This window comes from Bacillus sp. MN7755, assembly GCF_054771475.1.
Genome location: NZ_BTRL01000011.1, coordinates 1 through 48394 on the forward strand (window position 1 = coordinate 1; position 48394 = coordinate 48394).

The window sequence follows — 48394 nt, forward strand, 5'->3', positions numbered from 1 at the left end:
TTCGTGTTTTTTTGTGTTTTCAAACAGCGCGCAAAAAGAAGTAATGGTAATACAAACACGTTGCCCAAGGGTGAATCATATTATATAAGAGATTGATGTATATTTTTCTGTAAATTGTTAAGGAATAGGAGTATAAAATATGTCCATTTAAATAGGGAGGGCAAGATATGAAATCACAAAATGAAGTTTGTATTGTTTGTGAGACAGAAAGAAAAGAAGGGATATATATTTATAATAATTTGATATGTTATGAATGTGAAAAGGATATGGTGAATACGGAGACAAATGATCCGAAGTATATATATTATTTAAAACAGCTTCGGAAATTAGAAGCATCATATTTTTAAATAGGCATATGCCTATTATTTTTTTTGTTCTGTATAATAGATAAAGAATGAAATAATAAGGAAGAGATATAAATGAATCAAAATCGCATACCTTTATATGAGGCATTAATAGAGTTTAAAGAAAGAGGGCCGTTATCCTTTCATGTTCCAGGACATAAAAGTGGTTTAAACTTCCCTCAGGAGGCAGTAGAGGGGTTTAAAGATATACTATCTATCGATGTAACTGAGTTGTCAGGATTAGATGATTTACATAGTCCATTTGAATGTATAGATGAGGCACAACAATTATTAGCTGATGTATATGGAGTGGAAAAAAGTTATTTTTTAATTAATGGTTCAACAGTGGGGAACCTAGCAATGATTTTGTCTTGTTGCGGGGAACATGATATTGTTCTTGTACAAAGAAATTGTCATAAATCAATTATTAATGGTTTAAAATTAGCGGGAGCAAATCCGATTTTTTTAGATCCATGGATTGATGAAGCTTATAACGTACCAGTGGGAATTCATAATGAGGTTATTAAGGAAGCGATTGAAAAATATCCAAATGCTAAAGCACTCATTTTAACACATCCTAATTATTATGGTATGGGGGTAGATCTAGAAGTAAGTATTGGTTATGCACATGCACATAAAATTCCTGTTTTAGTAGATGAAGCACATGGTGCTCATTTTTGCTTAGGTGGAGCATTTCCAAAGTCAGCGTTAGCATATGGGGCAGATATTGTAGTTCATTCTGCACATAAAACATTACCGGCGATGACGATGGGATCCTATTTACATATAACTAGTAACTTAGTGAAAGAAGAAAAAGTTTCTACCTATTTAAGTATGCTACAATCTAGTAGTCCATCGTATCCAATTATGACTTCTCTTGATATTGCACGTTTTACAATAGCGCGTATAAAAGAAGAGGGACATGATGAAATTGTCGAGTTTTTACGGGAATTTAAAGAAGAATTGTCTTCTATTCCACAAATAGCTATTTTACAATATCCATTACAAGACGAGTTAAAGGTTACCGTACAGACACGTTGTCAGTTATCAGGATACGAATTACAGTCTGTATTTGAAAAGGTAGGTATATATACGGAAATGGCAGATCCATATAATGTCCTATTTATTTTGCCCTTGCAAGCAAATAAGGAGTATATGAAGGCCATAGAGATGATTCGAGTGGCATTGCAATATTATGAGGTCAAAGACAAGAGGGAATCTATTCGTTATACTTATAAAGGAGAAATTTCTCCTTTACCGTATACATATAAACAACTAGAAGGATATGAAACAAAAGTAGTATCTGTAGAAGAAGCAGTTGGTATGATAGCGGCGGAAATGATAATTCCGTATCCACCTGGAATTCCATTGATTATGTACGGGGAAAGAATTACTTCAGAACATAAAGAGCAAATTATGTATTTAGAGAAAGCGGGCGCTCGTTTTCAAGGTAGTACGAAATATATGAAAGTGTATGATATAGAAAGTAGGTTTTAGGATGAAGGGATTATTTGTAACAATTGAAGGTCCAGAAGGTTCGGGTAAAACAACGTTAATTCAAAGTTTATTGCCATACTTTGAACAAAAAGAACAAAAGGTAATGGCGACGAGAGAACCAGGTGGTATTGCAATTTCTGAGGATATTAGAACGATTTTACATAAACAAGAATATACGATGATGGAAGCACGTACAGAGGCACTTTTATATGCTGCTGCACGCAGACAACATTTAGTAGAAAAAGTTATGCCGGCGCTTAACGAGGGCTACCTTGTATTATGTGATCGTTTTATAGATAGCTCCTTAGCGTATCAAGGATATGCAAGAGGATTAGGTATGGATAAAGTATTTGAAATAAATCGCTTTGCAACAGAGGACTGTATGCCTAGTGTAACAATTTACTTAGACATTGAACCAGAGATTGGTTTAGCTCGAATTGAAAAAGATGCAGGACGTGAAGTGAATCGATTAGATATGGAAGATATCTCTTTCCATAAACGTGTGCGTGAAGGATATTTACAAGTTGTAGAACGTTTCTCAGATCGTATTGTATTGGTAAATGCTGATCAACCAATGGAAAAACTTATAGAAGAAGTTGTTCAGATTATAGAAGATAAATTGTTATAATAGAAGGAAAGAATGAAATAAGTGAGGTATGCATTATGACGAAGACGTGGGAGCAGCTTTCTGCTATACAACCCATCGGTGTAAAAATGTTGATGAATAGCATTGCAAAAGAGCGTATATCCCACGCTTACTTGTTAGAGGGAGGGAAAGGGACAGGAAAGTTTGCGACAGCAATTCAAATGGCAAAGAGTTTCCTCTGTTCTCAGCGGAACGAGGTAGAGCCCTGTCATGTATGTACAAATTGTAAGCGAATTGATTCAGGAAACCACCCAAACTTACATATTGTAAAACCAGACGGATTATCGATTAAGAAGCAGCAAATTCATGATTTACAAGACGAGTTTTCAAAAACAGGATTAGAAGCAAATAAAAAAGTATATATTATTGAGCACGCAGACCGCATGACAGCAAATGCAGCGAATACACTCTTGAAATTTTTAGAAGAACCAAGTAGTGATACAACAGCTATTTTACTTACTGAACAAAGTCATCAAATTTTAAATACGATTTTATCCCGCTGTCAAGTTGTTACATTTAGACCGTTACCTACGGAATCTTTAATTAGAAGATTACAGGATGAAGGTATTACGGCATCTTTAGCGACACTTGCTGCACAACTCACGAATAGTTTTGATGAAGCTTTAGCTTTATGTAGTGATGAATGGTTTGCACAAGCACGAGCTTTAGTGATAAAATTATGTGAAGCGCTCGAAAAAGACAAAGCCTCTATTTTTTTTGTACAAGAAAAATGGGGAAAGCACTTTGGAGAGAAAGAACAATTACAGCAAGGTTTAGATATGTTACTCCTTATTTATAAGGATTTATTATATGTTCAACTTGGAGAAGAAGATCGTCTTGTTTTTCATGAGCAGAAAGAGATGTTTGAATCTTTCTCCTATGCTCAGAAGCGCATTGTATCAGCTCTCTTTAATATATTAGAGGCAAAAAATAGAATCAACGCTAATGTAAATGCGCAGCTTGTGTTCGAACAGTTAGTGTTGCGGTTGCAGGAGGGATGACCGTTTTGTATGATGTAGTAGGTGTTCGCTTTAAGAAGGCCGGAAAGGTGTATTACTTTGACCCGAATCAGTTCGATATCTCTGAAAATGAGTTTGTAATTGTAGAAACAGTAAGAGGTATTGAATACGGAAAAGTAGTTATTACCAAAAAGCAAGTTGATGAAAACGACGTTGTATTACCGCTAAAAAAGGTTATTCGTATTGCCAATGAAAATGATCGTACCATTGTTGAAGAGAACAAACATGCTGCGAAAGAAGCATATCAAGTTTGTCAGCAAAAGGTAGTAGAACATAATCTTGATATGAAACTTGTAGATGTAGAGTATACGTTCGATCGCAATAAGATTATTTTCTACTTTACTGCGGATGGTCGGATTGATTTCCGCGAACTAGTGAAGGACTTAGCGGCAATTTTTAGGACAAGAATTGAACTAAGACAAATTGGTGTTCGTGATGAAGCAAAGATGCTTGGTGGTATTGGTCCATGTGGTCGTATGCTTTGTTGTTCTACTTTTTTAGGAGATTTTGAACCTGTATCCATTAAGATGGCAAAGGATCAAAATTTATCATTAAATCCTGCAAAAATCTCTGGTTTATGTGGTCGCTTAATGTGTTGCTTAAAATATGAGAATGATGAGTATGAGGCAGCAAAGGAACAACTTCCTGATTTAGATCAACGTATACAAACCCCGCATGGTACTGGCCGTGTTATCGGATTAAATATTTTAGAAAGATTAATTCAAGTGGAACTAGTAGACAAGGAACGGATAGTAGAATATACGTTAGATGAGTTAATGAATAAAGGGGTCGTTTCGAGTCAAACCACAGATTAATGAGGTGGGTGCTTGTGGAGAAAAAAGATATTTTTGCATCGGTTTCTAGTATGGAAGAGCAAATTGGACATTTATACAAACAGTTGGGAGAATTAAAACAACATCTTGCAGAGTTGTTGGAAGAAAACCAACATATAAAAATGGAAAATGAAAATTTGCGACACCGCTTTGAAGAAGTGCAGATTAAGGAAAAACAAAAAACTCAAAAACGTAAAGAAGTGAAGCCGAAGACAGATATTGGTGAAGGCTACGATAATTTAGCAAGACTATATCAAGAAGGTTTTCATATTTGTAATCTGCATTATGGAAGTGTACGTAAAGAGGGCGATTGTTTATTCTGCCTGTCATTTTTAAATAAAAAGTGAAATTACCTTTCCAATGATAATTGGAAAGGTAATTTTTTATACATGAGAGTAGAATGAAATATGTTTTTAATTAGTAGAAGATGAAATAGGGTAGGTTAAGGGTAAGAAAAGGAGTAATATATGAAATTATATGAAGATGAACGTTTAGATTACTTATTAGCACAAGAAATGAAAATTATACAAAGTCCATCGGTATTTAATTTTTCATTAGATGCTGTTTTACTTGCAGACTTTGCTTGGGTGCCAATTCAAAAAGGTAATTTACTTGATCTGTGTACAGGTAACGCAGTTGTACCCCTTCTGTTGAGTACGAGAACGAAAGGGAATATTACAGGGGTGGAAATTCAAGAACGTTTATATGATATGGGAATAAGAAGCGTTCAATACAATAAGTTAGAAGAAAGAATTCACTTAATACATGGGGATTTAAAAGATATGCCGGAGAAACTTGGACGTCATCAATATGATGTTGTCACATGTAATCCGCCGTATTTTCAAACACCTGCAACTTCTGAGAAAAATATGAATGAACATTTAGCAATAGCTCGTCATGAAATTATGTGTACATTAGAGGATGTTGTATCTGCAAGCAGTCAGCTAGTAAAACAGGGCGGGAAAGTGGCATTTGTACATCGTCCAGGTCGTTTACTAGACATTGTTACATTAATGCGTAAATACAAAATTGAACCAAAACGTGTACGATTTGTTTATCCTAAGGCAGGAAAAGAAGCGAATACATTGCTAATTGAAGGAATTAAGGACGGAAATGCAGAGTTAAAAATATTGCCACCTCTTTTTGTATATGAAGAAAATAATGAATATACAAAGGAGATTCGTTCAATTTTATATGGAGAAGAATAAGCATTGTTTTTATGTAGTGGAGTGCTCTGATGGAAGTTATTATGCTGGATATACAAATCATATAGAGAAGCGGATTCAGACCCATAATAGCGGGAAAGGGGCTAGGTATACGCGTGCTAGACTTCCTGTTGTTTTAAAATACGTAGAAGACCATGAGGATAAGCGTACAGCTATGCAAGCAGAGTATTATTTTAAACAATTAAATAGAAAACAAAAAGAAGAATATATGCAAAAAGGAGAACCATATGTGGCAACAAAAAAGCTTTCAGCAAAATGAAAAGGGAGTATTATATTTAGTACCAACTCCAATTGGAAATTTAGAGGATATGACATTTCGTGCAATTCGAATTTTAAAAGAAGTAGATGTTATTGCAGCGGAGGATACAAGGCAAACGAAGAAGCTTTGTAATTATTTTGAAATTGAAACACCTGTGATGAGTTACCATGAACATAACAAAGAAGTAAGTGGACGAAAAATTTTAGATAAGTTAGCAGATGGTAAGACTGTAGCCATTGTGAGTGATGCTGGTATGCCGTGTATTTCAGACCCTGGTTACGATATTGTTGTAGAGGCTGTAGCGGAACAGTATCATGTTATCCCGCTTCCTGGGGCAAATGCAGCACTTACAGCATTAATTGCATCAGGTCTTGAAACAAAACAGTTTTATTTCTATGGATTTTTACAAAGAAATAAAAAAGAAAGAAAAATGGAGTTAGAGAAGCTTCGTTATGTACAACCTACAATAATGTTTTATGAAGCACCTCACCGTTTAGATGATACTTTAATCTCGATGCAAGAAGTGTTGGGAAATAGAGAAATTGTATTATGTCGAGAGTTAACGAAAAAATTTGAGGAATTTATTCGAGGGACAATCGAAGAAGCAATTGAGTGGACGAAACAAAATGAAGTTCGTGGCGAGTTTTGTATTTTAGTAGCTGGTTCAACGGAAGAACCTGCCCCAGAAGAACAATGGTGGGAATCTATTTCAGTATATAATCATATTGAACATTATATAAATGAAAAAGGTATGAATTCAAAAGAGGCGATAAAAACAGTCGCTAAAGATCGAGATTTGTCGAAACGCGATGTATATCAAATCTATCATGTCGATAAAAAATAAGCTTCTCATAATTGAGAAGCTTATTTTGCTGTTTCGATATAATCTTGAAGTTCGTTTAAGATTTGCTCAGCGCCTTCTTTGCTTAAGATAATTTTACCTTCAGCTAAAGATAGGTTACCATCAGATACTTCACCAGTTACTTGGCAAGTCATGTTTGGTTTATATTTTTTTAAGATGATTTTCTCGTCATCAACATAGATTTCAAGTGCATCCTTTTCTGCAATACCTAACGTACGGCGTAATTCGATTGGAATTACTACACGACCTAATTCATCAACTTTACGAACGATACCAGTAGATTTCATAATTCTTTTCCTCCTAAAGAAATAGTTTATAAGTTTCGAGTCTATTTTTAGATTCGTCATTTTTCGACAAAATACCCTATGGACATATGATACCAATCATTTACATTTCCGTCAATTCTTTAATTCTATATTTTTTAAAAAGATTTATAGAGTTCTTACTTCTTATATATAATAGAATGGGAGTAATTTCTACTATTATTTCACTTTATTTTCTGAAAAAATTATAAACTTCGAGTGACGATTGTATATTTTCTTGAAATATGAGTAATAGATGATAAAGATACTAGTCATTAACTCGTTTTTATCCTGCTATTTGCCGAGCAGTAAGATTCCAAATTCAAAATTTGACTGGAGCAAAGAAGTTAAGTGGGAGTCGAGCTGCTTATAAAAGCCCGATTGGTGCGGGCTAATAATCCGCGTGAGTGAACACCCCCACAGATTAAAGTTTCACTTTATATATAAGTTTTTGATATACTATTTATAAATACATATGAGGTTATCCGGGAGGTCCAAAACAATGACAGAGGAAAAAAAATCCTTTTATATTACTACCCCAATTTATTATCCAAGTGGAAAATTACACATTGGACATGCTTATACGACAGTAGCAGGAGATGCAATGGCACGATATAAGCGTATGCAAGGATACAATGTTCATTATTTAACAGGAACTGATGAGCATGGACAGAAGATCCAAAAAAAAGCAGAAGAATTAAATATTACACCACAAGCATATGTGGATAATATTGTTGCAGGAATTAAAGAACTTTGGGAGAAGATGGATATCTCTTATGATGATTTTATTCGTACAACTGAAGATCGTCATAAAGATGTTGTTGAAAAAATCTTCAAGCAACTAGTAGATCAAGGTGATATTTATCTTGATGAATATGAAGGTTGGTATTCTGTACAAGATGAGACATTCTATACGGAGCATCAATTAGTAGATCCAATTATGGAAGGTGACAAAGTAGTTGGAGGAAAAAGTCCAGATAGTGGTCATGATGTAGAACTTGTTCGTGAAGAATCATATTTCTTTAGAATGGGTAAATATGTCGACAGACTATTAAAATTCTATGAAGATAATCCACATTTCATTCAGCCAGAGTCTCGTAAGAATGAAATGATTAATAACTTCATTAAACCAGGCTTAGAAGATTTAGCAGTTTCTCGTACTTCATTTGACTGGGGAGTACGTGTTCCAGGTAATCCGAAACACGTTATTTACGTATGGGTTGACGCATTATCTAACTACATTACAGCATTAGGTTATGGAACAGAAAATGAAGAGATGTATAAGAAATTCTGGCCAGCAGACGTGCATTTAGTTGGAAAAGAAATCGTTCGTTTCCATACAATTTATTGGCCAATCATTTTAATGGCATTAGATTTACCTCTTCCGAAAAAAGTCTTTGCTCACGGTTGGATTTTAATGAAGGATGGAAAGATGAGTAAGTCAAAAGGAAACGTAGTAGATCCAGTTACATTAATCGATCGTTACGGATTAGATGCATTACGTTATTACTTACTTCGTGAAGTTCCATTCGGATCTGATGGTGTATTCACACCAGAAGGATTTGTTGAGCGTATTAATTTCGATCTAGCAAATGACTTAGGTAACTTATTAAATCGTACAGTAGCTATGATTGATAAGTACTTTAACGGGGAAATCCCTGCATTTAAAGCAAATGTAACGGAATTTGATGAAACATTAGTAACGTTTGCAAAAGATACATTGAAAAAAGTAGAAGAGGCAATGGAGAATATGGAATTCTCTGTAGCGCTAAGTTCAATTTGGCAATTGGTTAGCCGTACGAATAAATATATCGATGAAACACAACCATGGGTATTAGCAAAAGATGAGAGTGATCGTGAAAAGTTAGCTTCTGTAATGGCTCATTTAGCAGAAGTACTTCGTCAAACAGGTATTATGCTTATGCCATTCTTAACAGTAGCACCAAGCAAGATGTTCGCTCAGCTTGGTCTTACTGATGAAGCACATAAATCTTGGGAAAGCCTATCTACAATTGGCTGTATTCCAGCTGGAACAAAAGTAGAAAAAGGAAACCCAATTTTCCCTCGCTTAGAAATGGAAGTGGAAGTAGAGTACATTAAGGAACAAATGAAAAGCTCTGCTCCTAAAATAGAAGAGAAAAAAGAAGAAGAACCGAAGGCAGAAGAAATTACAATTGATGATTTCTTTAAAGTAGAATTACGCGTAGCAGAAGTACTATCTGCTGAACCTGTGAAAAAAGCAGATAAGTTGTTGAAAATCCAGCTAGACTTAGGCACGGAAAAGCGTCAAGTCGTTTCTGGGATTGCAAAATTCTATTCGCTAGAAGAACTAAAAGGTAAAAAGGTTATTTGTGTAACAAACTTAAAACCTGTAAAATTACGCGGTGAATTATCACAAGGTATGATTTTAGCGGGTGAAGAGAATGGCGTATTGTCATTAGCATCAATCGACCAAAATTTACCAAATGGTACAAAAATCAAGTAATTAAGACAAGAAAAGAGATGTTTCACGTGTAACATGTGTGAAGCGTCTTTTTTCTTTTTACATTCTCTATTTTTGCATTAAGATTGTAGTATTGTTATCGTTAAGTTATTAAAGAGTTTATTTGTGTAGAATAAATTTGATTTCAATATAAAAGGAGTTATGTATTATGTTGTTTGATACACATTCACATTTGAATGCAGAGCAATTTGAAGAAGATTTGCAAGAAGTTATTGCGCGAATGAAAGAAGCGGGAGTTGCTTATACAGTTGTTGTTGGTTTTGATGAAGTAACGATAAAAAAGGCGATTGAATTAGCCGAAGCCTATGATTTTATTTACGCTGCGGTTGGATGGCATCCAGTTGATGCAATCGACATGACAGAAGAGCATTTAGCGTGGTTAGAAGAACTTGCTTCCCATCCTAAAGTCGTTGCCCTTGGAGAAATGGGCTTAGATTATCACTGGGATAAGTCTCCAAAAGAAATACAGAAGGAAGTATTCCGTAAACAAATTACATTAGCAAAAAAGGTAAAATTGCCGATTATTATACATAACCGCGATGCAACTCAAGATATTGTTGATATTCTGGAAGAAGAGAATGCGGCTGAAGTGGGAGGTATTATGCATTGCTTTAGCGGCAGCGTAGAAGTAGCGCAGCGATGTGTAGATATGAACTTTTTAATTTCATTAGGCGGACCGGTTACATTTAAGAATGCTAAGAAACCGAAAGAAGTTGCTGCAGAGATTCCATTAGAAAAATTGTTAATCGAGACGGATTGTCCATATTTAACACCACATCCATTTCGAGGGAAACGAAATGAACCGAGCTATGTAAAACTTGTAGCAGAAGAAATTGCGAACTTAAAAGGAATTTCTTATGAGGAAGTAGCAGAAATAACAACAAAAAATGCAAAAGCTTTATTTGGTGTTGAATAAAAAGGAGTGGGAGAACCCATTCTTTTTTATTTTTGTGAAAAAATAGGGTCGAATGAGAAAGTGTTACAATAAGGAGAGAGAACAAAGTTTTGGACATTCTATTTTTTAAAATGTAAGAATGGGGAAAATAATAATGGAAAAGTCGTCATTTTTTTGTTTTACTAAGTAGAGACGAAACGAGTGTGGAGGCAAGCATGAAAATTAAAGAGATTATCGTTGTAGAAGGTAAAGATGATACAGTTGCGATTAAGCGCGCTGTTGATGCGGATACAATTGAAACGAACGGTTCAGCAATCGGTGATCATGTTATTGAGCAAGTTAAATTAGCGCTGCAAAAAAGAGGCGTTATTATTTTCACAGATCCGGATTATCCTGGAGAGCGTATTCGAAAAATTATTTCTGATAAGGTTCCGGGATGTAAACATGCTTTTTTACCGAAGGAAGAAGCACTTGCTAAAAGGAAAAAAGCCGTCGGAATTGAACATGCTTCTAATGAATCAATTCGCCGTGCTTTAGAGAATATACATGAAGAAATGGAAGCTTACACAAGTGAAATTAGTTGGAGCGATCTAGTCGATGCAGGCTTAGTGGGCGGAGAAATGGCAAAGAGTCGCAGAGAAAGAATGGGTAAGCTATTAAAGATTGGTTATACAAATGCAAAACAGTTACATAAACGTTTACAAATGTTTCAAGTTTCAAAAGAATCGTTTGCAGAGGCTTATAAGCAAGTCATACAGGAGGAAAGAAAATGAAGGATATCGCAACGCCAAATCGTACGAAAGACATTGTTGAAAAGTATGGATTTTCATTCAAAAAGAGTTTAGGACAAAATTTTTTAATTGATACGAATGTATTAAATCGTATCGTTGATCACGCTGAAATTGGTTCAGAAAGTGGTGCAATTGAAATTGGACCAGGTATCGGTGCGTTAACAGAACAATTAGCGAAGCGTGCTAAAAAAGTAGTGGCTTTTGAAATTGATCAGAGATTGTTACCGATTTTAGATGAGACGTTAGCTCCATATAGCAACGTTACAGTTATAAATAAAGATGTACTAAAGGCAGATGTACATGAGGTGTTTAGTGAGCAATTTGAGGAAGGGCAAGATGTAATGGTAGTAGCTAACTTACCATACTATATTACAACGCCAATTTTATTTAAATTGCTGGAAGAGAAATTACCGGTTCGTGGATTTGTTGTTATGATGCAAAAAGAAGTTGGGGATCGTTTAGCTGCTAAACCTGGAACGAAAGAGTATGGTTCTTTATCAATTGCTATTCAGTATTATACAGAGGTAGAAACAGTTATGACTGTACCACGTACAGTGTTTGTACCACAACCAAATGTTGATTCTGCAATTATCCGTCTTCTAAAACGTCCGAAACCAGTTGTAGAAGTAACAGATGAGAATTTCTTCTTTGAAGTAGTACGAGCAAGTTTTGCACAGCGTCGTAAAACTTTAATGAATAATTTATCAAATAATTTAAATGGTTTCCCGAAAGATAAAGAGCTGTTAGATCGAATTTTAACAGAAGTAGAAATTGATCCAAAACGAAGAGGCGAAACGCTATCTATTGAAGAGTTTGCAACATTAAGTAATGCATTAGTTCTTCATAAATTGTCATAAGAATATAAAAGGGACAGTTCAACTTGAACTGTCCCTTTTGTCACCTTTCCTCTCCTAAATTCATACTTTAAAAACAGGTAAGATGGCCTAACGAGTTTGGAGGTAGGAGAATGGCTTTACATGTTGGAGAATTAGTGGAACGATATTCTCATAATAGGGATATCCTTTTTCGTATTATAGAAATAAAAGGCGAGATAGCTATATTGTTTGGAGAGGAAATTAGATTGGTGGCGGATGCGCCACTTGAAGACTTAATTAGTATAGATCAACGAGAACATAAAAAAAGAGCGAAGCGTGAGAAAGAAACAATGGAGCGTACGTATCGTTTGTTTCAACAAGATTATGTATTAATGAAACAAAGGCATGAACATACTTCAACCGGTGGATATACAAGTGAGGTGAATTATTTTCAAATGCCAGGACGTGTATTGCACATAGATGGAGACCCGTTATATTTGCGCAAGTGCCTAGATTTATATAATAAAATTGGTGTTCCTGTACAAGGTATTCATTGTAAAGAAACAGAGATGCATGAAAAGGTAGTAGATTTAATAGATCATTTTCGCCCGGACATTTTAGTTATTACAGGGCACGATGCGTATACAAAATCCAAAGGGGTAAAGGGAGATTTAGCAGCATATAGGCATTCAAGACATTTTGTACAGGCTGTTCGAGAAGTGCGAAAAAAATATCCATCATTGGATCAACTCGTTATTTTTGCTGGAGCATGTCAATCACACTTTGAAGCATTAATTCGAGCAGGTGCTAATTTTGCTAGTTCACCATCTAGAATTAATATTCACGCACTAGATCCTGTATATGTGGTTGGTAAAATTAGTTTTACGTCATTTATGGAGAGAGTCAACGTATGGGATGTTGTACGTAATACGATTACTGGCGAAAAGGGACTTGGCGGGATTGAGACGAGGGGGATTTTACGAACTGGATTACCCTTTCAACATTATGAAGAATAAGCAAGGTACATATGTATCTTGCTTTTTTTGTATGGAAAGGATTTAAATCAGCTTGGATAAAAAGAGACAAGAACGTACAGACTACATAATGATACTTTTACAATATAGTATTTCTTCTATCTATTCGAACGCATGATGCTTTTATAATGATATTGTCTGTGAGTTGCGGTTAATAATTGGGATAGATATATCGTGTTTTAAGTGTTCAATCTAAATTACAGCGAGGTGTAACGAAGTATATGTCAAAACGTTTAGATGAAATTAAAAGCGAATTAGATCACCATCTTGGACAGAGACTGATGTTAAAGGCAAATAGTGGGAGAAGAAAGACTGTAGAACAATCAGGTGTACTTGCAGAAACGTACCGTTCTGTTTTTGTTGTACAACTGGATCAGCAAGAAGATGCGTTGCAACGTGTATCGTATAGCTATGCGGATGTTTTAACAGAGACAGTAGAGTTAACATTTTATGGTGAACCTCATAATGAAGTGATTTTATAATTTATGTATCGTTACATATATTCCCACAAATGAAAAGCTATATTATTTTGCATACTAATTATACCGTAGCAAAATAAGGAGGGACTTTGCATTGAGTAGACGAAGAGGTGTCATGTCAAATCAATTTAAAGAAGAGCTTGCAAAAGAGCTAGGCTTTTATGATGTTGTTCAGAAAGAAGGCTGGGGCGGAATTCGTGCGAAAGATGCTGGTAACATGGTGAAACGCGCTATAGAAATTGCAGAACAGCAATTAATGAAACAAAACCAGTAGTTGTAAGATACTTTCTATGCTACGGTAGCCGAGGAGTGATTCCTCGGCTTTTTGTACTATAAAAGGTGCCATCATTTTACATAAGTAGTTTCATTCTGAATGCTTTTCGTTATAATTAGGGAAGTGTCATCGTCTTACTATAAATTTATGGTAAAATAAACGATAAAAGATTGAGTACATAGAGTGGGTGAATAGATTGAAGCTACTAGTGAAAGCACCAGCAAAGATTAATCTGTCGTTAGATGTACTGGGAAAAAGACAAGACGGATATCATGAAGTGAAAATGATTATGACAACAATTGATTTAGCGGATCGTTTAGAACTAATGGAATTAGCAGAAGACCGTATTGAAATTTTATCCCATAATCGGTATGTCCCAGACGACCAAAGGAATTTAGCTTATCAAGCAGCGAAATTATTAAAAGAGAAGTTTAATGTGAAAAAAGGCGTATCTATTACTATTGAAAAAACGATTCCGGTAGCAGCTGGATTAGCGGGTGGAAGTAGTGATGCAGCAGCGACATTACGTGGTCTTAATAAATTATGGAATTTAGGGCTTACAATTGACCAGTTAGCAGAGCTTGGCGCAGAAATTGGGTCAGATGTATCGTTTTGCGTATATGGTGGAACAGCAATTGCCACTGGAAGAGGAGAGCAAATTGAGCATATAAAAACTCCGCCTTCTTGTTGGGTTATTTTAGCAAAACCACATATTGGTGTATCTACTGCTGATGTGTATGGAAATTTAAAATTAAATCGAGTTACACATCCAAATGTAGATAAAATGGTTGATGTCATAAATGCTGGGGACTACAAAGGGATTTGTGATACTGTTGGTAACGTTTTAGAAGATGTAACGTTTGCGATGCACCCTGAAGTTGCACGTATTAAGGCACAGATGAAGCGATTTGGAGCGGATGCCGTATTAATGAGTGGAAGTGGCCCAACCGTATTTGGTCTTGTGCACCATGATTCGCGAATGCATCGTATATATAACGGGTTAAAAGGATTTTGCGAACAAGTATACGCAGTACGTTTATTGGGAGAGCGAGAAACGCTTGAATAAAGACGTATAATACGTTATGATTTGTTTAGAATATTCGTGATTTGAGGTGAGAGTATGAAAATTAGACGAAGTACAAGGTTAGTTGATATGACTTATTACTTGTTACAAAACCCTCGTCAGCTAGTTTCTCTCACTTTTTTTGCTGAAAGGTATCAATCAGCTAAGTCTTCTATTAGTGAAGATTTAGTTATTATTAAGCAAACGTTTGAACAACAAGGGGTCGGCACATTGCAAACGATACCAGGAGCAGCAGGAGGAGTGAAATATATACCATATATAAGTGAGGAAGAGGCAGATCTAATTATTGATGAGCTTTGTAGCTTATTTGAAAATCCAGATCGTATTTTGCCTGGTGGTTACTTATATATGACAGATCTTTTAAGTAATCCTCGTCATATTAATGGCGCAGGTCGTTTGTTTGCTTCTGTTTTTGCTAGGCAACCAATTGATGCGGTTATGACAGTGGCAACAAAGGGGATTCCACTTGCTTATGCAGTGGCAAATTATTTAGATGTACCGGTAGTAATTGCAAGGAAAGACAATAAGGTAACAGAGGGACCAACAGTTAGTATTAACTATGTATCAGGTTCTTCTAAGCGAATTCAAACAATGACGTTAGCAAAGCGTAGCCTTCCGGAAGGATCAAATGTTTTAATTATTGATGACTTTATGAAAGCTGGCGGAACAATTCAAGGTATGATAAGTATGTTAGAAGAGTTTAAGGCTAATGTTGTTGGTATTGGTGTATTAGTAGAATCCACGGATATTGAAGAAAGATTAATTAATAATTTTGTATCATTAATTCGTCTTTCAGAAGTTGATGTGAAGGAAAAAGCGATTCAAGTGGAAAAGGGAAATTATTCACTGGCACCATTTGAGGAAGGGCTTGTAGAGGCTGAGTAAAAAGGTAAAGCAGATAGCTTTATCTTTTTTTTATTCTATTTATAAATTATAAAATAGATGGACAAACTGCTTTTCGTGCACTATTTTTAAAGAGTAAAAATAAATAATAAAAGGGTGAAAAAAAATGAAAGTTGTTCAAACAAACAATGCACCACAAGCTATTGGACCATATTCACAAGGGGTTATTGTAAATAATATGTTTTATAGTTCAGGACAAATTCCGTTAACTGCAGGTGGAGAGCTTGTAGCAGGAGACGTGACAGTACAAACAGAGCAAGTGTTTCAAAATTTACAAGCAGTATTAGAAGAAGCGGGTGCTTCATTTGATACAGTAGTAAAAACAACAGTATTCTTAAAAGATATGGATGATTTTAATGCTGTTAATGAAGTATATGGCTCTTATTTCTCTACTCATAAGCCAGCTCGTTCTTGTGTACAAGTAGCAAAATTACCGAAAGATGTTTCAGTTGAAATCGAAGTAATTGCCCTAGTTAAGTAATTCTTTGTAAGCGATAACGTCCACTAATCTCTATATTCAATTACATTAAAAATTTTTATCTTAAAAATTTTTAAAAAATTAAAGGGAAAATAGAAATTTTGTGGAATTTATACAAATATATCGCTTATTTAGAAAAGGGTGGTGAACACAAGATGGAAGTGACTGACGTAAGATTACGCCGCGTAAACACAGAAGGCCGCATGAGAGCAATTGCCTCTATTACTCTAGACCATGAATTTGTTGTTCATGATATTCGTGTAATTGATGGTAATAATGGATTATTTGTAGCAATGCCAAGTAAACGTACTCCGGATGGAGAATTCCGTGACATTGCACATCCAATTAATTCTAATACACGCTCTAAAATTCAAGATGCGGTTTTAACAGAGTATCACCGTTTAGGCGAGTTAGAAGAGGTTGAGTTTGAAGAAGCGGGCGCTTCGTAAAATTCGAATGACAAGGGCTTTTTAAAGAAAGCCCTATAATTTTGCAACAAACTCCTGTAAGCATTTACAGGAGTTTGTTTTTTTGTGTTTATATATATTTATCGTTCGGAAAATTCTAAATTCAACAAAACAAAGAGGAAAACTTCTAATTTTTTCAAAATCATTTTAAATAGTATAGCTTATTTCTTAAAAAAGATACTAAAGAGTAAAACATCTTATAAGAATTATGGTAAAATTTAATAGTTAAAATGTGTTTCTTGAAATATATGATGATTTAGGATAATATCGTTAATGGATAAATAGGTTGCGATGGAGGGTCTATATGTCAAACAGATTTGCAGTGATTCTAGCTGCAGGCAAGGGCACACGTATGAAGTCTAAGCTATACAAAGTGCTTCATCCTGTATGTGGAAAACCTATGGTACAACATGTTGTCGATCAAGTATCTCAATTAGGATTGCAGAAACTTGTAACAGTCGTAGGACATGGTGCTGAAATGGTACAAGAACAGCTAGGAAACATAAGTGAGTTTGCATTACAAGCAGAACAACTTGGTACAGCGCATGCTGTAGATCAAGCTGCAAGTGTACTTGCAAATGAAGAAGGAACAACTTTAGTTATTTGTGGTGATACACCGCTAATAACTGCTGAAACGATGGAAGCATTGCTTCAGCAACATAAAGAAGCAGGGGCAATGGCGACGGTGCTAACAGCTTACATAGAAGAACCTGCTGGATATGGTCGTATCGTTCGTAATGAGAATGGTCATGTTGAAAAGATTGTTGAGCATAAGGATGCAAATGAGAAGGAATTAGCTATTAAAGAAATCAATACAGGTACGTATTGTTTTGATAATAAAGCTTTATTCGCCTCACTTTCTAAAGTTTCAAATGATAACGTACAAGGTGAATATTACCTGCCAGATGTTATTGAGATTTTAAAAAATGAAGGTCATATTGTATCAGCTTATCAAACAGAGCACTTCGATGAAACGTTAGGTGTTAACGACAGAGTCGCTCTATCGCAAGCGGAAATTATTATGAAAAACCGTATCAACCGAAAGAACATGGTAAATGGTGTTACAATTATTGATCCAAGTAACACGTATATTTCTGCTGATGCAATTATCGGTAGTGATACAGTTCTTCATCCAGGAACAATTATTGAGGGGAACACTGTAATTGGTTCTGATTGTGAAATTGGACCACATACAGTAATTCGTGATAGTGAAATTGGAGATCGTACGACAATTCGTCAATCTACTGTACATGATAGTAAGCTTGGTACAGAAGTATCGGTTGGTCCATTTGCACATATTCGCCCAGATTCAGTTATTGGAGATGAAGTACGCGTTGGAAACTTCGTGGAAATCAAAAAAACTGTTTTTGGTAATAGAAGTAAAGCTTCACACTTAAGTTATATCGGGGATGCACAAGTTGGAGAAGACGTGAATCTTGGTTGTGGTTCAATTACGGTGAACTATGACGGTAAGAATAAATTCAAAACTGTGATTGGTAACGGGGTATTTATTGGATGTAATTCAAACCTTGTCGCTCCTGTAACAGTTGAAGATGGTGCTTATGTGGCAGCAGGCTCTACAATTACAGAGAATGTTCCATCAAAAGCATTATCTGTAGCACGTGCACGTCAAGTTAACAAAGAAGACTATGTTGATCAATTGCTGAATAAGAAAAAATCATAATGTGGAGGGTTAATCTAGATGTCGACTCAATATCTAAATTCTAATTTGAAAGTATTCTCTTTAAACTCTAATAAGGAACTTGCTGAGCAAATTGCAAAGCACATTGGAGTAGGACTAGGAAAATGTTCTGTTGATCGTTTTAGTGATGGAGAAGTTCAAATTAACATTGAAGAAAGTATCCGTGGTTGCGATGTATTCATTATTCAATCTACAAGCTTCCCAGTAAACGAACATATCATGGAATTACTTATTATGATCGATGCATTAAAACGTGCATCTGCAAAAACAATTAATATTGTTATTCCTTACTATGGTTATGCGCGTCAAGACCGTAAAGCGCGTTCTCGTGAACCAATTACATCGAAACTTGTAGCAAACTTGCTTGAAACAGCAGGTGCAACTCGTGTAATCACTCTAGATTTACATGCTCCACAAATTCAAGGGTTCTTTGATATCCCAATCGACCACTTAATGGGTGTGCCAATTCTTTCAGATTACTTTGAAACAAAAGGTCTTAAAGATATCGTAATCGTGTCACCTGACCATGGTGGGGTAACTCGTGCTAGAAAAATGGCAGATCGCCTAAAAGCGCCAATCGCTATTATTGATAAGCGTCGTCCTCGCCCGAACGTATCAGAGGTAATGAACATTATCGGTAATATTGAAGGTAAAACAGCAATTTTAATTGATGACATCATTGATACAGCTGGTACAATTACATTAGCAGCGAACGCTCTTGTTGAGAACGGTGCTTCTGAAGTATATGCTTGCTGTACACACCCAGTATTATCTGGTCCAGCAATTGAACGTATCCAAAACTCAAATATTAAAGAGTTAGTTGTAACAAACTCTATCGTATTACCAGAAGAGAAGAAAATCGACAAAGTACATGAACTTTCAGTTGCTCCACTAATCGGAGAAGCGATCATTCGTGTATACGAAGAAGAATCTGTAAGTGTATTATTCAATTAATTGGATAGAATGAGACGTAACCAAGATTGGTTACGTCTTTTCGTATCGAAAAAAGAAAGTAGTGGTACAAGAATGAAATTGATAGTAGGACTTGGGAACCCGGGTAGAGAATATGAATTAACAAGGCATAATATTGGGTTTATGGCGATTGATGAACTTGCAAAGCGTTGGAATATTTCTTTAAACGAACAAAAATTTAAAGGGGTATTTGGTGCAGGGTTTGTTAATGGAGAAAAAGTAATCTTACTAAAGCCACTTACATATATGAATTTATCTGGGGAAAGTATTCGTCCACTTATGGATTACTATAAAATTGATGTAGAGGACTTTGTTGTTCTGTACGATGATTTAGACATCCCTGTAGGTAAATTACGCCTTCGTATGAAAGGTAGTGCTGGTGGACATAATGGTGTGAAATCAACAATTTCACATTTAGGAACACAAGAGTTTCAACGTATCCGTATGGGAATTGATCGTCCGAAAAATGGAATGAAGGTAGTAGATTACGTATTAGGACGCTTTACATCGGAAGAAATTCCTGATGTAAGTCATTCTATTGAAAAAGCGGCAGATGCATGCGAAGAATGGTTAAATAAACCGTTTCTTCAAATCATGAATACTTTCAATAGTTAAGGGTATGGTTTGGAATATTTTGTTTAGTTTTTACCCATACTAGTGGTAATTGGATTTTTAGGAGGCTAGTATGGAAGGATATTATTATTGCAGACATTGCGGGAGTAATGTAGGCTCCGTTACCGCAGAAAAAGTATATAGCGACGTTTTATTTCAACTAACAGAGCAAGAAGTAGTAGAGATGATTCATTTTCATGAGAATGGAAATATATATATAAAAACGATTTGTGAATCGTGTCAAGAAACGCTCGCATCTTATCCTGAGTATTATGAATATGAAAAATTTCTGCAATAAAATGTTGTCGCTTTGGCGTGTCCAAAGCATTTTTCTGTTTTCTTTTTCCAAAATATTTGCATAAAATATAGTGGCTTGCTCTTTATGTTGAGAGGGGTTTTGAAAATGATAGGTTTATTAGAACAATTTTATAAAAATGAAGAGATCCAATCGGTTATTAATGGATTAGAAGATGGTTTAAAAGAGCAACTTGTATCAGGTATGGCAACCTCTTCTCGTTCGTTATTAATGGCGGCCTTATATAAAAAAACAAAAAAATCACAACTTATTGTGACGCATAATTTATATCAAGCGCAAAAAGTGCATGAAGATTTAGTGGCGTTACTTGGTGAAAAAGATGTATGGCTATATCCAGTGAATGAATTGATAGCATCAGAACTTGGTGTTGCAAGTCCTGAATTGAAGGCGCAACGTATTGAAGTATTAAACCGTTTAGCTGCTGGAGAGAATGGGATTATTGTAGCGCCAGTTGCAGGACTGCGCAGATTTTTACCAATGAAAGAATTATGGAAGCAAAGGCAAATCGAAATCAATCTAGGGCAAGAGATTGATTTAGATACATTCTTGCATACTTTACATCATATTGGTTATGAGCGTAAGTCGATGGTAGAGGCTCCTGGGGAATTTAGTTTGCGCGGGGGAATATTAGATATTTATCCACTAACTGAAGAGTTACCATTTCGTATTGAATTTTTCGACACAGAAGTCGATTCTATTCGATTATTTGATGTGGATGAACAGCGCTCTCAAGATAAAAAAGAAAGTGTTAGATTTGGTCCAGCAACAGAGTTTTTATTTTCGCAGGAAGAATTGAAATCGGGAATTAAGCATCTTGAGGAAGGCTTGACCAAGACGATGCAAAAACTTTCCGATGATAAATTGAAGACTACAGTGCTTGAGACAGTAAGTCATGAAATTGAGATGTTAAAAAACGGGCAAAGTATAGAACAGATGTTTAAATATTTATCTATTTTCTATAAAGAACCTGCTAGTCTGATAGATTATTTACCAGAAGATGGTGTTGTGGTTTTAGATGAGATTTCCCGTATTCAAGAAACAGCATCACATCTTGAAACAGAAGAGGCGGAATGGTATATATCACTTCTTGGTGAGGGAACAATTATTCAAGATTTATCTTTCTCCCACTCGTTTGAGGAATTTCTTCATCATAAAAAAAGAAGTTTTGTATATTTAACGTTATTCTTACGTCATATAGCACATACACATCCGCAAAACATTGTAAATGTGACATGTAAAACAATGCAAGACTTCCATGGGCAGATGCAGTTGTTGAAAACTGAAATTGATAGATGGAGCGAAGGGCATTTTACGACCGTTGTGCTTGGCACAGATGATGAACGTGTAAAAAAACTACAACATATTTTAAGTGATTATGATATTGAGGCAGATATTGTAGAGGGCACAGATATATTATTGCCTGGAAGGTTACAAATTGCTGTAGGTGATTTACATGCAGGATTTGAAATGCCGATGCAAAAGCTTGTTGTCATTACTGAAAAAGAGCTTTTTCATAAGAAAGTTAAAAAATCACAACGTAAGCAAAAGTTATCGAATGCTGAACGTATTAAAAGTTATTCGGAATTAAAAGTTGGAGATTATGTAGTTCATGTAAATCATGGTATAGGTAAATTCTTAGGTATTGAGACATTAGAGATTAATGGTGTTCATAAAGATTACTTGAATATTAAATATCAAGGTAATGATAAGTTATACGTTCCAATTGAACAAATTGACCAAGTGCAAAAATATGTAGGATCTGAAGGGAAGGATCCTAAAGTTTATAAATTGGGCGGGAATGATTGGAAGAAGGTCAAAACGAAAGTTGAAAAATCTGTACAAGACATTGCGGATGACCTAATTAAACTATATGCTGAGCGCGAAGCTTCAAAGGGTTATGCATATACACCAGATACAGCAGAACAACAAGAATTTGAATCTTCTTTCCCATATCAAGAGACAGAGGATCAATTACGCTCTATTGAAGAGATTAAAAAGGACATGGAACGCGGACGTCCGATGGATAGGCTTCTTTGTGGTGATGTAGGATATGGAAAGACGGAAGTAGCTATTCGTGCGGCATTTAAGGCGATTATGGATGAAAAACAAGTTGCGATTTTAGTGCCGACAACGATCCTTGCACAACAACACTATGAAACAATTCGAGAGCGTTTTCAAGATTACCCGATTAATATTGGGTTACTAAGTAGATTCCGCACGCGAAAACAACAAAATGAAACAATTAAGGGTTTAAAGGATGGAACGGTAGATATTGTAATCGGAACGCATCGTATTTTATCTAAAGATGTTACTTATAAAGACTTGGGACTTCTGATTATTGATGAAGAGCAAAGATTTGGTGTGACGCATAAAGAAAAAATTAAACAATTGAAAGCAAATGTTGACGTATTAACATTAACGGCAACTCCAATTCCACGTACACTGCATATGTCTATGCTTGGAGTACGTGATTTATCTGTTATTGAGACACCGCCAGAAAATCGTTTCCCAGTCCAAACGTATGTAGTGGAGTATAATCCTGCGTTAATGCGAGAAGCGATAGAACGAGAGCTTGCAAGGGGTGGTCAAATTTACTTCCTATACAATCGTGTGGAGGATATTGAAAGAAAAGCAGATGAAATTTCAATGTTAGTTCCAGATGCTCGTGTAACATACGCACATGGGAAAATGAATGAAGGTGAATTAGAGTCTGTTATGCTATCGTTTTTAGAGGGGCAGCATGATGTTCTTGTGAGTACAACAATTATTGAAACAGGTGTAGATATTCCGAACGTTAATACGTTAATTGTATTTGATGCAGACCGTATGGGACTATCACAGTTGTATCAGCTTCGTGGGCGTGTTGGGCGTTCTAATCGCGTTGCATATGCATACTTTGCATACAAACGTGATAAAGTGTTATCAGAAGTTGCAGAGAGACGTCTACAAGCAATTAAAGAGTTCACAGAGCTTGGATCTGGTTTCAAGATTGCAATGAGGGATTTATCAATTCGTGGTGCGGGTAACTTGTTAGGGGCAGAACAACATGGATTTATTGATTCTGTCGGATTTGATCTATATTCTCAAATGCTAAAAGATGCGATTGAACAGCGCAGAGGAACAGATGGAGTTGAAAATACAGTTAATGTTGAAATCGACTTGGAAGTAGATGCATATTTACCAGATGCTTATATTTCAGATAGTAAACAAAAAATTATGATGTATAAACAATTTAGAGGTGTTTCTGCAATTGAGGATATTGAAGAGCTGCAGGAAGAGATGATAGATAGATTTGGTGATTATCCACAAGAAGTTGGTTATTTATTACAAATTGCAAATATTAAGGTATTGGCAATGAAGGAACAAATTGAATTAATTAAGCAAAATAAATTTGAAGTAACAATCCTGTTTTCGGAACAAGCAAGCCAAAACATTGATGGTGGAAAATTATTCATGCTTGGAAATAGTTTTGGACGTATGATCGGTCTAGGAATGGAAGGATCACAATTGAAAATCGTTATGAAAACAAATGGTTTAGAAACATCGAAGTGGTTAACAATTGCTGAAAATTTATTAAAAGGCCTACCAGATGTGAAAAAAGAAGTCATAAATGCCTAATATAAGATAAAAAAATACAATTCGACGTGCATAGAAGAACTAATGTGTAAAATACTATGTCTAACAGTTGGTGATTTTTACATGAACAGGTAAATTCACCACTTTGATCATCAGTAGAAAGTGAGGCAGCATTAGAATGAAAGCAACTGGAATCGTACGTCGAATTGATGATTTAGGCAGGGTGGTAATCCCGAAGGAAATTCGTAGAACTTTACGTATTCGAGAAGGAGACCCACTAGAAATATTTGTTGATCGCGATGGAGAAGTGATTTTGAAGAAATATTCTCCGATTAGTGAATTAGGTGACTTTGCAAAAGAATATACGGAAGCTTTATACGATAGCTTAGGACATAATGTGCTTGTATGCGATCGTGATTCTATTATCGCAGTAGCAGGCATATCTAAAAAAGAATACTTAAATAAAAGTGTTGGCGATTTAATTGAGAAGACAATGGAAGAACGTAAGTCTGTAATTATGACAGATGAAAGCGAAATTTCAATTATTGATGGAGTAACAGAAAAAGTTCATTCCTATACAATTGGCCCAATTGTTGCGAATGGGGATCCAATTGGGGCTGTTATTATCTTCTCTAAAGAGGCTATTATAAGTGAAATAGAGCATAAGTCAGTAAATACAGCAGCAAGCTTTTTAGCGAAACAAATGGAGCAATAAGGCTATATCGAATTTTAGAAGTAGCAATCTTTCCTAATTATGATATTTCTTCTTGAGAAATCAATTATTCGGAGATATATGTATATTGAATGAAGGTAGCGCTTTGCTACCTTTTTTCGTTGCACGAACGTATTATTACTCGTGTAGGTAAGGAAGTTTGTCCTTTTCTTTATGATATAATACGAGGGGTGAGAACAGAAAAAAGGAGTTTTCTTGTATGGAATCGAGGAAATATCAAGCCTTTTGGCGTGGGGCTATTATATTAACAATCGCAAGTTTTGTTACAAAGGTATTAAGCGCTTTTTACCGTATTCCATATCAAAATATAGCGGGTGATATTGGTTTTTATATTTACCAACAAATTTATCCGTTTTATGGATTTTGTTTAATTTTAGCCACTTATGGGTTCCCCATTATAATTTCAAAAATGGTTGCGGAACGATTAGAGCGAGGGAAAAAGCAAGAAGCAGAAGAAATTATTTGTGTATCTTTTTGGTTTTTATTAGGGATTGGTTTTATTGGCTTTTTTACATTGTTCTTTGGTGCCGAAGCAATTGCAACAGCCATGGGTGATATACACTTAGATAAGCTATTGCGTGTTATTTCATTTTCATTCATATTGATGCCGTTTTTATCTGTAGCAAGAGGGTATTTTCAGGGTTTTAATAATATGATGCCAACAGCTGTTTCGCAAGTGATAGAACAAACAATTCGTGTTTCTATTATTGTATTTTTATCTCTATTCCTCATTGCTCACGGATTTGATTTATATACAGTCGGTGCAGGTGCTATGTTAGGCTCAATCGCAGGCGGATTGATTGGGATTATCGTACTTGTACTTTATATGCGTCATGACTTTCGTTCCATATTCTTTAAAAGTGTAAAGAGAATTAAAGGGAAAAAGAGGATTATTAATATCCTGTTTTGGCAAGGACTGGCGATTTGTGTTAGTAACTTAGTGCTTATTTTTATACAAATGGCCGATTCTGTTTCCTTCTATTCGTTACTTATTGGGGCAGGAGAGCAAGCTGAAAGTGCAAAGGTATTAAAAGGTGTTTATGACAGAAGTATCCCACTTATGCAATTAGGTACTGTCGTGACAACTTCTTTCTCGTTGTCGCTTATTCCAATTATTACAGCGGCGAAGGAAAGAGGAGATCTTACCTTTATTCGAGAAAAGGTAAAGTTAGCAATGAAAATAACATTTGTTATCGGATTTGCGGCGGCCATTGGATTAACTTGTATTATTCAACCTACGAATATTATGTTGTTTGAAAATAGTGATGGATCAGATGTTTTATCCATTTTATCTTTATCTATTTTATTTAGTTCATTGTCGATTACAACTGCTTCTATTTTGCAGGGGTTAGGACAAACATTACAGCCAGCGATATTCGTTATATTTGGAGGTTGTTTAAAGTTAGCTTTAAACTATATGTTAATGCCGTATTTTGGTGTAAAGGGAGCTGCAATTGCAACACTAGTTGCGTTATTTGTAATTTCTTTGCTAAATAGTGCATTACTTATGCGAGCTGTATCGGAATCGCTTATCGATAAACGGAATATGTTAGGTGTAGTTATTAGTGGTATCGGTATGGGATTTGTATTAATAATGTTTATGCGTGTATTGCAAATGTCTGGATTAGTAATTGATACAGAACATAGAGGGATTGCGACACTTGAGGCGTTGTTAGGTGTAGCTATCGGTGGATTAACATATGTGTTTTTAATTTTAAAATTACGTGTATTTACAAAAGCGGAAATAGGAACCGTTATGAAAAAAGAGAAAAAAGAAGGTTCATTGAAGAAGAGTGGATAGAGGTGGCAGGTTGTGAGTGGAATCATTACTATTTTAGGATTAGGTGCTGGTGAGTTAGATCAGTTAACGATGGGTGTATATCGGAAAATAAAAGAAGCAGATCACATGTTTGTTAGAACGAAGGAACATCCCGTTATAGAAGAGTTGGAGAAAGATGGTATACAATATACAGCCTTTGACAATATATATGAAGCACATGATACATTTGAAATTGTATATGAAACAATTGCGAATACATTGCTAGAACAAGCTGAAGACACAGAAATCATCTATGCCGTTCCAGGGCACCCGCTTGTAGCGGAAAGGACGGTTCAGCTACTTTTGGAAAAAGGCGAAGCAGCGAATGTTGAGGTGCGAATTGAAGGTGGACAAAGTTTCCTTGACCCTATGTTTGCAAGTCTTAAGATTGATCCGATTGAAGGATTCCAATTAATTGACGCCACATCATTTGAAAGAGGACAATTAGAATTACGTCAACATTTAATCTTTTGCCAAGTTTATGACGCATTCGTTGCATCAGATGTGAAATTAACATTAATGGAGATGCTACCAGATGATTACGAAGTGTATATCGTAACAGCTGCAGGGACTTCATTTGAACAAGTTAAAAAGGTACCGTTGTACATGTTAGATCATGAAACCGAGTTGAATAATTTAACGAGTGTGTACGTACCACCAGTTCAGGAACGTGCGTCCTTGTATCAACAGTTTGATGTGCTTAGAGAAATTATTGCAGACCTTCGTGGACCAAATGGTTGTCCGTGGGATAAACAGCAAACACATCAATCTTTAAAGAAGTATTTAATTGAGGAAGCTTATGAAGTGTTGGAAGCAATTGATGAAGAGGATGATGATCACTTAGTAGAAGAACTGGGTGATATATTATTACAAGTTATGTTGCATGCCCAAATTGGAGAGGACGAAGGTTGGTTCTCTATAGATGATATTATTCGAACTTTATCTGAGAAAATGGTTCGTCGCCATCCGCATGTATTCGGGAATACGGATGTAAATAATGCCGATGAAGTAATTGCCAATTGGGAAGAAATTAAAAAACAGGAAAAAGGATTCGTGAAAGAATCTGTTTTAAATGGAGTTCCAAAGAGTTTACCACAGTTACTACGCGCTTATGAAATTCAGAAAAAAGCTGGTAAGGTTGGTTTCGATTGGGTTGAAGTACAACCGATGATAGAGAAAGCCTTAGAAGAATGGCAAGAGTTCCAACAAGAAGTTACAAACATGGATGAGGCGAAGATGTTAGGTGAATTTGGCGATTTACTATTTGCGTTTGTTAATATAGCTCGTCATTATAAAATAGATCCAGAAGAGGCGTTACGTTCAACTAATGAGAAATTCGTTGGTCGTTTCTTATTCATGGAAGCAAAGGTAGCTGAAATGAATAAAGAGATGCAAGATTTATCATTAGAGCAGTTAGATGTTTTATGGGAAGAGGCAAAACAAACAGAGCTTTAATAGGGGGATTTAACATGCGTCTAGATAAGTTTTTAAAAGTATCACGTTTAATTAAAAGAAGAACATTAGCGAAAGAAGTGGCTGACCAAGGAAGAATATCAATTAATGGTCAAGTGGCAAAAGCGAGTTCAGATGTGAAAGTAGCTGATGAATTAACAATTCGTTTTGGGCAAAAAATAGTAACTGTAAAAATAAACGAATTGAAAGAAACGACAAAAAAAGAAGATGCAGCAAATATGTATAGCTTAGTTCGTGAAGAAAAAGTAAAGGCTGAAGAAGGCTTGTTCTAAAATCAATTATCTCTTCATACATTACTATTAGCTAGTATAAATGTATGGGGGGATTTACGTGAATAATGGTTACTCACCTATGTCTTCTAATCAACAAAATGTTTCTGTAGAGCATGATATTATTATGCGTGGCAGGCGTGTAATTGATATTACCGGTGTAAAGCAGGTAGAGAGTTTTGATAGCGAAGAGTTTTTACTTGAGACTGTAATGGGCTTTTTAACAATTCGTGGTCAAAATTTGCAAATGAAAAATTTAGATGTAGAAAAAGGTATTGTATCGATTAAAGGGAAAGTTCATGAGATGCTGTATATTGATGAGAATCAAGGGGATAAAACTAAAGGCTTCTTTAGTAAGTTGTTTAAATGAGTCTAACAATTCAGTTGTATACGATGCTCTCAATGATTGGAATGGGTGCTTGGATTGGAGCGTCTTTAGATACCTACCAACGATTTTTAAAGCGTCAAGAACGTAAACGTTGGCTTGTATTTATACATGATATACTATTTTGGATTGTCCAAGCATTATTCGTTTTTTATGTATTGCTTCTTGTAAATGAAGCTGAACTACGTATATATGTATTTTTAGCATTATTATGTGGTTTTGCGGCATATCAAAGCTTATTGAAAGCAGTATATATGAGACTGTTAAATTTTCTCATCTATATTTTTGTGCAAACAACACACTTTTTTGTTCAAATTATACAGCTACTCATGATAAAACCTGTTATTATTATAGCGCAGCTATTTATTGCATTTATATTATTCTTATTTCGTATACTGCTTTCAATTGGACATGTGTTATGGAAAATGGTGATTTGGATATTACTTTTCATATGGAAAGTTTTTTTCTGGCCTGTTCGATTTATTGCTTCGCTCATATGGAAACTTCTCCCTAATCGTGTTAAACTTTTTATAATGAAACATGTAGGGTTCCTGCAATATGTAGCAAAATTGAAGGGACATATCTTCCAATTATGGGAGCGTATAAAAAAGAAGTTAGGGGGACCTCGGAAATGAGGGAACTGAGACAAAGAACAATCGAAAAACAGAGTCCAAATCCTGTTAAAGAGCATATAATACAAACGGATGAGAACAGGAAGCGACTTTATCGCCGTTTAGCGGTTTTTCTTGTCTTTGCTTTTACAATTATTGCGAGTATTAGTGTAACGTTTTATCAACAAAACAGTTCCATTAGAGCAAAAGAAGCAAAAGTTAAGGACATGAAAAAAGAACTGGATTCATTAACGAATAAAGAAAAGAGTCTAAAAGACGAAGTTCAAAAGTTAAATGATGAAGAGTACGTATTAAAGATTGCTAGAAGGGATTATTTCTTCTCTGGAAAAGGGGAGATAATTTTTCCTGTTTCTAAGTAGAGTATGTCTTATTGACACTATATTTTAGGATTATATATAATAAAGTAAAATTTGACTTTTTAACCACTAAGGAGGAGCATTTTTTTTATGTCAATCGAGGTAGGCAGCAAGTTACAGGGTAAAGTAACAGGTATTACAAATTTTGGGGCTTTTGTGGAGCTGCCAGAAGGCTTAACGGGTCTAGTTCATATTAGTGAAGTTGCTGATAATTATGTGAAAGATATTAACGATCACTTAAAAGTGGGCGACCAAGTAGAAGTAAAAGTTATTAACGTTGAAAAAGATGGTAAGATCGGTCTATCTATTAAAAAAGCGAAAGAGCGTGAAAAAACAGAAGGAGATCGTCCACGTGGTGAATACCAACGCGGTGGCGATCAACAACGTTCTGGACGTCCACAACGTAATAATCGTTCTTTCAACAGAGATAACCGTGGCGGTGGTAACGACCGAGCTCCAAAAGAAACATTCGAGCAAAAAATGGCACGTTTCTTAAAGGATAGCGAAGATCGCTTAACTTCTTTAAAACGTAACACAGAATCTAAACGTGGTGGCCGTGGCGCACGTCGCGGATAATCAGAACGTTTAATTCTTAGCATATAGAGAGGTGCCCAGGGCAATTGCTCGGGGTGCTTTTTTATATGTGAAAATATATTTTTAAAAAAGTTTTCAAGATATGTTGACTTTAAATTATATCTGAGGTAAGATACTAATTGTCCGTTAAATAAGACGACATGGCGGTGTAGCTCAGCTGGCTAGAGCGTACGGTTCATACCCGTGAGGTCGGGGGTTCGATCCCCTCCGCCGCTATATTTCATTTAACGGCCCGTTGGTCAAGTGGTTAAGACACCGCCCTTTCACGGCGGTAACACGGGTTCGAATCCCGTACGGGTCATCTAAAAAGATCATGCAAATTTGCATGATCTTTTTTTGTTAAATAAATTAAGACATACGATGCTTCTACAAAATCACCCTATATTTTCTGAATGTTCAATTAAAAATTTAAGGATAAATTACATACCGTGTATATATGTAGAGTTATTTCGAATAAAAAGTCGAACGATTATAAAAGTGAAAACTGTTGTTTTGACAAAAATCCCAATAATCATCTTTTATAATGACAGTAATTAAACTATGCAGGTGGTGTTAAAAATATGCCTAAAGCAGGAAGGAATACTATGAATACAAGTGCATTGGCAATGAATGAGAGTCAGCTTGGAGCAGTAAAGTGGACGAGTAAGTTGCGAATGAAGTTTGAGCAAGTTTTCTTTAGATGGGGATTTATTATTGTTGTTATTGGTTTTCTTTTGGGACGAGCATATATATTAACAAACATTTTACCGTTTGCACTACCGTTTTTTGCTGCTGTTTATGTTATGAAGCGGGATAAAATGCCGCTCGCGTTCTTGGCTCTAATGGGAGGCGCACTTTCAGTTTCGATAGATAATTTATTCTTTACCTTTGCATCTATTTTTACTTTCTTCATTTATAATATCTTCTTTAGTCGATTTACACGTAAAACTGTTGGTCTTGTTCCATTCCAAGTATTTATCTCCGCATTAACCGCACATTTAGTTGTCGTATATTTTGCACAACAAACCGTCACCATGTACGATTTGCTAGTTAGTACGATTGAGGCAGGGCTTAGCTTCGTATTAACTATGATATTTTTACAAAGCGTTCCGCTTTTAGTAGAAAGAAAAGGTAAACAGCAAGCGTTAGAGACAGAAGAAATCGTTTGTTTAATTATATTACTAGCATCTGTTTTAACGGGTACAACAGATTGGTTTGTATATGATGCTTCTATTCAACATATTTTTACTAGGTATTTAGTGCTCGTGTTTGCATTTATCGCGGGGGCCGCTACAGGATCTACAGTGGGGGTTGTAACTGGATTAATATTAAGTTTAGCCAATGTCTCCAGCTTATCTCAACTTAGTCTGTTAGCCTTTTCTGGGTTGCTTGGTGGTTTATTAAAAGAAGGGAAGCGCTTAGGTGTTAGTTTAGGTTTATTAATTGGGACGAGCTTGATTACGTTATATGTAGACAAGCAAACAAACATTGTGACAACCTTAATTGAATCTGGTGTGGCGATTGCTTTCTTCTTATTAACACCGAAACTTGTTATGGATCGTATTGCTAAATTTATGCCAGGCACACAGGAACATTCGCAAGATCAACAACAGTATTTAAGAAGGATGCGTGATGTTACAGCGAATAAGATTAATCAATTTGCCAATGTATTTGCTGCTTTATCTAATAGCTTTTCTGTATATGGATATGTCGAGGAGGAAGATAAAGAGACAGAGGCAGATTTGTTCTTAAGTACAATTACTGCAAAAACATGTCAAACATGCTTTAAAAAGGACCAATGCTGGGTAGTTAACTTCGACAAAACGTATGATTATATGAAACAAATAATGAGCGAAACGGAAGAGGGGACGTTGCAGCATAATCGGAAGTTAGTTCGTGAATGGGACAAGCATTGTGTGAGAGGGAAGAAAGTGACGGATTTAGTAGCGGGCGAATTAGATCACTTTTATGAGGGGCAAAAATTACGAAAACAAATGAAGGAAAATCGTAGAATAGTAGCAGAGCAACTATTAGGTGTATCAAAAGTTATGGAAGATTTCGCTAAGGAGATACAAAGGGAACGAGAAAATCATCAAGTACAGGAAGAACAGATTCTGCAAGCGTTTCGTGATTTTGGTGTAGAAATAGAGCATGTTGATATTTATTGTTTAGATAGAGGGAGTATTGATATTGAAATGTTGATTCCAGTTGCATCTAATGAACATGGGGAATGTGAAAAGTTAGTTGCGCCGATGCTTTCTGATATTCTAAAGGAAAACATTGTTGTTAAACATGAAGAAAAATCTTCTTATCCGAACGGCCATAGCTTAATATCATTTGGTTCAGCAAAAACGTATTCTCTTGATACAGGCTTGGCCACAGCTGCAAAAGGCGGTGGGTTTGTTTCGGGTGATTCTTACGCGATGATGGATTTAAGTGTTGGTAAATATGCGCTTGCAATTAGTGATGGTATGGGAAATGGGCAAAGAGCTCATATGGAGAGTAAAGAAACGGTAAAATTATTACAAAAAATACTTCAATCAGGCATTGATGAGGAAATAGCGATTAAGTCTATCAATTCTATTCTTTCCTTAAGAACAACAGAAGAGATGTTTACGACGTTAGATTTAGCTATGGTAGATTTGCGGGATGCGAATGCGAAATTTTTAAAGATTGGATCGACGCCGAGTTTTGTTAAACGCGCAAATAATATTTTGAAAATTGAGGCAAGTAATCTACCAATGGGGATTATTGAGGATGTTGAAGTTGATGTAGTGGGTGAACAATTAAAAACGGGCGATATTCTTATTATGATGAGCGATGGGATTTTTGAGGGAGCACAACATGTGGAGAATCACGAACTATGGATGAAGCGGAAAATTAAAGAGTTACAAACCGAAGATCCGCAAGAAATTGCTGATATCATCATGGAAGAGGTGATTCGCTCTTGTGATGGTTATATAAATGACGATATGACCATTGTTGTGGCGAAAGTGAAGAAAAATATGCCGAAGTGGGCTACGATTCCAATTGTAGGAGTGCAGGCACAATAAGGTGAAACCCTAATCAGTGGGGGGCTTTATCTCCCGCTGATTATTATCCTTCACCAATCGGGCTTTTATGGGCAGCCTGTCCCATCTAACTTCTTTTTTTTTACTGAATTTTGAGTTGGGGGTCTTACTGTCCACAAATAGCGGGATAAATTTGAAGAGTGATGTTTTTCTATCGCTGTTTCTTTCTAAAAACCTAGGTAAATGCCTAGGTTTTTTTTCTTTAAAAGATAATGTTATTATTTTTGTGAATATGTACGGAGGATGTAAGATAAAAATGTAATTTTTGTATATCTTTTTTTTGCACAATGTTTGTAAAAGTTGTACCATTATAAACAAGGTAACTAACGTTGCTGTTCTTGTTTAATGAAAGGTGATTACGAAGTTGAAAGATACATTTGTTGAAAAGGTAGATGACTTTGTAAAGCAGCATGATGTATTAAAGGAACGTTCAACAATTGTTGTAGGTGTTTCAGGTGGTCCTGATTCTTTGGCTCTTCTACATTATTTGTTAGAAAAAAGAGCAGCAAAACGGTTTGAAATTGTAGTGGCACATGTGGATCACATGTTTAGAGGTGATGAATCTCATGAGGACTTACGGTTTGTGCAGGACCTTTGTAAAGGACTGGGAGTTATTTGCGAAACGATAAGGATTAATGTGTCGCAATATCAACAGCAATACGGGATGAATGCACAGGTTGCTGCTAGAGAATGCAGATATGCATTTTTGGAAAGAATAATGAAGAAATATGATGCGAGATATGTAGCTCTTGGACATCATGGTGATGATCAAGTGGAGACGATTTTAATGCGTCTTGTACGAGGGAGTACTCCGAAAGGGTATGCAGGAATTGCGGTGAAGCGTCCTTTTCATAATGGGTATTTAATTAGGCCGTTACTTGGAGTAACGAAGGAAGAAATTGTTGATTACTGTAATAAGCTAAAAATAATTCCTCGTATAGATCCGAGTAATAAAAAGGAAGTATATACAAGGAATCGATTACGTAAATATGTTCTTCCTCATTTGAAAGAAGAAAATTCACAAGTGCATGAGAAATTCCAAAAATTTAGCATGCAGATGCAAGAGGATGAGGCGTATTTGCAGGAATTAGCTTTTGAGAAAATGAATAAAGTAATTACAAAAAAAAGTGATAAACAAATTAGCTTATCAATTCCTGCCTTTGAATCCATGTCTATGCCTTTACAAAGAAGAGGGATTCAACTAATATTAAACTATCTTTATGAATATAAGATTCCATCTTCTCTTTCCTCTATACATATTGACAAAGTGATTGAGTTTTTTAAGCGGACACAACCTTCGGGTTCACTTGATTTCCCAGGTGATTTAAAAATTGTTCGCACATACGAGGAGTGTAGCTTTGGATTTAAACAAGAAATTGTTTCTCCTTTTTTACAAGATTTATCAGTGCCCGGGACAATTACGCTATCGAGCGGGGATAAACTTGTAACAGAGGTGAGCGAAGATATACCAAGTAACATGAATGAAACAGTATTTGTTGCTAAGTATAATGATATATCATATCCACTTCGTATTCGTTCTAGAGAAAATGGAGATCGCATGTCAATACAAGGTATGAATGGCACCAAAAAGATAAAAGCTATTTTTATCGAAGCGAAAGTACCAAGAGAAAAAAGAGAAGAATGGCCGGTCGTTTGTGATGCAAGTGGGAATATTATTTGGTTACCCTTGTTGAAGCGATCTGCATTTGCTATCTCGAAAGAGAAGGCAAAGAAGGATAAATATGTGATTATTCACTACAAAAGCAAGGAGTCTTCCGGGAGGATAATGAAATGATGAATCAAGATATCGAAAAAGTATTAATTTCTGAAGAGCAAATACAAGAAAAGGTGCTCGAATTAGGCGCAATTATTGCAGAGGATTACAAAAACACAGTACCTCTTGCGATTGGTGTACTAAAGGGTGCAATGCCATTCATGGCAGATTTATTAAAGAGAACAGATACATATCTTGAAATGGATTTTATGGCTGTATCTAGTTACGGTCACTCAACTGTTTCAACAGGCGAAGTGAAAATTTTAAAAGACCTTGATACTTCTGTAGAAGGTCGCGATATTTTAATCGTTGAAGATATTATTGATAGCGGTCTTACGCTAAGTTACTTAGTGGACCTATTTAAATATCGTAAAGCGAAGTCTGTAAAAATCGTTACGTTATTAGATAAACCGACAGGCCGTAAGGTGGATTTGAAAGCGGATTATGTTGGATTTACTGTACCGCATGAATTTGTTGTAGGATATGGATTAGATTATAAAGAGCAGTACCGTAATCTTCCTTATGTAGGAGTATTAAAACCAAGCGTTTACTCAAATTAATTAAATACAGGCGTCACAATTGTATAGGAAATTTTTTCTATGTTACGATTTACTATAGTGTTTATGCCGTGAGAGGAGGTTAGGAATGAATCGTATCTTCCGTAATACCATCTTTTATTTACTGATATTCCTAGTAGTAATTGGAATCGTGAGCTATTTTAATGGTTCGACACAAAAAACGACATCAGTTAGCTACGATAAATTCATTACTAAACTAGAAAAAGGTGAAGTGCGTAATGTGCAACTTCAACCGAAAAATGGTGTATTTGAGGTAAAAGGACAATTTAACAACTCTAGCCAAGGAGAACAATTTGTTACTTATGCACCAAATACTGAGGAATTACAAAAGAAAATTAATGACAAAGCGCAAGGTGCTGAAGTTAAGTATCAACCAGCAGAAGAAACAAGTGCTTGGGTAACCTTCTTTACTTCTATCATTCCGTTTGTTATTATCTTCATTTTATTCTTCTTCTTATTAAACCAAGCTCAGGGCGGCGGTAGCCGTGTTATGAACTTCGGGAAAAGTAAGGCGAAGTTATATAATGACGAAAAGAAAAAAGTTCGTTTCAGAGATGTTGCTGGAGCGGATGAAGAGAAACAAGAGCTTGTTGAGGTAGTTGAATTCTTGAAAGATCCTCGTAAGTTCGCTGAAGTTGGAGCCCGTATTCCGAAGGGTGTTCTATTAGTAGGACCTCCAGGTACAGGTAAAACTTTACTAGCACGTGCTGTTGCAGGTGAGGCAGGCGTTCCGTTCTTCTCTATCAGTGGTTCTGATTTCGTAGAGATGTTCGTCGGTGTCGGTGCATCACGTGTACGTGATTTATTCGAAAACGCAAAGAAAAATGCTCCTTGTATCATTTTTATTGATGAAATTGATGCGGTAGGACGTCAACGTGGCGCAGGTCTTGGTGGTGGCCATGATGAGCGTGAGCAAACGTTGAACCAATTACTTGTTGAAATGGATGGATTCGGTGCAAACGAAGGTATTATTATCATCGCTGCGACAAACCGCCCTGATATTCTTGACCCAGCGTTATTACGTCCAGGTCGTTTTGACCGTCAAATTACAGTAGATCGTCCAGATGTAAATGGCCGTGAAGCTGTACTGAAAGTACATGCTCGTAATAAACCGCTTGATGAGAATATCAACTTAAGAGCAATCGCAACTCGTACGCCAGGATTCTCTGGTGCCGATCTTGAAAACTTATTAAACGAAGCTGCTTTAGTGGCTGCACGTCAAGATAAGAAGAAAATTGATATGAGTGACATTGATGAAGCAACGGATCGTGTTATTGCAGGTCCAGCTAAGAAAAGTCGTGTTATCTCTGAAAAAGAACGTAATATCGTTGCTTTCCATGAAGCGGGCCATACTGTAATTGGTGTTGTTCTTGATGAAGCTGATGTCGTTCATAAAGTAACAATTGTCCCTCGTGGTCAAGCTGGTGGATATGCAGTAATGCTTCCGAAAGAAGATCGTTACTTCATGACAAAGCCAGAGTTACTTGATAAAATCACTGGTTTACTTGGTGGTCGAGTAGCTGAGGAGATTGTATTTGGTGAAGTGAGTACAGGTGCTCACAATGACTTCCAACGTGCGACTGGCATTGCAAGACGTATGGTTACGGAATTTGGTATGAGTGATAAGCTTGGACCAATGCAATTTGGTAGCTCACAAGGTGGTCAAGTGTTCTTAGGAAGAGACTTCCATTCAGAACAAAACTACAGTGATGCAATTGCACACGAAATTGATGTGGAAATGCAAACGATTATGAAAGATTGTTATGCTCGTGCAAAACAAATTCTTACTGAAAATCGTGATAAACTAGATCTTATCGCGAAAACATTACTTGAAGTAGAAACGTTAGATGCAGAGCAAATCAATCATTTATGTGATTACGGCAGATTACCAGAACGTCCAACATCTTCATCTGATGTGAAAGTAAACATCAACATGAAGAAGGACGATGAAGATACAGAAGATAAGTAAGAGATGAAGGAGTGACGATAGTCACTCCTTTTTTATTTGTGGAACGAAGTGAAGTGGAAAAAGAATTTAAATAAAACTGGTATTAAAAATTGAAATAGAGAGTCATCTTTTTGTAAAATGATGAGGATAGAAAAGCTGATTATATAAGTATGTGTGATATGATGTTTTTATAAGTTTTATACATACTGCACAAATATAGATTAAATAAGATAAGTGGTGAGAATATGATTTTTGTATTGGATGTAGGGAACACAAATGCTGTGCTAGGCGTGTTTGAAGAGGGGGAACTTCGTCAACATTGGCGCATGGAAACAGATCGTCATAAGACCGAAGATGAATATGGAATGCTTGTAAAGCAGTTGCTTGAGCATGAGGGTCTTTCGTTTGAAGATGTGAAAGGTATTATCGTGTCTTCAGTCGTACCACCAATTATGTTTGCTTTAGAGCGCATGTGTGAAAAGTATTTTAAAATTAAACCGCTTGTAGTAGGTCCTGGAATAAAAACGGGACTAAATATTAAATATGAGAATCCACGTGAAGTAGGCGCGGACCGAATTGTAAATGCAGTAGCAGGAATCCACTTATATGGAAGTCCGCTTATTATTGTCGATTTTGGTACGGCTACTACATATTGTTATATTAACGAAGAAAAACATTATATGGGTGGAGTTATTACGCCAGGAATTATGATTTCAGCAGAGGCCTTATATAGTAGAGCGGCAAAACTTCCTCGTATTGAAATTACAAAACCAAGCAGTGTTATTGGGAAGAATACAGTAAGTGCCATGCAATCTGGTATTCTTTATGGGTATGTTGGACAAGTGGAAGGTATCGTCAAGCGCATGAAAGAGGAAGCTAAACAAGAACCGAAAGTTATTGCAACAGGTGGATTGGCGAAATTAATTTCAGAAGAATCGAATGTAATTGATGTTGTAGATCCATTTTTAACATTAAAAGGTTTATATATGTTATACGAGCGTAATGCAAATTTACAGCATGAGAAAGGTGAATAAATACGTATGAAAGATTATTTAGTAAAAGCATTAGCATTTGATGGAGAAGTGCGTGCGTATAGTGTACGCACAACAAACACAGTAAGTGAGGCGCAAAGACGTCATGATACATGGAGAACAGCTTCAGCAGCGCTTGGTCGTTCTTTAACTGCAGGTACAATTATGGGTGCAATGTTAAAAGGTGACCAAAAGTTAACGATTAAGGTAGAAGGAAATGGTCCGATTGGTCCTATCTTAGTAGATGCTCATGCAAATGGGGATGTACGTGGTTATGTAACAAATCCACATGTGGACTTTGAAGGAACGGAACAAGGGAAATTACGTGTATATCAAGCGGTAGGTACAGAAGGTTTTATAACAGTAATTAAAGATATTGGTATGCGTGAGCCGTTTATCGGTCAATCTCCAATCGTTTCGGGAGAACTAGGGGAAGACTTCACGTATTATTTTGCAGTTTCTGAGCAGACGCCTTCTTCTGTTGGTGTCGGTGTTCTTGTAAATGGAGATGACAGCGTATTAGCGGCAGGTGGATTTATCCTTCAAATTATGCCGGGCGCACAGGAAGAAACAATTTCATTCATTGAAGATCGTTTACAAAAAATCCCTCCTGTATCAACATTGATTGAACAAGGTCTTTCTCCAGAAGAGCTACTATATGCAGTTCTTGGAGAAGATAAAGTAAAAGTATTAGAAACGATGGATGTTCAATTTAATTGTACATGCTCACGCGAACGTATTGAGAGTGTGTTAATTAGTTTAGGTAAAACAGAGTTAGAGCAAATTTGTGAAGAAGAAGAAGAGACAGAAGTTCATTGTCATTTCTGTAATGAACGATACAAGTTTTCTAAAGAGGATATTACAAATTTAATTGAGAATTTGTAATAAGGGAATTAAGAGGGACAATCCTCCAAATAGATTGACAAACAGGGAATTTTCTGACAAAATCTAAATATAGATAAAACCAATAAAAATACTCGGTGTTAGGAGTGACAGGAATGCGAGTGGCACAATCAGTTTCAGAATTAATCGGGAAAACGCCGATCGTTAAGTTGAACCGCATCGTAGAATCAGACAGCGCAGATATATATTTGAAATTAGAATTTATGAATCCGGGGAGCAGTGTTAAAGATCGTATTGCGTTAGCTATGATTGAAGATGCTGAAAAAAAGGGATTATTAAAAGAGGGCGATACAATCATTGAGCCAACAAGTGGTAACACAGGAATTGGCTTGGCGATGGTAGCAGCTGCTAAAGGATATAAGGCAATTTTAGTAATGCCAGAAACAATGAGTGTTGAACGTCGTAATTTATTACGTGCTTATGGCGCTGAATTAGTATTGACTCCAGGGCCTGAAGGAATGGGCGGAGCAATTCGTCAAGCGACTGAATTAGCAAAAGAACATGGCTACTTTATACCGCAACAGTTCAAAAATCAATCAAATCCAGAAATTCATCGTTTAACAACAGGTCCAGAAATTGTTGAACAAATGGGTGACCAATTAGATGCGTTTATTGCAGGTATTGGTACAGGTGGAACGATTACTGGTGCTGGTGAAGTACTGAAGGAAGCGTATAAAGATATTAAAATTTATGCAGTAGAACCTGCGGATTCACCAGTATTATCTGGTGGGAAACCAGGTCCACATAAAATCCAAGGAATTGGGGCGGGATTTGTTCCAGAAACATTGGATGTAGAAGTATATGATGAAATTGTTCAAGTAAAAACAGAGCAAGCATTTGAATATGCAAGAAGAGTGGCTAAAGAAGAAGGTATTTTAGTGGGCATCTCTTCAGGAGCAGTTATTTATGCAGCGACAGAAGTTGCGAAAAAATTAGGTAAAGGGAAAAAGGTACTTGTTATTATCCCAAGTAACGGTGAACGTTATTTAAGTACACCACTTTATCAATTTGAGTCTTAATTATATATGATTGAAAAAGCATCCTTGAAAAAGGATGCTTTTTCTTTTTGGATTGGAAATAGGAAAAGAGTGAATGACTAGAAAACTTCATGTAAAATAAGAGGTAGTATAATTAATTTATTTTCACTAGCCTTCGAGTATAACCGATCTATATACATAACGAATGTAGTTGAGGTGGTTAATCTAAGAGGGTGGGATAAAAGAAGACGGGGTGTTGATATGCAACGAAGAAAATCTTTAGCGCTTTCTATTCCATATCAGTTAGATTTCTTTAAGCAATATAAATTTCTTTCTAAGGATAAGCCGCAACATATTTTGTTAGAGAGTGGACGTGGCGGTCGTTATAACATTGTGGGATTAAACCCAGTAGCGGTAATCCGAGGAAAGGGTGAAGCGTTACATATAAGCGAAAGTGGTAAGGAAACAATAAAGCAAGGGAACCCATTAGATCTAATGCAGGAATATATGGAGCGATGGAAAACAGACTATAATCCGGAGTACCCGCCTTTTCAAGGTGGTGCAATTGGTTACTTTAGTTATGATTGCATCCGTTATATTGAAAAACTTCCTTCTCTTGCAGAGGATGACATTAATATACCTGATATATTCTTTTTATTATTTGATGATGTGTTTGTGTATGATCAAGAAGAAAAAGTACTATGGATTATTACGCATTATGTAGATAAGCATGAAGAGGCAAAAGAGCGATTAAATGAATGGAAGATTCTTTGGGCGACAGAAGCGCCGGAAGTGACTATACCATTTGCATGCCCTGAAAAGAAAAGTGAAGCAGTTGCTTTTACTGAAGAAAGCTTTATGAAGGCGGTTGAATGTATTCAAGAATATATTGGGGCTGGTGATGTGTTCCAAGTAAACTTGTCGACAAGACAAGAGAGAACGTTACAAACACACCCGCTAGAAATCTATACAAGTCTTCGTGAAATTAATCCATCTCCATATATGGGTTACTTGGAGCTTGGGGAGTTTCAAATTGTTAGTGGATCGCCAGAGTTGCTAATTAAGAAAAAAGGAACTGAAGTAAGTACAAGACCAATTGCCGGAACAAGATCTAGAGGGGCGAATGAGCAAGAGGATGAAGAATTAGCAAGAGAATTAATTGAGAATGAAAAAGAAAGAGCAGAGCACGTCATGCTTGTGGATTTAGAACGAAATGATTTAGGGCGTGTTTGTAAATATGGCACTGTAGAAGTAGATGAATTTATGGTAATTGAGAAATACTCACATGTTATGCATATTGTTTCTAATGTGCGTGGTGAGGTGGAAGAAGATAAAGATGCTTTTGATTTAGTGAAGGCTGTATTCCCTGGGGGAACAATTACTGGTGCCCCGAAAATACGTACGATGGAAATTATTGAAGAATTAGAACCTGTTCGCCGAGGGATTTATACAGGTTCAATTGGTTGGATTGGTTATTCTGGAGATACGGAATTAAATATTGTGATTAGAACACTTCTTGCTAAAGATGGAAAAGCGCATGTACAAGCAGGAGCGGGAATTGTAATTGATTCAAATCCGGAAAATGAATATAAAGAGTCGTTAAAAAAGGCGATTGCTTTATGGCGTGCAAAAGAATGTAGTGAAGAAACGGTTAGGTGAGAGAAATGATATTAATGATTGATAATTATGATTCTTTTACATTTAATTTAGTGCAGTTTCTTGGAGAACTGGGACAAGAGCTTGTTGTTAAACGTAACGATGAAGTGACTATTTCAGATATTGAGAATATGAAACCAGACTTTTTAATGATTTCGCCAGGCCCATGTAGTCCGAATGAAGCGGGCGTTAGTATGGAGGTTATTCAACACTTTGCCGGAAAGATTCCGATTTTTGGGGTTTGTCTTGGGCATCAATCCATTGCACAAGTGTTTGGTGGGGAGGTAGTTCGTGCAGAGCGATTGATGCATGGGAAAACATCGCTTATGCATCATGACGGAAAGACGATTTTCTTGGATATTCCTAATCCATTTACCGCGACGCGCTATCACTCACTTATTGTTAAGAAAGAAACGTTACCTGATTGCTTAGAGGTAACATCTTGGACTGAAGAAGAGGAAATTATGGGGCTTCGCCATACAACCTTACCAATTGAAGGTGTACAGTTCCATCCGGAATCTATTATGACTTCTCATGGGAAAGAGTTGTTGCAGAATTTCATTCGTACATACAGTCCGAGTGTGACATCATGTTAATTTACGTAAATGGTGAGTATGTAGAAGCGAGTGAAGCGAGAATTTCTCCGTATGACCATGGTTATTTATATGGTCTTGGAGTTTTTGAGACGTTTCGTATCTATAATGGTCATCCTTTCTTGTTGGATGATCATTATGACCGTTTAATAGGTGCACTGGATACATTGCAAATTAAATGGACAATGACGAAAGATGAAGTACTGCTTATTTTGAGGAATTTACTCGTTAAGAATGAATTAGAGCATGCCTATGTACGTTTTAATGTATCGGCGGGTATAGATGAAATTGGATTGCAAACGGAAATGTATGAAGAGCCGTCTGTTATTGTTTTTATCAAACCTTTAGCAGCCCCAGGAGATGTAGTGGAAAAAGAAGGGGTTGTTTTAAAGCAAGTGCGAAATACACCAGAGGGTGCGTCTCGTTTGAAGTCTCATCATTATTTAAATAACATTTTAGGAAAACGTGAAATTGGAAGTGTTTTGAATAAGGAAGGTATTTTCCTTACTGAAACAGGTTATGTTGCAGAGGGTATTGTTTCGAATCTCTTTTTTGTAAAAGGTGATATTCTATATACACCTTCGTTAAAAACGGGGATTTTAAATGGTATCACTCGTGCGTTTATTATAAAAGTTGCTGAAGAACTAGGTATAGAAGTAAAGGAAGGTTTCTTTACAAAAGAAGAATTACTTTCAGCTGATGAAGTCTTCGTAACAAATTCGATTCAAGAAATTGTTCCGCTTAATCGTATAGAGGGGCGAGATTTCCCGGGTAAAGTAGGGATGGTTACAAAAAAGTTTATGAATCTTTATGAAATGCAGAGAGAGAAATTGTGGAGCAGAAATGAATTACGAAGAGGAGATGTGTAGTTTGAAGTGGGATTATGATTTGCGCTGCGGCGAATATACATTGAACTTAAATGAAAAAACTTTAATTATGGGGATTTTAAATGTAACGCCAGATTCGTTTTCTGATGGTGGGAGTTACAACGAGGTAGAGGCTGCGGTGCGCCATGCAAAAGAAATGCGAGATGAGGGTGCTCATATTATTGATATCGGTGGAGAATCTACTCGCCCGGGCTTTGCTAAGGTATCGGTGGAAGAAGAAATAAAACGAGTTGTGCCGATGATTCAGGCAGTTTCAAAAGAAGTGCAATTGCCTATTTCTATCGATACGTATAAAGCTGAAGTTGCAAAACAAGCAATAGAAGCGGGTGCTCATATTATTAATGATATTTGGGGAGTGAAGGCGGAACCGAAAATCGCTGAAGTTGCAGCTCATTATGATGTACCTATCATCTTAATGCATAATCGCGATAATATGAATTATCGTAATTTAATAGCTGATATGATTGCTGATTTATATGACAGTATTAAAATTGCTAAAGATGCTGGCGTGCGAGATGAGAATATTATTTTAGACCCAGGTATTGGTTTTGCTAAAACACCTGAACAAAACTTAGAAGCGATGCGTAATTTAGAACAGTTAAACGTACTAGGTTACCCAGTTCTCTTAGGTACTTCAAGAAAGTCCTTTATTGGGCACGTGCTAGATTTACCGGTAGAGGAACGTCTTGAGGGAACGGGAGCTACCGTTTGTCTTGGTATTGAAAAGGGTTGTGAGTTTGTTCGTGTTCATGATGTGAAGGAAATGGCACGTATGGCTAAGATGATGGATGCAATGATTGGTAAGGGGGTAAAGTAATTGGATAAAATTTATATTCATGATATGGAGTTTTATGGTTATCATGGTGTATTCCCAGAGGAAAATAAATTAGGCCAGAGATTTAAAGTGGACTTAACGGTGGAATTGGATTTGAAACAGGCAGGAGAAAGTGATGACTTAGAGCAGTCTGTCAATTATGGAGAGCTTTTCGAATTATGTAGGAAAGTTGTTGAAGATAGAACGTATAAGCTTGTAGAGAGTATTGCTGAAAATATTGCTACAGATATATTAAAACAATATGAGAGTATTTCAAGATGTACGATAAAGGTAATTAAACCAGATCCACCGATCCCGGGACATTATCGTGCTGTAGCAGTAGAAATTACGAGAGAACGTCCATGAATAATATAGCTTACATTGCATTAGGTTCAAATATCGGAGAACGTTATACGTATTTAACTGAAGCGATTCAGTTTTTAAACAAAAACCCGTATATCCAAGTTAACGATATTTCATCTGTATATGAAACAGAACCAGTTGGCTATACTGACCAAAGTTGCTTTTTAAATTTAGTTATAAAAATTTCTACCAATTTATCACCGCAAGAATTATTGAAGGTTACACAAAGAGTAGAGAATGATTTAGGAAGAAAAAGGGAAATTAGGTGGGGTCCGAGGACCATCGACCTTGACATTTTGCTATATAATCAAGAAAATATTGAAGCAGAGAATCTTATTGTTCCGCATCCGCGGATGTTCGAAAGAGCTTTTGTTATCGTTCCGTTGTTAGAGATTAATCAAGATATAAAACAAAACATTTCACGTTCACAAGTAGAAGAAATGAAAAGGCGAGAGGGAGTAACGGTATGGAAGCAGAAAAATGGGGAAGACGCATTCGAGCTTTTCGAAAGCTAAAAGGTTATACGCAAGAAGGCTTTGCAAAAGAGTTAGGGGTATCTGTATCTGTTTTAGGTGAAGTTGAGAGAGGGAATCGATCGCCTTCCCAAGATTTTGTAGTGGAAGTTGCTAAAGCATTAAAGGTCTCGATAGATGAGTTAATGCCAAAGTGACTATGAAGGAAGGAGTAAGTCGAGTGTTAAAGATCGCAAATATTGAGATGAAAAATCCAGTTGTATTAGCACCGATGGCGGGAGTGTGTAACTCTGCATTCCGTTTGACAGTAAAAGAATTCGGTGCAGGTCTAGTTTGTGCCGAAATGGTAAGTGATAAGGCAATACTACTGAACAATAAAAGAACATTAGATATGTTATATATCGATGAGAGAGAAAAGCCATTAAGCTTACAAATTTTTGGTGGTGAGAAAGAAACCCTTGTAGATGCTGCGAAATACGTAGATAAATATACGACAGCAGACATCATTGATATTAATATGGGTTGCCCGGTACCCAAAATTGTTAAGTGTGATGCAGGAGCGAAGTGGCTTTTAGACCCAAATAAAATATATGAAATGGTAGCGGCAGTTGTAGATGCTGTAGAAAAGCCAGTTACAGTTAAAATGCGTATTGGTTGGGATGAGGATCATATTTTCGCAATCGAGAACGCAATAGCTGTTGAACGTGCTGGTGGACAAGCGGTAGCAGTTCATGGACGTACACGAGTACAAATGTATGAGGGAAAAGCGGATTGGGATATTATTAAACAAGTAAAGCAAGCTGTAAACATCCCGGTTATCGGAAATGGTGATGTCGCAACGCCACAAGATGCAAAGCGTATGCTTGATGAAATTGGTGTAGATGGTGTTATGATTGGTCGCGCTGCACTGGGAGATCCGTGGATGATTTATCGTACGGTAAAGTATTTAGAGACAGGTGAACTAATGCCGGAACCGACAGTGCGTGAGAAAATTGACGTATGTATGTTGCATCTAGATCGTCTTATCGATTTAAAGAATGAAAATGTCGCTGTAAGAGAGATGAGAAAGCATGCAGCTTGGTATTTAAAGGGTATTCGTGGTAATGCAACTGTACGTAATGGTATCAATGCTTGTAATACGCGTGAAGACCTTGCGAATGTACTAGGTGCATTTGTAGAAGAAGTAGAAGCAAAACAACAAACAATTCACGTTGGTTAATAATAGATAGGGAAGATTGACATTCTTCTATACACTTCCTATAATTACGTGAAAGAAAGAAGAGCTGCCAGTTAGTTGCTGGCAGTTTTTCTAGTTGAGTAGAAAATGCTATACTGTATATATTGTAAAAATTAATAGAGCTGGAGTGATATCAATACCATGGATAACATGAACCACGAAGAATTAAATGACCAATTGCTTGTTCGTCGTGAAAAGCTACATAACTTACGTGAGCAAGGAATTGATCCGTTCGGTAAACGATTTGAACGTACAAATGCAACAAATGACTTATTAAGCTTATATGGGGAGTTCTCTAAAGAAGAATTAGAAGAGAAAGAAATCTCTGTTTCTATCGCTGGTCGTATTATGACAAAACGCGGTAAAGGAAAAGCTGGATTTGCACATATTCAAGATTTACATGGACAAGTTCAAATTTATGTTCGTAAAGATGCCGTTGGAGATGAAGAGTACGAATTATTTAAAACGGCAGATTTAGGTGACTTAGTAGGTATTGAAGGTAAAGTGTTCAAAACGAACGTTGGAGAACTTTCAGTGAAAGCAACGGGCTTTACGCTATTAACGAAATCTCTTCGTCCATTACCGGATAAATATCATGGATTAAAAGATGTTGAACAACGCTACCGTCAACGTTACTTAGATTTAATTACAAGTATGGAAAGCCGTGAAACATTCGTTACTCGCAGTAAGATCATTCGTGAAATGAGAAGATACTTAGATGATAACGGTTATCTTGAAGTGGAAACACCTATGATGCATGCAATTGCGGGTGGAGCTTCTGCGCGTCCTTTCATTACGCACCATAATGCGTTAGATATGGAATTATATATGCGTATCGCAATTGAACTTCATTTAAAACGCCTAATTGTGGGTGGGTTAGAAAAAGTTTATGAAATTGGTCGTGTATTCCGTAATGAGGGTGTATCAACTCGCCATAATCCTGAGTTTACGATGATTGAATTATACGAAGCGTATGCTGATTATAAAGATATTATGAAACTAACAGAAAATATGGTTGCTCATATTGCGAAGCAAGTACTAGGTACAACAACAATCCAATATGGTGAGTATGAAATTAATCTAGAACCAGAATGGACACGTCTTCATATGGTAGATGCAATTAAGGAACATTCTGGAGCGGATTTCTGGAATCCAATGAGTGTAGAAGAAGCGCGTGAACTTGCAAAAGAACATAATGTAGATATTAAGGATACAATGGAAGTTGGTCATATTATAAATGAATTCTTCGAACAAAAAGTAGAAGATAAATTAATCCAACCAACATTTATTTACGGTCATCCGGTAGAAATTTCACCACTTGCGAAAAAGAATGACGAAGATCCACGATTTACAGATCGTTTCGAATTATTTATCGTTGCACGTGAACATGCAAATGCATTCACTGAGTTAAATGATCCAATTGATCAGAAAGAACGTTTTGAAGCGCAATTAAAAGAACGCGAACAAGGTAATGACGAAGCTCACATGATGGATGATGATTATATCGAAGCTCTTGAGTATGGTATGCCTCCTACAGGTGGACTGGGAATTGGTATTGATCGTCTTGTTATGTTATTAACGAATGCGCCATCTATTCGTGATGTATTATTATTCCCTGCTATGCGTCATAAACAAGACTAAGCTTTGGAGATTTCTCCAAAGCTTTTTTTATTTGAGTATGAGTTGCCTAGAGGTAGTAAATCTTGATAGTGCGAAAAATTATATTTATATAGAAGAAAAGTGCTGTTTTTATACCTTTTTACTAAGTTAAAAATTTTATTAGAAAAACTATTGCATTTTAATAATCAAACTGGTATATTTATATTCGTTGCCACGAAAGGTAACAAGCAAAACAAACGAAAAACAACTTATCGAAAAAAGTTGTTGACGAAAATATAACAAAATGTTATATTAATAAAGTCGCTTCTGAGCGACGAAGAAGTTCTTTGAAAACTGAACG

50 protein-coding genes and 2 tRNA genes are annotated in these 48394 nt (G+C 36.2%); 51 read left to right on the top strand and 1 reads right to left on the bottom strand.

Annotated elements, in window-relative coordinates:
* The first annotated feature begins 167 nt into the window (after positions 1-167).
* The 9 genes from ACYVEC_RS11825 to rsmI all read left to right on the top strand — a co-directional run bounded on the left by ACYVEC_RS11825 (position 168) and on the right by rsmI (position 6668).
* The gene (locus ACYVEC_RS11825; RefSeq protein WP_063222193.1) at positions 168-347 is read left to right on the top strand and encodes a sigma factor G inhibitor Gin; all 180 of its coding nucleotides are present in this window, start codon (positions 168-170) and stop codon (positions 345-347) included.
* A 72-nt stretch (positions 348-419) separates the two neighbouring features.
* Entirely contained in the window at positions 420-1841 is a 1422-nt protein-coding gene (locus tag ACYVEC_RS11830; RefSeq protein WP_063222194.1) for an aminotransferase class I/II-fold pyridoxal phosphate-dependent enzyme, read from the top strand.
* Between the two features lies 1 nt (position 1842).
* Complete coding sequence (gene tmk, locus ACYVEC_RS11835; RefSeq protein WP_063222195.1) at positions 1843-2469, top strand: dTMP kinase; 627 nt, start codon at positions 1843-1845, stop codon at positions 2467-2469.
* A gap of 35 nt (positions 2470-2504) precedes the next feature.
* Positions 2505-3488, top strand: a complete 984-nt coding sequence (holB, locus tag ACYVEC_RS11840) for a DNA polymerase III subunit delta' (protein ID WP_275719634.1) — start codon at positions 2505-2507, stop codon at positions 3486-3488.
* A 5-nt stretch (positions 3489-3493) separates the two neighbouring features.
* Positions 3494-4321 (top strand): PSP1 domain-containing protein, encoded by an 828-nt coding sequence (locus ACYVEC_RS11845; RefSeq protein WP_063222223.1) that lies wholly within the window; start codon positions 3494-3496, stop codon positions 4319-4321.
* 14 nt (positions 4322-4335) lie between these two features.
* A complete protein-coding gene (yabA, locus tag ACYVEC_RS11850) occupies positions 4336-4686 on the top strand; it encodes a DNA replication initiation control protein YabA (protein WP_000412056.1) in 351 nt (116 codons plus the stop codon).
* Between the two features lie 120 nt (positions 4687-4806).
* On the top strand, positions 4807-5547 hold the full coding sequence (locus tag ACYVEC_RS11855; RefSeq protein WP_460506572.1) for a tRNA1(Val) (adenine(37)-N6)-methyltransferase: 741 nt from the start codon (positions 4807-4809) through the stop codon (positions 5545-5547).
* Entirely contained in the window at positions 5534-5824 is a 291-nt protein-coding gene (locus tag ACYVEC_RS11860; RefSeq protein WP_060629172.1) for a GIY-YIG nuclease family protein, read from the top strand. Before ACYVEC_RS11855 ends, ACYVEC_RS11860 begins: the two co-directional genes overlap by 14 nt.
* Entirely contained in the window at positions 5793-6668 is an 876-nt protein-coding gene (gene rsmI, locus ACYVEC_RS11865) for a 16S rRNA (cytidine(1402)-2'-O)-methyltransferase (protein WP_063222198.1), read from the top strand. Before ACYVEC_RS11860 ends, rsmI begins: the two co-directional genes overlap by 32 nt.
* Positions 6669-6688: 20 nt before the next feature.
* On the opposite strand, the gene ACYVEC_RS11870 is transcribed toward rsmI, so the two are convergent.
* Entirely contained in the window at positions 6689-6973 is a 285-nt protein-coding gene (locus tag ACYVEC_RS11870; protein WP_000843036.1) for an AbrB/MazE/SpoVT family DNA-binding domain-containing protein, read from the bottom strand.
* Between the two features lie 517 nt (positions 6974-7490).
* On the opposite strand from ACYVEC_RS11870, the gene metG reads away from it, so the two are divergent.
* The 42 genes from metG to lysS all read left to right on the top strand — a co-directional run bounded on the left by metG (position 7491) and on the right by lysS (position 48075).
* Positions 7491-9473, top strand: a complete 1983-nt coding sequence (metG, locus tag ACYVEC_RS11875) for a methionine--tRNA ligase (RefSeq protein ID WP_063222199.1) — start codon at positions 7491-7493, stop codon at positions 9471-9473.
* Between the two features lie 166 nt (positions 9474-9639).
* Positions 9640-10407, top strand: a complete 768-nt coding sequence (locus ACYVEC_RS11880) for a TatD family hydrolase (RefSeq protein WP_063222200.1) — start codon at positions 9640-9642, stop codon at positions 10405-10407.
* A 194-nt stretch (positions 10408-10601) separates the two neighbouring features.
* Positions 10602-11159, top strand: coding sequence for a ribonuclease M5 (gene rnmV / locus ACYVEC_RS11885; RefSeq protein WP_063222201.1), 558 nt, complete (start codon positions 10602-10604; stop codon positions 11157-11159).
* Entirely contained in the window at positions 11156-12034 is an 879-nt protein-coding gene (gene rsmA, locus ACYVEC_RS11890) for a 16S rRNA (adenine(1518)-N(6)/adenine(1519)-N(6))-dimethyltransferase RsmA (protein WP_063222202.1), read from the top strand. Before rnmV ends, rsmA begins: the two co-directional genes overlap by 4 nt.
* 110 nt (positions 12035-12144) lie before the next feature.
* Positions 12145-13008, top strand: coding sequence for a sporulation peptidase YabG (gene yabG / locus ACYVEC_RS11895; protein ID WP_001173738.1), 864 nt, complete (start codon positions 12145-12147; stop codon positions 13006-13008).
* 239 nt (positions 13009-13247) lie between these two features.
* The gene (veg, locus tag ACYVEC_RS11900) at positions 13248-13508 is read left to right on the top strand and encodes a biofilm formation stimulator Veg (protein ID WP_000044349.1); all 261 of its coding nucleotides are present in this window, start codon (positions 13248-13250) and stop codon (positions 13506-13508) included.
* 91 nt (positions 13509-13599) lie between these two features.
* The gene (gene sspF / locus ACYVEC_RS11905) at positions 13600-13779 is read left to right on the top strand and encodes an acid-soluble spore protein SspF (RefSeq protein WP_001985066.1); all 180 of its coding nucleotides are present in this window, start codon (positions 13600-13602) and stop codon (positions 13777-13779) included.
* Positions 13780-13975: 196 nt separating this feature from the next.
* Entirely contained in the window at positions 13976-14845 is an 870-nt protein-coding gene (ispE, locus tag ACYVEC_RS11910) for a 4-(cytidine 5'-diphospho)-2-C-methyl-D-erythritol kinase (RefSeq protein ID WP_000772094.1), read from the top strand.
* A 54-nt stretch (positions 14846-14899) separates the two neighbouring features.
* Positions 14900-15748 (top strand): pur operon repressor, encoded by an 849-nt coding sequence (gene purR, locus ACYVEC_RS11915; RefSeq protein WP_063222203.1) that lies wholly within the window; start codon positions 14900-14902, stop codon positions 15746-15748.
* 124 nt (positions 15749-15872) lie between these two features.
* Positions 15873-16247 (top strand): RidA family protein, encoded by a 375-nt coding sequence (locus ACYVEC_RS11920; RefSeq protein WP_063222204.1) that lies wholly within the window; start codon positions 15873-15875, stop codon positions 16245-16247.
* 152 nt (positions 16248-16399) lie between these two features.
* Positions 16400-16693 carry a septation regulator SpoVG gene (gene spoVG / locus ACYVEC_RS11925; protein ID WP_000454042.1) on the top strand — a complete coding sequence of 98 codons (294 nt, stop codon included), beginning with the start codon at positions 16400-16402 and terminating at the stop codon, positions 16691-16693.
* 322 nt (positions 16694-17015) lie between these two features.
* A complete protein-coding gene (gene glmU, locus ACYVEC_RS11930) occupies positions 17016-18395 on the top strand; it encodes a bifunctional UDP-N-acetylglucosamine diphosphorylase/glucosamine-1-phosphate N-acetyltransferase GlmU (protein WP_063222205.1) in 1380 nt (459 codons plus the stop codon).
* 18 nt (positions 18396-18413) lie between these two features.
* Entirely contained in the window at positions 18414-19367 is a 954-nt protein-coding gene (locus ACYVEC_RS11935; protein ID WP_000107420.1) for a ribose-phosphate diphosphokinase, read from the top strand.
* A gap of 72 nt (positions 19368-19439) precedes the next feature.
* Complete coding sequence (gene pth / locus ACYVEC_RS11940; RefSeq protein WP_080377450.1) at positions 19440-20000, top strand: aminoacyl-tRNA hydrolase; 561 nt, start codon at positions 19440-19442, stop codon at positions 19998-20000.
* A 70-nt stretch (positions 20001-20070) separates the two neighbouring features.
* The gene (locus ACYVEC_RS11945; RefSeq protein ID WP_000399441.1) at positions 20071-20295 is read left to right on the top strand and encodes an anti-sigma-F factor Fin family protein; all 225 of its coding nucleotides are present in this window, start codon (positions 20071-20073) and stop codon (positions 20293-20295) included.
* Between the two features lie 105 nt (positions 20296-20400).
* Positions 20401-23931 (top strand): transcription-repair coupling factor, encoded by a 3531-nt coding sequence (gene mfd, locus ACYVEC_RS11950; protein WP_063222206.1) that lies wholly within the window; start codon positions 20401-20403, stop codon positions 23929-23931.
* A gap of 136 nt (positions 23932-24067) precedes the next feature.
* Entirely contained in the window at positions 24068-24604 is a 537-nt protein-coding gene (gene spoVT, locus ACYVEC_RS11955) for a stage V sporulation protein T (RefSeq protein ID WP_063222207.1), read from the top strand.
* Positions 24605-24821: 217 nt separating this feature from the next.
* The gene (locus ACYVEC_RS11960; RefSeq protein ID WP_063222208.1) at positions 24822-26423 is read left to right on the top strand and encodes a putative polysaccharide biosynthesis protein; all 1602 of its coding nucleotides are present in this window, start codon (positions 24822-24824) and stop codon (positions 26421-26423) included.
* A gap of 12 nt (positions 26424-26435) precedes the next feature.
* Positions 26436-27896 (top strand): bifunctional methyltransferase/pyrophosphohydrolase YabN, encoded by a 1461-nt coding sequence (gene yabN, locus ACYVEC_RS11965; RefSeq protein ID WP_098556927.1) that lies wholly within the window; start codon positions 26436-26438, stop codon positions 27894-27896.
* Between the two features lie 14 nt (positions 27897-27910).
* The gene (locus tag ACYVEC_RS11970) at positions 27911-28186 is read left to right on the top strand and encodes an RNA-binding S4 domain-containing protein (RefSeq protein ID WP_001234876.1); all 276 of its coding nucleotides are present in this window, start codon (positions 27911-27913) and stop codon (positions 28184-28186) included.
* 79 nt (positions 28187-28265) lie between these two features.
* Positions 28266-28553, top strand: coding sequence for a sporulation protein YabP (yabP, locus tag ACYVEC_RS11975; RefSeq protein WP_206772775.1), 288 nt, complete (start codon positions 28266-28268; stop codon positions 28551-28553).
* Positions 28550-29203: a spore cortex biosynthesis protein YabQ gene (yabQ, locus tag ACYVEC_RS11980; RefSeq protein WP_060629185.1), complete on the top strand. Its 654-nt coding sequence runs from the start codon at positions 28550-28552 to the stop codon at positions 29201-29203. Before yabP ends, yabQ begins: the two co-directional genes overlap by 4 nt.
* Positions 29200-29559 (top strand): cell division protein DivIC, encoded by a 360-nt coding sequence (gene divIC, locus ACYVEC_RS11985; protein ID WP_001208737.1) that lies wholly within the window; start codon positions 29200-29202, stop codon positions 29557-29559. The genes yabQ and divIC overlap by 4 nt, the downstream gene beginning before the upstream one ends.
* Before the next feature lie 87 nt (positions 29560-29646).
* Entirely contained in the window at positions 29647-30132 is a 486-nt protein-coding gene (locus tag ACYVEC_RS11990) for a S1 domain-containing RNA-binding protein (RefSeq protein WP_000021451.1), read from the top strand.
* Positions 30133-30292: 160 nt separating this feature from the next.
* Positions 30293-30366: transfer RNA gene (locus ACYVEC_RS11995), tRNA-Met, on the top strand.
* A 13-nt stretch (positions 30367-30379) separates the two neighbouring features.
* A tRNA-Glu gene (locus ACYVEC_RS12000) sits at positions 30380-30451 on the top strand.
* A 259-nt stretch (positions 30452-30710) separates the two neighbouring features.
* Positions 30711-33182: a stage II sporulation protein E gene (spoIIE, locus tag ACYVEC_RS12005; RefSeq protein WP_063222210.1), complete on the top strand. Its 2472-nt coding sequence runs from the start codon at positions 30711-30713 to the stop codon at positions 33180-33182.
* A 382-nt stretch (positions 33183-33564) separates the two neighbouring features.
* Positions 33565-34995 (top strand): tRNA lysidine(34) synthetase TilS, encoded by a 1431-nt coding sequence (gene tilS / locus ACYVEC_RS12010; RefSeq protein ID WP_063222211.1) that lies wholly within the window; start codon positions 33565-33567, stop codon positions 34993-34995.
* The gene (gene hpt / locus ACYVEC_RS12015; RefSeq protein ID WP_000981838.1) at positions 34992-35534 is read left to right on the top strand and encodes a hypoxanthine phosphoribosyltransferase; all 543 of its coding nucleotides are present in this window, start codon (positions 34992-34994) and stop codon (positions 35532-35534) included. Before tilS ends, hpt begins: the two co-directional genes overlap by 4 nt.
* Positions 35535-35619: 85 nt before the next feature.
* Positions 35620-37521: an ATP-dependent zinc metalloprotease FtsH gene (gene ftsH / locus ACYVEC_RS12020; protein ID WP_063222212.1), complete on the top strand. Its 1902-nt coding sequence runs from the start codon at positions 35620-35622 to the stop codon at positions 37519-37521.
* 224 nt (positions 37522-37745) lie between these two features.
* Positions 37746-38534, top strand: coding sequence for a type III pantothenate kinase (locus ACYVEC_RS12025; RefSeq protein ID WP_063222213.1), 789 nt, complete (start codon positions 37746-37748; stop codon positions 38532-38534).
* A gap of 6 nt (positions 38535-38540) precedes the next feature.
* Positions 38541-39416, top strand: coding sequence for a redox-regulated molecular chaperone HslO (gene hslO, locus ACYVEC_RS12030; RefSeq protein WP_460506596.1), 876 nt, complete (start codon positions 38541-38543; stop codon positions 39414-39416).
* A gap of 113 nt (positions 39417-39529) precedes the next feature.
* Positions 39530-40453 carry a cysteine synthase A gene (gene cysK / locus ACYVEC_RS12035; protein WP_063222215.1) on the top strand — a complete coding sequence of 308 codons (924 nt, stop codon included), beginning with the start codon at positions 39530-39532 and terminating at the stop codon, positions 40451-40453.
* Positions 40454-40672: 219 nt separating this feature from the next.
* On the top strand, positions 40673-42070 hold the full coding sequence (gene pabB / locus ACYVEC_RS12040) for an aminodeoxychorismate synthase component I (protein ID WP_063222216.1): 1398 nt from the start codon (positions 40673-40675) through the stop codon (positions 42068-42070).
* 5 nt (positions 42071-42075) lie between these two features.
* Positions 42076-42663 (top strand): aminodeoxychorismate/anthranilate synthase component II, encoded by a 588-nt coding sequence (gene pabA, locus ACYVEC_RS12045; RefSeq protein WP_275719631.1) that lies wholly within the window; start codon positions 42076-42078, stop codon positions 42661-42663.
* Positions 42657-43529, top strand: coding sequence for an aminodeoxychorismate lyase (gene pabC, locus ACYVEC_RS12050; RefSeq protein WP_063222218.1), 873 nt, complete (start codon positions 42657-42659; stop codon positions 43527-43529). The genes pabA and pabC overlap by 7 nt, the downstream gene beginning before the upstream one ends.
* Positions 43504-44364 (top strand): dihydropteroate synthase, encoded by an 861-nt coding sequence (folP, locus tag ACYVEC_RS12055; protein ID WP_063222219.1) that lies wholly within the window; start codon positions 43504-43506, stop codon positions 44362-44364. Before pabC ends, folP begins: the two co-directional genes overlap by 26 nt.
* The gene (gene folB / locus ACYVEC_RS12060; RefSeq protein ID WP_000358060.1) at positions 44365-44727 is read left to right on the top strand and encodes a dihydroneopterin aldolase; all 363 of its coding nucleotides are present in this window, start codon (positions 44365-44367) and stop codon (positions 44725-44727) included.
* A complete protein-coding gene (gene folK / locus ACYVEC_RS12065) occupies positions 44724-45239 on the top strand; it encodes a 2-amino-4-hydroxy-6-hydroxymethyldihydropteridine diphosphokinase (protein WP_063222220.1) in 516 nt (171 codons plus the stop codon). The genes folB and folK overlap by 4 nt, the downstream gene beginning before the upstream one ends.
* The gene (locus ACYVEC_RS12070; protein ID WP_000387027.1) at positions 45191-45394 is read left to right on the top strand and encodes a helix-turn-helix domain-containing protein; all 204 of its coding nucleotides are present in this window, start codon (positions 45191-45193) and stop codon (positions 45392-45394) included. The genes folK and ACYVEC_RS12070 overlap by 49 nt, the downstream gene beginning before the upstream one ends.
* 23 nt (positions 45395-45417) lie before the next feature.
* On the top strand, positions 45418-46416 hold the full coding sequence (dusB, locus tag ACYVEC_RS12075; protein ID WP_063222221.1) for a tRNA dihydrouridine synthase DusB: 999 nt from the start codon (positions 45418-45420) through the stop codon (positions 46414-46416).
* Positions 46417-46575: 159 nt separating this feature from the next.
* A complete protein-coding gene (gene lysS / locus ACYVEC_RS12080; RefSeq protein WP_063222222.1) occupies positions 46576-48075 on the top strand; it encodes a lysine--tRNA ligase in 1500 nt (499 codons plus the stop codon).
* The last annotated feature ends 319 nt before the right edge of the window (positions 48076-48394 follow it).

Excerpts from the sequence above, each read along its gene's own strand:
- ACYVEC_RS11825 (WP_063222193.1), top strand. The coding sequence starts at position 168 with ATGAAATCACAAAATGAAGTTTGTATTGTTTGTGAGACAGAAAGAAAA.
- ACYVEC_RS11830 (WP_063222194.1), top strand. The coding sequence starts at position 420 with ATGAATCAAAATCGCATACCTTTATATGAGGCATTAATAGAGTTTAAA.
- tmk (WP_063222195.1), top strand. The coding sequence starts at position 1,843 with ATGAAGGGATTATTTGTAACAATTGAAGGTCCAGAAGGTTCGGGTAAA.
- holB (WP_275719634.1), top strand. The coding sequence starts at position 2,505 with ATGACGAAGACGTGGGAGCAGCTTTCTGCTATACAACCCATCGGTGTA.
- ACYVEC_RS11855 (WP_460506572.1), top strand. The coding sequence starts at position 4,807 with ATGAAATTATATGAAGATGAACGTTTAGATTACTTATTAGCACAAGAA.
- ACYVEC_RS11860 (WP_060629172.1), top strand. The coding sequence starts at position 5,534 with ATGGAGAAGAATAAGCATTGTTTTTATGTAGTGGAGTGCTCTGATGGA.
- rsmI (WP_063222198.1), top strand. The coding sequence starts at position 5,793 with ATGTGGCAACAAAAAAGCTTTCAGCAAAATGAAAAGGGAGTATTATAT.
- ACYVEC_RS11870 (WP_000843036.1), bottom strand. The coding sequence starts at position 6,973 with ATGAAATCTACTGGTATCGTTCGTAAAGTTGATGAATTAGGTCGTGTA.
- metG (WP_063222199.1), top strand. The coding sequence starts at position 7,491 with ATGACAGAGGAAAAAAAATCCTTTTATATTACTACCCCAATTTATTAT.
- ACYVEC_RS11880 (WP_063222200.1), top strand. The coding sequence starts at position 9,640 with ATGTTGTTTGATACACATTCACATTTGAATGCAGAGCAATTTGAAGAA.
- rnmV (WP_063222201.1), top strand. The coding sequence starts at position 10,602 with ATGAAAATTAAAGAGATTATCGTTGTAGAAGGTAAAGATGATACAGTT.
- rsmA (WP_063222202.1), top strand. The coding sequence starts at position 11,156 with ATGAAGGATATCGCAACGCCAAATCGTACGAAAGACATTGTTGAAAAG.
- yabG (WP_001173738.1), top strand. The coding sequence starts at position 12,145 with ATGGCTTTACATGTTGGAGAATTAGTGGAACGATATTCTCATAATAGG.
- veg (WP_000044349.1), top strand. The coding sequence starts at position 13,248 with ATGTCAAAACGTTTAGATGAAATTAAAAGCGAATTAGATCACCATCTT.
- purR (WP_063222203.1), top strand. The coding sequence starts at position 14,900 with ATGAAAATTAGACGAAGTACAAGGTTAGTTGATATGACTTATTACTTG.
- ACYVEC_RS11920 (WP_063222204.1), top strand. The coding sequence starts at position 15,873 with ATGAAAGTTGTTCAAACAAACAATGCACCACAAGCTATTGGACCATAT.
- spoVG (WP_000454042.1), top strand. The coding sequence starts at position 16,400 with ATGGAAGTGACTGACGTAAGATTACGCCGCGTAAACACAGAAGGCCGC.
- glmU (WP_063222205.1), top strand. The coding sequence starts at position 17,016 with ATGTCAAACAGATTTGCAGTGATTCTAGCTGCAGGCAAGGGCACACGT.
- ACYVEC_RS11935 (WP_000107420.1), top strand. The coding sequence starts at position 18,414 with ATGTCGACTCAATATCTAAATTCTAATTTGAAAGTATTCTCTTTAAAC.
- pth (WP_080377450.1), top strand. The coding sequence starts at position 19,440 with ATGAAATTGATAGTAGGACTTGGGAACCCGGGTAGAGAATATGAATTA.
- ACYVEC_RS11945 (WP_000399441.1), top strand. The coding sequence starts at position 20,071 with ATGGAAGGATATTATTATTGCAGACATTGCGGGAGTAATGTAGGCTCC.
- mfd (WP_063222206.1), top strand. The coding sequence starts at position 20,401 with ATGATAGGTTTATTAGAACAATTTTATAAAAATGAAGAGATCCAATCG.
- spoVT (WP_063222207.1), top strand. The coding sequence starts at position 24,068 with ATGAAAGCAACTGGAATCGTACGTCGAATTGATGATTTAGGCAGGGTG.
- ACYVEC_RS11960 (WP_063222208.1), top strand. The coding sequence starts at position 24,822 with ATGGAATCGAGGAAATATCAAGCCTTTTGGCGTGGGGCTATTATATTA.
- ACYVEC_RS11970 (WP_001234876.1), top strand. The coding sequence starts at position 27,911 with ATGCGTCTAGATAAGTTTTTAAAAGTATCACGTTTAATTAAAAGAAGA.
- yabP (WP_206772775.1), top strand. The coding sequence starts at position 28,266 with ATGTCTTCTAATCAACAAAATGTTTCTGTAGAGCATGATATTATTATG.
- yabQ (WP_060629185.1), top strand. The coding sequence starts at position 28,550 with ATGAGTCTAACAATTCAGTTGTATACGATGCTCTCAATGATTGGAATG.
- divIC (WP_001208737.1), top strand. The coding sequence starts at position 29,200 with ATGAGGGAACTGAGACAAAGAACAATCGAAAAACAGAGTCCAAATCCT.
- ACYVEC_RS11990 (WP_000021451.1), top strand. The coding sequence starts at position 29,647 with ATGTCAATCGAGGTAGGCAGCAAGTTACAGGGTAAAGTAACAGGTATT.
- spoIIE (WP_063222210.1), top strand. The coding sequence starts at position 30,711 with ATGCCTAAAGCAGGAAGGAATACTATGAATACAAGTGCATTGGCAATG.
- hpt (WP_000981838.1), top strand. The coding sequence starts at position 34,992 with ATGATGAATCAAGATATCGAAAAAGTATTAATTTCTGAAGAGCAAATA.
- ftsH (WP_063222212.1), top strand. The coding sequence starts at position 35,620 with ATGAATCGTATCTTCCGTAATACCATCTTTTATTTACTGATATTCCTA.
- ACYVEC_RS12025 (WP_063222213.1), top strand. The coding sequence starts at position 37,746 with ATGATTTTTGTATTGGATGTAGGGAACACAAATGCTGTGCTAGGCGTG.
- hslO (WP_460506596.1), top strand. The coding sequence starts at position 38,541 with ATGAAAGATTATTTAGTAAAAGCATTAGCATTTGATGGAGAAGTGCGT.
- cysK (WP_063222215.1), top strand. The coding sequence starts at position 39,530 with ATGCGAGTGGCACAATCAGTTTCAGAATTAATCGGGAAAACGCCGATC.
- pabB (WP_063222216.1), top strand. The coding sequence starts at position 40,673 with ATGCAACGAAGAAAATCTTTAGCGCTTTCTATTCCATATCAGTTAGAT.
- pabA (WP_275719631.1), top strand. The coding sequence starts at position 42,076 with ATGATATTAATGATTGATAATTATGATTCTTTTACATTTAATTTAGTG.
- pabC (WP_063222218.1), top strand. The coding sequence starts at position 42,657 with ATGTTAATTTACGTAAATGGTGAGTATGTAGAAGCGAGTGAAGCGAGA.
- folP (WP_063222219.1), top strand. The coding sequence starts at position 43,504 with ATGAATTACGAAGAGGAGATGTGTAGTTTGAAGTGGGATTATGATTTG.
- folK (WP_063222220.1), top strand. The coding sequence starts at position 44,724 with ATGAATAATATAGCTTACATTGCATTAGGTTCAAATATCGGAGAACGT.
- ACYVEC_RS12070 (WP_000387027.1), top strand. The coding sequence starts at position 45,191 with ATGGAAGCAGAAAAATGGGGAAGACGCATTCGAGCTTTTCGAAAGCTA.
- lysS (WP_063222222.1), top strand. The coding sequence starts at position 46,576 with ATGGATAACATGAACCACGAAGAATTAAATGACCAATTGCTTGTTCGT.